At 69.1% G+C, this 57,243-nt stretch carries 55 protein-coding genes and 1 tRNA gene (2 of these 56 running past the window's edge); 44 read left to right on the plus strand and 12 right to left on the minus strand.

Features of this window, described 5'->3' with window-relative positions:
* Positions 1–78 carry the 3' end of a bifunctional DNA-formamidopyrimidine glycosylase/DNA-(apurinic or apyrimidinic site) lyase gene (gene mutM, locus DFO65_RS01825; RefSeq protein WP_113902695.1) on the plus strand. 837 nt of this gene lie to the left of the window's left edge, so only the last 78 of its 915 coding nucleotides appear in the window; its start codon lies beyond the left edge, outside the window; the stop codon is at positions 76–78.
* A 51-nt stretch (positions 79–129) separates the two neighbouring features.
* Positions 130–768, plus strand: a complete 639-nt coding sequence (locus tag DFO65_RS01830; RefSeq protein ID WP_113902696.1) for a maleylpyruvate isomerase family mycothiol-dependent enzyme — start codon at positions 130–132, stop codon at positions 766–768.
* 76 nt (positions 769–844) lie between these two features.
* Here the strand turns inward: DFO65_RS01830 and DFO65_RS01835 are convergent, their stop codons facing one another.
* The 5 genes from DFO65_RS01835 to DFO65_RS01855 all read right to left on the minus strand — a co-directional run bounded on the left by DFO65_RS01835 (position 845) and on the right by DFO65_RS01855 (position 5,351).
* Entirely contained in the window at positions 845–2,701 is a 1,857-nt protein-coding gene (locus tag DFO65_RS01835) for a BCCT family transporter (protein WP_113902697.1), read from the minus strand.
* Positions 2,702–3,005: 304 nt separating this feature from the next.
* Positions 3,006–3,078 (minus strand) — tRNA-Asn (locus DFO65_RS01840).
* Positions 3,079–3,170: 92 nt separating this feature from the next.
* Positions 3,171–3,899, minus strand: a complete 729-nt coding sequence (locus DFO65_RS01845) for an ABC transporter permease (RefSeq protein ID WP_113902698.1) — start codon at positions 3,897–3,899, stop codon at positions 3,171–3,173.
* Complete coding sequence (locus DFO65_RS01850) at positions 3,896–4,615, minus strand: ABC transporter ATP-binding protein (RefSeq protein WP_113902699.1); 720 nt, start codon at positions 4,613–4,615, stop codon at positions 3,896–3,898. Before DFO65_RS01850 ends, DFO65_RS01845 begins: the two co-directional genes overlap by 4 nt.
* Positions 4,605–5,351, minus strand: a complete 747-nt coding sequence (locus DFO65_RS01855) for a TetR/AcrR family transcriptional regulator (RefSeq protein WP_181778568.1) — start codon at positions 5,349–5,351, stop codon at positions 4,605–4,607. Before DFO65_RS01855 ends, DFO65_RS01850 begins: the two co-directional genes overlap by 11 nt.
* A gap of 49 nt (positions 5,352–5,400) precedes the next feature.
* On the opposite strand from DFO65_RS01855, the gene DFO65_RS01860 reads away from it, so the two are divergent.
* The 18 genes from DFO65_RS01860 (at position 5,401) to DFO65_RS01945 (ending at position 24,098) form a co-directional block, all read left to right on the plus strand.
* Positions 5,401–9,027: an AAA family ATPase gene (locus tag DFO65_RS01860; RefSeq protein ID WP_113902701.1), complete on the plus strand. Its 3,627-nt coding sequence runs from the start codon at positions 5,401–5,403 to the stop codon at positions 9,025–9,027.
* Positions 9,028–9,254: 227 nt separating this feature from the next.
* The gene (locus DFO65_RS01865; RefSeq protein ID WP_113902702.1) at positions 9,255–9,656 is read left to right on the plus strand and encodes a hypothetical protein; all 402 of its coding nucleotides are present in this window, start codon (positions 9,255–9,257) and stop codon (positions 9,654–9,656) included.
* A gap of 116 nt (positions 9,657–9,772) precedes the next feature.
* Positions 9,773–10,918, plus strand: a complete 1,146-nt coding sequence (gene ftsY, locus DFO65_RS01870) for a signal recognition particle-docking protein FtsY (RefSeq protein WP_113902703.1) — start codon at positions 9,773–9,775, stop codon at positions 10,916–10,918.
* Between the two features lie 105 nt (positions 10,919–11,023).
* The gene (locus tag DFO65_RS01875) at positions 11,024–12,271 is read left to right on the plus strand and encodes an ammonium transporter (protein WP_113902866.1); all 1,248 of its coding nucleotides are present in this window, start codon (positions 11,024–11,026) and stop codon (positions 12,269–12,271) included.
* A gap of 175 nt (positions 12,272–12,446) precedes the next feature.
* On the plus strand, positions 12,447–14,033 hold the full coding sequence (ffh, locus tag DFO65_RS01880) for a signal recognition particle protein (RefSeq protein ID WP_113902867.1): 1,587 nt from the start codon (positions 12,447–12,449) through the stop codon (positions 14,031–14,033).
* Positions 14,034–14,189: 156 nt separating this feature from the next.
* Entirely contained in the window at positions 14,190–14,597 is a 408-nt protein-coding gene (rpsP, locus tag DFO65_RS01885; protein ID WP_113902704.1) for a 30S ribosomal protein S16, read from the plus strand.
* Position 14,598: 1 nt separating this feature from the next.
* Entirely contained in the window at positions 14,599–14,829 is a 231-nt protein-coding gene (locus tag DFO65_RS01890) for an RNA-binding protein (RefSeq protein WP_113902705.1), read from the plus strand.
* Positions 14,830–15,027: 198 nt separating this feature from the next.
* Positions 15,028–15,525: a ribosome maturation factor RimM gene (gene rimM, locus DFO65_RS01895; protein WP_113902706.1), complete on the plus strand. Its 498-nt coding sequence runs from the start codon at positions 15,028–15,030 to the stop codon at positions 15,523–15,525.
* An 8-nt stretch (positions 15,526–15,533) separates the two neighbouring features.
* Positions 15,534–16,406, plus strand: coding sequence for a tRNA (guanosine(37)-N1)-methyltransferase TrmD (gene trmD / locus DFO65_RS01900; RefSeq protein WP_113902707.1), 873 nt, complete (start codon positions 15,534–15,536; stop codon positions 16,404–16,406).
* 171 nt (positions 16,407–16,577) lie between these two features.
* Positions 16,578–16,919, plus strand: coding sequence for a 50S ribosomal protein L19 (gene rplS, locus DFO65_RS01905; protein ID WP_113902708.1), 342 nt, complete (start codon positions 16,578–16,580; stop codon positions 16,917–16,919).
* Between the two features lie 3 nt (positions 16,920–16,922).
* Positions 16,923–17,558, plus strand: a complete 636-nt coding sequence (lepB, locus tag DFO65_RS01910; protein WP_113902709.1) for a signal peptidase I — start codon at positions 16,923–16,925, stop codon at positions 17,556–17,558.
* Positions 17,559–17,685: 127 nt separating this feature from the next.
* Positions 17,686–18,387: a signal peptidase I gene (gene lepB / locus DFO65_RS01915; RefSeq protein WP_113902710.1), complete on the plus strand. Its 702-nt coding sequence runs from the start codon at positions 17,686–17,688 to the stop codon at positions 18,385–18,387.
* Positions 18,387–19,199: a ribonuclease HII gene (gene rnhB / locus DFO65_RS01920; protein ID WP_113902711.1), complete on the plus strand. Its 813-nt coding sequence runs from the start codon at positions 18,387–18,389 to the stop codon at positions 19,197–19,199. The genes lepB (DFO65_RS01915) and rnhB overlap by 1 nt, the downstream gene beginning before the upstream one ends.
* Positions 19,196–19,513: a DUF2469 domain-containing protein gene (locus DFO65_RS01925; RefSeq protein ID WP_113902712.1), complete on the plus strand. Its 318-nt coding sequence runs from the start codon at positions 19,196–19,198 to the stop codon at positions 19,511–19,513. Before rnhB ends, DFO65_RS01925 begins: the two co-directional genes overlap by 4 nt.
* 137 nt (positions 19,514–19,650) lie before the next feature.
* On the plus strand, positions 19,651–20,040 hold the full coding sequence (locus tag DFO65_RS01930; protein WP_113902868.1) for a YraN family protein: 390 nt from the start codon (positions 19,651–19,653) through the stop codon (positions 20,038–20,040).
* Entirely contained in the window at positions 20,037–21,587 is a 1,551-nt protein-coding gene (locus DFO65_RS01935) for a YifB family Mg chelatase-like AAA ATPase (protein ID WP_113902713.1), read from the plus strand. The genes DFO65_RS01930 and DFO65_RS01935 overlap by 4 nt, the downstream gene beginning before the upstream one ends.
* A gap of 34 nt (positions 21,588–21,621) precedes the next feature.
* Positions 21,622–22,962: a DNA-processing protein DprA gene (gene dprA / locus DFO65_RS01940; RefSeq protein WP_113902714.1), complete on the plus strand. Its 1,341-nt coding sequence runs from the start codon at positions 21,622–21,624 to the stop codon at positions 22,960–22,962.
* A gap of 62 nt (positions 22,963–23,024) precedes the next feature.
* Positions 23,025–24,098, plus strand: a complete 1,074-nt coding sequence (locus tag DFO65_RS01945; protein WP_113902715.1) for a tyrosine recombinase XerC — start codon at positions 23,025–23,027, stop codon at positions 24,096–24,098.
* A 67-nt stretch (positions 24,099–24,165) separates the two neighbouring features.
* Here DFO65_RS01945 and DFO65_RS01950 read toward each other — a convergent pair whose 3' ends face one another.
* Both DFO65_RS01950 and DFO65_RS01955 read right to left on the minus strand, forming a co-directional pair.
* Positions 24,166–24,834 (minus strand): NAD(P)H-binding protein, encoded by a 669-nt coding sequence (locus tag DFO65_RS01950; protein WP_113902716.1) that lies wholly within the window; start codon positions 24,832–24,834, stop codon positions 24,166–24,168.
* A 27-nt stretch (positions 24,835–24,861) separates the two neighbouring features.
* A complete protein-coding gene (locus DFO65_RS01955; protein ID WP_245940417.1) occupies positions 24,862–25,875 on the minus strand; it encodes a D-alanyl-D-alanine carboxypeptidase family protein in 1,014 nt (337 codons plus the stop codon).
* A 738-nt stretch (positions 25,876–26,613) separates the two neighbouring features.
* Between DFO65_RS01955 and rpsB the strand changes: the two genes are divergently transcribed.
* The 8 genes from rpsB to DFO65_RS01995 all read left to right on the plus strand — a co-directional run bounded on the left by rpsB (position 26,614) and on the right by DFO65_RS01995 (position 34,088).
* Positions 26,614–27,510, plus strand: a complete 897-nt coding sequence (gene rpsB, locus DFO65_RS01960; RefSeq protein WP_113902717.1) for a 30S ribosomal protein S2 — start codon at positions 26,614–26,616, stop codon at positions 27,508–27,510.
* 33 nt (positions 27,511–27,543) lie between these two features.
* Positions 27,544–28,371 carry a translation elongation factor Ts gene (gene tsf, locus DFO65_RS01965; protein ID WP_113902718.1) on the plus strand — a complete coding sequence of 276 codons (828 nt, stop codon included), beginning with the start codon at positions 27,544–27,546 and terminating at the stop codon, positions 28,369–28,371.
* A 168-nt stretch (positions 28,372–28,539) separates the two neighbouring features.
* Positions 28,540–29,292, plus strand: coding sequence for a UMP kinase (gene pyrH / locus DFO65_RS01970; RefSeq protein ID WP_113902719.1), 753 nt, complete (start codon positions 28,540–28,542; stop codon positions 29,290–29,292).
* 247 nt (positions 29,293–29,539) lie between these two features.
* Entirely contained in the window at positions 29,540–30,097 is a 558-nt protein-coding gene (gene frr / locus DFO65_RS01975) for a ribosome recycling factor (RefSeq protein WP_113902720.1), read from the plus strand.
* Entirely contained in the window at positions 30,097–31,224 is a 1,128-nt protein-coding gene (locus tag DFO65_RS01980; RefSeq protein WP_245940418.1) for a phosphatidate cytidylyltransferase, read from the plus strand. The genes frr and DFO65_RS01980 overlap by 1 nt, the downstream gene beginning before the upstream one ends.
* Positions 31,225–31,357: 133 nt before the next feature.
* Complete coding sequence (gene rlmN, locus DFO65_RS01985; protein WP_113902721.1) at positions 31,358–32,569, plus strand: 23S rRNA (adenine(2503)-C(2))-methyltransferase RlmN; 1,212 nt, start codon at positions 31,358–31,360, stop codon at positions 32,567–32,569.
* 123 nt (positions 32,570–32,692) lie between these two features.
* Positions 32,693–33,253 (plus strand): DivIVA domain-containing protein, encoded by a 561-nt coding sequence (locus tag DFO65_RS01990; RefSeq protein WP_113902722.1) that lies wholly within the window; start codon positions 32,693–32,695, stop codon positions 33,251–33,253.
* The gene (locus DFO65_RS01995; RefSeq protein ID WP_113902723.1) at positions 33,246–34,088 is read left to right on the plus strand and encodes a hypothetical protein; all 843 of its coding nucleotides are present in this window, start codon (positions 33,246–33,248) and stop codon (positions 34,086–34,088) included. Before DFO65_RS01990 ends, DFO65_RS01995 begins: the two co-directional genes overlap by 8 nt.
* 96 nt (positions 34,089–34,184) lie before the next feature.
* On the opposite strand, the gene DFO65_RS02000 is transcribed toward DFO65_RS01995, so the two are convergent.
* On the minus strand, positions 34,185–35,384 hold the full coding sequence (locus DFO65_RS02000) for an acyl-CoA dehydrogenase family protein (RefSeq protein WP_113902724.1): 1,200 nt from the start codon (positions 35,382–35,384) through the stop codon (positions 34,185–34,187).
* Between the two features lie 97 nt (positions 35,385–35,481).
* Here DFO65_RS02000 and dxr point away from each other — a divergent pair, with 97 nt between their 5' ends.
* From dxr to DFO65_RS02020, 4 genes are all read left to right on the plus strand, one after another.
* Positions 35,482–36,708, plus strand: coding sequence for a 1-deoxy-D-xylulose-5-phosphate reductoisomerase (gene dxr, locus DFO65_RS02005; protein ID WP_113902725.1), 1,227 nt, complete (start codon positions 35,482–35,484; stop codon positions 36,706–36,708).
* Complete coding sequence (locus DFO65_RS02010) at positions 36,708–38,216, plus strand: M50 family metallopeptidase (RefSeq protein ID WP_113902726.1); 1,509 nt, start codon at positions 36,708–36,710, stop codon at positions 38,214–38,216. Before dxr ends, DFO65_RS02010 begins: the two co-directional genes overlap by 1 nt.
* A gap of 206 nt (positions 38,217–38,422) precedes the next feature.
* Entirely contained in the window at positions 38,423–39,571 is a 1,149-nt protein-coding gene (gene ispG, locus DFO65_RS02015; protein WP_113902871.1) for a flavodoxin-dependent (E)-4-hydroxy-3-methylbut-2-enyl-diphosphate synthase, read from the plus strand.
* A 33-nt stretch (positions 39,572–39,604) separates the two neighbouring features.
* Complete coding sequence (locus DFO65_RS02020; protein ID WP_113902727.1) at positions 39,605–40,483, plus strand: GNAT family N-acetyltransferase; 879 nt, start codon at positions 39,605–39,607, stop codon at positions 40,481–40,483.
* An 8-nt stretch (positions 40,484–40,491) separates the two neighbouring features.
* On the opposite strand, the gene DFO65_RS02025 is transcribed toward DFO65_RS02020, so the two are convergent.
* Both DFO65_RS02025 and DFO65_RS02030 read right to left on the minus strand, forming a co-directional pair.
* Positions 40,492–40,896, minus strand: coding sequence for an RNA-binding S4 domain-containing protein (locus DFO65_RS02025; RefSeq protein WP_113902728.1), 405 nt, complete (start codon positions 40,894–40,896; stop codon positions 40,492–40,494).
* Entirely contained in the window at positions 40,886–41,683 is a 798-nt protein-coding gene (locus DFO65_RS02030; protein WP_245940420.1) for an NUDIX hydrolase, read from the minus strand. Before DFO65_RS02030 ends, DFO65_RS02025 begins: the two co-directional genes overlap by 11 nt.
* 133 nt (positions 41,684–41,816) lie before the next feature.
* Between DFO65_RS02030 and DFO65_RS02035 the strand changes: the two genes are divergently transcribed.
* Both DFO65_RS02035 and DFO65_RS02040 read left to right on the plus strand, forming a co-directional pair.
* Positions 41,817–43,685: a proline--tRNA ligase gene (locus tag DFO65_RS02035; protein ID WP_113902729.1), complete on the plus strand. Its 1,869-nt coding sequence runs from the start codon at positions 41,817–41,819 to the stop codon at positions 43,683–43,685.
* Between the two features lie 3 nt (positions 43,686–43,688).
* A complete protein-coding gene (locus DFO65_RS02040) occupies positions 43,689–44,495 on the plus strand; it encodes a TSUP family transporter (RefSeq protein ID WP_428844209.1) in 807 nt (268 codons plus the stop codon).
* 114 nt (positions 44,496–44,609) lie between these two features.
* Here DFO65_RS02040 and DFO65_RS02045 read toward each other — a convergent pair whose 3' ends face one another.
* Both DFO65_RS02045 and DFO65_RS02050 read right to left on the minus strand, forming a co-directional pair.
* Complete coding sequence (locus DFO65_RS02045) at positions 44,610–45,629, minus strand: aminoglycoside phosphotransferase family protein (protein WP_113902730.1); 1,020 nt, start codon at positions 45,627–45,629, stop codon at positions 44,610–44,612.
* Complete coding sequence (locus DFO65_RS02050) at positions 45,626–46,612, minus strand: hypothetical protein (RefSeq protein ID WP_113902731.1); 987 nt, start codon at positions 46,610–46,612, stop codon at positions 45,626–45,628. The genes DFO65_RS02045 and DFO65_RS02050 overlap by 4 nt, the downstream gene beginning before the upstream one ends.
* Before the next feature lie 80 nt (positions 46,613–46,692).
* Between DFO65_RS02050 and DFO65_RS02055 the strand changes: the two genes are divergently transcribed.
* From DFO65_RS02055 to DFO65_RS02100, 10 genes are all read left to right on the plus strand, one after another.
* Positions 46,693–47,157 (plus strand): ribosome maturation factor RimP, encoded by a 465-nt coding sequence (locus DFO65_RS02055; protein WP_113902732.1) that lies wholly within the window; start codon positions 46,693–46,695, stop codon positions 47,155–47,157.
* Positions 47,158–47,324: 167 nt separating this feature from the next.
* Positions 47,325–48,287: a transcription termination factor NusA gene (nusA, locus tag DFO65_RS02060; protein ID WP_113902733.1), complete on the plus strand. Its 963-nt coding sequence runs from the start codon at positions 47,325–47,327 to the stop codon at positions 48,285–48,287.
* A 127-nt stretch (positions 48,288–48,414) separates the two neighbouring features.
* Positions 48,415–48,690 carry a DUF448 domain-containing protein gene (locus DFO65_RS02065; protein WP_113902734.1) on the plus strand — a complete coding sequence of 92 codons (276 nt, stop codon included), beginning with the start codon at positions 48,415–48,417 and terminating at the stop codon, positions 48,688–48,690.
* A gap of 133 nt (positions 48,691–48,823) precedes the next feature.
* The gene (gene infB / locus DFO65_RS02070; protein ID WP_113902735.1) at positions 48,824–51,799 is read left to right on the plus strand and encodes a translation initiation factor IF-2; all 2,976 of its coding nucleotides are present in this window, start codon (positions 48,824–48,826) and stop codon (positions 51,797–51,799) included.
* Positions 51,800–51,983: 184 nt separating this feature from the next.
* Complete coding sequence (rbfA, locus tag DFO65_RS02075) at positions 51,984–52,412, plus strand: 30S ribosome-binding factor RbfA (RefSeq protein WP_113902736.1); 429 nt, start codon at positions 51,984–51,986, stop codon at positions 52,410–52,412.
* Positions 52,413–52,597: 185 nt separating this feature from the next.
* Complete coding sequence (locus DFO65_RS02080) at positions 52,598–53,458, plus strand: VldE C-terminal domain-containing protein (protein WP_113902737.1); 861 nt, start codon at positions 52,598–52,600, stop codon at positions 53,456–53,458.
* 13 nt (positions 53,459–53,471) lie between these two features.
* Positions 53,472–54,374: a tRNA pseudouridine(55) synthase TruB gene (gene truB / locus DFO65_RS02085; RefSeq protein ID WP_113902738.1), complete on the plus strand. Its 903-nt coding sequence runs from the start codon at positions 53,472–53,474 to the stop codon at positions 54,372–54,374.
* A gap of 88 nt (positions 54,375–54,462) precedes the next feature.
* Positions 54,463–55,401, plus strand: a complete 939-nt coding sequence (locus DFO65_RS02090; RefSeq protein WP_113902739.1) for a bifunctional riboflavin kinase/FAD synthetase — start codon at positions 54,463–54,465, stop codon at positions 55,399–55,401.
* Between the two features lie 91 nt (positions 55,402–55,492).
* Complete coding sequence (rpsO, locus tag DFO65_RS02095; RefSeq protein ID WP_113902740.1) at positions 55,493–55,762, plus strand: 30S ribosomal protein S15; 270 nt, start codon at positions 55,493–55,495, stop codon at positions 55,760–55,762.
* 546 nt (positions 55,763–56,308) lie between these two features.
* On the plus strand, positions 56,309–57,243 hold the beginning of the coding sequence (locus DFO65_RS02100) for a polyribonucleotide nucleotidyltransferase (protein ID WP_113902741.1). It continues 1,276 nt past the right edge of the window; 935 of the gene's 2,211 nt are visible here — the first part of the coding sequence; it begins with the start codon at positions 56,309–56,311; its stop codon lies beyond the right edge, outside the window.

A 57,243-nucleotide genomic window follows, 5' to 3' on the forward strand; every position in this document is an offset into this window, starting at 1 on the left:
CGCTCCTCCCACTTCTGCCCGAAGTGCCAGAAGGCCCCGACCGCCCCGAAGCCGCTGAGGCCGGTGCCCGGGCGCTGACCGATCGCGTCTTGCCAGCCGGCGAGCCGCGGTAGTGGGTAGGATCAGGTCATGACCGCCACCTGGAATGCCATCCATGCCGAGCGCGCACGACTGGCGACCCTGCTCGACGATCTCACCGCCGAGCAGTGGAGGGCACGCTCCCTCTGCGCCGAGTGGACGGTCGAAGACGTCGTCGCCCATCTCAGCGCGGCCGCGAGCACGACGACCCTGCGCTGGCTGGTGAGCATCGCGGGAGCCGGTTTCAATGCCGACCGGCACAATGCCCGGGCCCTGAGCCGCCACCTCGGCGACGATCCCGCGGCGACGCTGGCCGAGTACCGCCGCACGATCCCCCTGACGATCGCGCCGACGAAGGACCTGGCCGCATTCCTGGGAGAGGTCATCGTCCACGGTCAGGACATCGCTCAGCCTCTCGGGATCGCATTGGTTCCCAACCGGACCGCGCTGAGCGAGGTCGCCGAGTTCTACGCCGCCAGGGACTTCGCGGTCAACAGCAGAACCCTCGTCAAGGGGCTGCGCCTCGAGGCCGACGACGCCGACTTCGCCACCGGCGAGGGCCCGCTCGTGCGCGGAGGCCTCCTCGCCCTGGTCATGGCCATGGCAGGCCGCGACGTGTCGCTGGACTGCCTCGAGGGCGACGGTGTCGAGGAGCTGAAGCGGCGCCTGGGAGGATCGCTCGCGGCCTGAGCCGAACGCCGAACGGCGGCCTCCCAGCGGCAGGTGAGTGCCGGTGACAGACCGCCGTGGCGAATCGGAGCCGGCGTCAGAGCGGGTCGTCGGCGGTGCTCCGGGACCGTGTCGCAGCGGATTCGGTCGTGGCTCCCGGGCCTGTCGCCGAATCCGACCCCTCGGCCCGCTTGAGATCCTCCTCCGACACCACCGACATCTCCTGGGTGGACAGACCGAACACCTCGCCGTCGTACTCGTCGACCGCCGTGGCGACGGTCTCGTCGAGCAGATGGGTGGCGAGCTCCCGCTTGATGATGAGCGGATCACGACGCAGGTCCTTCCACAGCGCCACGCAGAGCAGGAGCATGACGAGGACGAACGGCAGCGCGGAGACGATCGTGATGTTCTTCAGACCGTTGAGCGCAGCCGCCGGGTCCTCGCCTCCGGCCAGGAGCATCACCGCCGCAACCGCACCGGTGGCCACACCCCAGAAGATCACCGTCTTCTTCCGCGGTTCGATCGCCCCGTTCTCACTCAGCCCGCCCATGACGATCGACGCCGAGTCGGCACCGGTGACGAAGAAGATCCCGATGAGGACGACGGTGACGACCATGAGGATGACCCCGATGATCCCCGGCAGGGGCAGAGCACGCAGCAGGTCGAAGAGGATGAGGTCGAAGTTGATGTCCGGCACCCCGTCGACGACGTTCGCCAGGGCCTCCACGGTGCCCTCACCGCGTTCGGCCCGCTCCTGCAGGCCGATGGCGCCACCGCCGAAGATCGCGAACCAGATGAGCGAGATGACGGACGGGACGATGAGCACACCGGTGACGAACTGGCGGATGGTGCGGCCCCGCGAGATGCGGGCGATGAACAGGCCGACGAAGGGCGACCAGGAGATCCACCACGCCCAGTAGAAGACGGTCCAGCTCGAGAGCCAGTCGGAGACGGTCTGTCCGCCGTCCGCGGCGGTGCGGGAGGCCATCTCCGGAAGATCCGAGATGAAGGCGCCGACGGCGGACGGGACGACGTTGAGGATGAAGAGCGTCGGCCCGCCGATGAAGACGATGATGGCGAGGATGACGGCGAGCACCATGTTGATGTTCGACAGCCACTGGATGCCCTTCTCGACACCGGACACCGCCGAGGCGACGAAGGCCGCGGTGAGGATCGCGATGATGATGACGAGGACCGGGGAGGTGACATCGCTGAGGAATCCGGCCGATTCGATGCCGCCGCCGATCTGGATCGCGCCGAGGCCCAGCGAGCATGCGGAGCCGAAGAGGGTGGCGAGGATCGCGAGGATGTTGATGAGCTTCCCGCCGGCGCCGTGGACGGCGCGTTCGCCGAAGAGCGGGGTGAACATCGAGGAGAAGAGCTGCGAGCGGCCGAGGCGGAAGGTGCCGTAGGCGACCCCGAGTCCGACGATCGCGTACATCGCCCACGGGAAGAGGGTCCAGTGGAACAGCGTCGTTCCCATGGCGACGTCCAGGGCCTCGGGGCTGGAGCCCTCGACGGTGCCCGGCGGCGGGGACATGTAGAAGTAGAGCGGCTCGCCGACACCGTAGAACACGAGCCCGATGCCCATACCGGTGGCGAACATCATCGCGATCCACGAGGAGGTCTTGAATTCGGGGACCTCGTCGTCCTTGCCCAGGGGGATCCGCCCGAACTTGCTCACCGCGACGACGATGACGAAGATCGTGAAGATCGTGGCGGCGATGACGAAGAGCCAGCCGAAGTTGTCCATCACGCCGGTCAGGGCGGCGGTCGCGACGCTGCCGAGTCCGCTGGGGGAGATGAAGCCCCATGCCACGAAGGCGATGGCGAGCACAGCGGCGGTTCCGAAGACGACCGGATCGAGTCCCTTCGGCTTGAAGGGCCGCAGCTTCGTGGTCGGATTCTTGAGGAACTCGATGAGCTCTCGAGTCTTGTCCTGTTCTCTATTCATGGGGTGTGGTCCGAGCCGGCAGCGGCCAAGGATGATGTCCGGGCTCGGCGCTCCTTCCAGCGACTCGACTCCCTTGGCCAGTAATCAAAGGTAACCCAGCTCACGGTGCTTTCGCCCAATTTGGCGATACTTCTCACCTTCCGGACCCGCAGGTTTGCGCACGATCATCGTCACAAAATCAGTGGGATGCGGGCCTGGTTCCCCGTGGACGGAGGGCGGAGCACAGGGCCGTCGGCCCGGATCCGTGGGGTGTTCGCGTCGGATGCGACGAAGGCCCCGTCGCGAACGACGGGGCCTTGAGATGCTCCCCCGGCTGGGCTCGAACCAGCGACCCTTCGATTAACAGTCGAATGCTCTGCCAACTGAGCTACGGAGGACCGGCGCTGCTGCCAGCGCACGAGTCCCCATCGTATCAAACGATCATGGTCGCGTCGTCCTCGCCGCATGCCGTGACGATCCGCCGCCGACCTCATCGGCTCCGCCTCCTCAGGGACAGCGAGCCCAGGGTGAGGAGGAGCACGACGAATCCGCCGAGCACCGCGTCGTCGACCGCCACCGCACGCAGATCGGGAGCGGCGGCGGTCACCTCGGTGAGGGCGTCGAAGGCATACGTCATCGGCATCAGGTGAGCGAGGATCTCGAGCGCCCGCGGCAGCTGATCGGTGGGCAGGAAGAGCCCGGCGAGCAGGATCTGCGGGAAGACGAAGGCGGGCATGAACTGAACCGCCTGGAACTCGGTGGCGGCGAAGGCGCTCGCGAAGAGCCCGAATGCCGTGCCGAGGATGCCGTTGAGCATCGTGGTGGCGACGAAGACGACGAGATGGTCGCCGGGGTCGAATCCGCAGACGAGGACCGCCCAGCTCACGCAGATGATCGACTGGACCAGGGCGAGCAGACCGAAGGCGAGGGCATAGCCGAGGATGAAGTCGGCCTTGGACAGGGGCATCGTCAGCAGGCGCTCGAGAGTGCCCGAGCGTCGTTCGCGCAGGGTCGCGATCGAGGTGACGAGAAACATCGTGACGAACGGGAACATGGCGATCAGCTGTCCCGCGATCCGGTCGAAGACCGGCGTCTCGGTGAATATCCAGGCGACGAGCCCGATGAGCAGGGCGGGAACGATGAGGAGCAGGGCCAGCGTCCGCCGGTCGTGGACGACCTGGGCGAGCACCCGTCGGGAGGTCGCGATCGTGCGGTTCATGACCGACCTCCCCGGGCGCAGCTGATGAATGCCTCCTCGATCGAGTCCGTCCCGGTCTCCTCGATGAGACCGGTGGGTGTGCCGTGGGCGAGGAGCCGGCCGGCCGAGAGCAGCAGCAGGTCGTCGCAGCGGGTGGCCTCATCCATGACATGGCTGGACACGAGGAGCGTGGTACCCGAGGAGGCGAGCCGGTGGAACAGATCCCACAGGGAGGCCCGCAGGATCGGGTCGAGCCCGACCGTCGGTTCGTCGAGCACGAGCACCTCCGGTCCCCCGAGGAGGGCCGCGGCCAGGGACACCCGTGAGCGCTGTCCCCCAGAGAGATCGCCGACCGGTCGGTTCGCGACGTCGGTGAGATCGGTCGCCTCGATGACGGACTCGATGTCCCCGGTCCCGAGGACCGCCGCGAAGTACCTGAGGTTCTGCCGGACGCTGAGGTCGTCGTAGACGCTCGCGGACTGGGTGACATAGGCCAGGCGCGTGCGCAGCCGCTTGTCGCCGGCGGCGAGTCCGAGCACCGTGACGCTGCCGCTGGTGATCCTCTGCGTCCCGACGATCGAGCGCATCAGGGTGGTCTTGCCCGAGCCCGAGGGCCCGAGCAGCCCGGTGATGGCTCCCCGCTCGACGCTCAGGCTGAGTCCGTCGAGGACCGTGGTGCGCCCGCGGACCACGACGAGATCGGCGATGCCGATGGCGGGCGACTGATTATTCATCATGTGATGAATAATCCTCCCGGACGGATGCGATGTCAATGGTCGGCGGCTCCGTCTCCTCGCCGGCCACCGACTGCGGATCCCCATCGGCCCGAGCGGATCCTTGTCCGTCCGGCCGCGGTCCCAAAGCAGACGCGAATGCCGAGTCGAGCATCGGACCGAACGTCGCGGCCACCTCGGCGGCGCTCATGGCGGTGAGGCCGTGAGGCCGCACGAGGTAGCGGTCGACGAGGATGCCGACCATGAATGCGTGGAACCGGACGAACAGCGCGTCCCTGCGAGCCGTGTCGAGGTCGAGCCCTTCGACGATGAGTGCGAAGAGCCGATCGCGGACGAACTCCTCCATCATCGAGGACACACCCGAGTCGTCGAGGATCGATCGCACGATCGCCGTCAGCCGTGCCGAGACCTCCGGTCGATCCCAGATGGGCACGACGACCCTGAGCAGCTCCGTCCCGAAGGACTCGACCTCGGCGGGATCGGGCAGCGAGGCGCGCAGGATCTCGACCGGATTGACCGGCAGAGCCAGCGAAGCGAGGAACAGGTCCTCCTTGTTCCTGAAGTAGTGATGGACGAGCGCCGGATCCACTCCCGCCGAGCGCGCGATCTGACGCAGCGAGGTGCGGGCGAAACCGCCGGAGGCGAACTCCTTCGCCGCGGCCGCCACGATCGCCTCCCGGCGGTCGGTGGGGGAATCCGCGCGGGGCCGACCTGGCCGTCGTCGAGGTGCTTGACTCATTCCCCTATCGTGCCGCATCCCCGCACCGGGCCGATATGCTGGACGGACGATGCATCTGAAAAGCCTGACCCTGAGAGGATTCAAGTCCTTCGCCTCGGCCACGACCCTCAAGTTCGAGCCGGGCATCACGTGCGTCGTCGGACCCAACGGCTCCGGCAAGTCCAATGTCGTCGACGCCCTGTCGTGGGTGATGGGGGAGCAGGGGGCGAAGAACCTGCGCGGCGGGAAGATGGACGACGTCATCTTCGCCGGCACCTCCAAACGCCAGGCGCTCGGGCGCGCCGAGGTGACGCTGACGATCGACAACACCGACGGCGCCATCCCCGTCGACTACACCGAGGTGACGATCTCCCGCACGCTCTTCCGCAGCGGGGGCAGCGAGTACGCGGTCAACGGCGCCCCGGCCCGCCTCCTCGACATCCAGGAGCTCCTCAACGACTCGGGCCTCGGCAAGGAGATGCACGTCATCGTCGGGCAGGGGCGCCTCGACGCGATCCTCCACGCCGACCCCCTCGAACGCCGCAGCTTCATCGAGGAGGCGGCGGGCGTGCTCAAGCACCGGCGCCGGAAGGACAAGGCGGTGCGCAAGCTCACCGGCCTGCAGACGAATCTCGACCGCCTCGGCGATCTGCGCACCGAGCTCAACCGCCAGCTGGGCCCCCTCGGGCGGCAGGCGCAGGCCGCGCAGAAGGCCGCGACCGTCCAGGCGAAGCTCCGCGATGCCACCGCCCGTCTGCTCGCCGACGACGCCGTGCGGCTCCAGGCCTCCCTGTTCGCCGCGACGAACGGTGACGACGACCAGCGCGAGCGCATCGCCGAGCTCGACCGCCGGCGGGCCGAGGCCGAGGCCCGCCGCGGTGAGATCGAGACCCGACTGGGCGCGGTCGAGGCCGAGCTCGAGGCGCTGCGGACCGCGGAGTCGCGCACCCAGACCCATGTCGTGCGGGCGCAGGGGATCGCCCAGCGCGCCGAGGACAAACGCTCCCACCTCCTCTCCGAGGTCGCGGGCCTCTCGACCCGGTCGGCGAAGTCCCCCGACGAGCTCCGCCGACAGGCCGAGGGGCTGCGGACGGAGCTGACGACCGCCGAGCAGGAGGTCGACGCCGCGGCGACGGCGCTCGCCGCCGCGCAGCAGCGCAAGGAGGACCTGGCAGCGGAGCTCGCCCGCGCCGAGGCCGAGGTGAAGGCCGCGCAGCTCGCCGTCACCGAGGCGGTGCGGAACCGTTCGTCGCTCGAGTCGAAGCGCACCCATGCCCGGGAGCGGGCCGCCGACCTCACCGCCCGGATCGAGGCCAACCGCGCCGAGATCGACTCCATGGGCACCCGGATCGCCGAGCGCGAACGGCAGCTGGCCGACGCCGAGGCCGCCGTGGTCGGGGTCGAGGAGGGCGAGAGCCGCCTCGACGAGGAGTACGAACGGGCCAAGGCGGCGCAGACCGACATCGAGGACGGCCTCGGACGACTCCGGGAGGAGCGGGCCGACGCCGTCTCCCGCCTCGCCTCGGCGCGGGCCCGGGCCGAGGCACTGGCTCTCGGCACCGCTCTCGAAGCCGACCTCGAGGAGATCGTCAACGCGAACCTGCCGGGAGTCGGGACCGCGGTGACCGAGCGGCTGAGCGTGGCCCAGGGGTTCGAGATGGCGGTGGCCGCGGCGCTGTCGAACACGGTCAGCGGCGTCCTCGTCGACTCCCGGCACGCCGCCCTCGAGGTGCTCGACCACCTCGGCGAGGACACGAACGTCACCCTGACTATCCCCTCGGGGGTCACGGCGGCCGGCACGAACGGCGCAAGCGCGAACGGCGCCGGTGTCGGCGGGGCGAGCGCGGACGGTGCAATCGCGAACGGCGACGGTGGGCACGGCGGCGATGGAAACGGTGGGGATGGAAACGTGATCGCTGCGCCCGTGCGCCGGCTCGGCGAGCTCGTCGACAGCGACATCCCCGAGCTCGATGCCCTGCTCAAGACGGCGCTCGCCTCGGTCGTGTGCACCGAGGACGCGCAGCAGGCCCTGACGGTCATCGACGAGCGCCCCGACCTCACCGTCGTCACCGTCACCGGGGAGGTCATCACCCCGACCCGGGTCAGCCGCGCCCGCACCGCGACGGGCACGCGACTGGCCTCCCGGACCGCTCTCGAGGAGACCCGGGCCGCCGGCGCCGAGCTCGAGGAGACCATCGCCGGCCTCGACGCCGAACTCGAGCGCCTCGAACCCGCTCTGGCCCGGGCGCAGGAGCGCACGACGGGCGCACTCGAGGCCCTGCACGCCTCCGACGCCGCGATCATGGCCGCCGCCGAGGAGGTCTCCCGAATCACCGGAGACCTCGAGACGGCCCGCACCCGGCTCGACCGTGCCCGCGAGAACGAGGCCGAGCTGCTCAGCCGCCTCGAGGCCGCCACCCGTGAGGCGCAGGCCGCCGAGGACGCGCTCGCCGGAACCGGAGAGGTCGACGAGGTCGTCGACACCACCGTCCGCGATGACCTCAGCCGGCAGGTCTCCCAGACCTCCGAGGACGTCATCGAGACCCGCATCGCGCACAAGGCCGCGACCGATCGGGCCCGGTTCCTGTCCGACCGCGTCGAATCGCTGCTGCGCTCGGCCGCGGCGGAGGAGGCGGCACGGGAGCAGGCGCAGAGGACGATCGCGAGGAAGAAGCACGCCGCCGCCTCGGCGCAGGCGATCTCCGAGGTCGCCGCGGCCGCCGCGCGCACCGCCGAGGCCACGGTCGGCGAACTCGGCGCCGACGTCGCCGTCCTCGTCGACGAACGCTCGGGCCTCAGGGGGGAGAGGGACCGCCTCGGCGAGGAGCTGAGCTCCACTGTCGCGGAGCTCGGGCGGCTGCGGGACGCCGCGCAGGAGGCCGAACTCGCCCGCGAGCGGCACCGCCTCCGCCTCGAGGAGGTCGAGCACCGCGCCGAGGAGGAGACCGGGCTCGGGCTCGACCGCCTCATCGAGCTCTACGGTCCCGACACCTCGGTGCCCGGGTTCGACGAGGGCGAGGAGGAGCGGCCCTTCGTCCGAGCCGAGGTCGAGAAGAGGCAGAAGCAGGCCGCGGCCGCGCTCAAGCGCATCGGCACCGTCAACCCGCTGGCCCTCGAGGAGTACGAGGCGCTCAAGGAGCGGCACCAGTTCCTCGAGAAGCAGATCGCCGACATCGAGGCCTCGAGGAGGGACCTGATGAAGCTCGTCGAGGAGGTCGACCGTCACGTCGAACGCGTCTTCGCCGAGGCGTACGCCGACACCGCCCGCGAGTTCGAGGACATCTTCTCCCGCCTGTTCCCCGGCGGTGAGGGCTCGCTGAGCCTCACCGACCCCGAGGACATGCTCACCACCGGCGTCGACGTCCATGCCCGGCCGGCGGGGAAGAAGGTCAAGCGCCTGTCCCTGCTCTCGGGCGGGGAGCGCTCCCTCGTGGCCGTCGCGATGCTCGTCGCGATCTTCAAGGCCCGGCCCAGCCCCTTCTACGTCATGGACGAGGTCGAGGCGGCGCTCGACGACCTCAACCTCTCCCGGCTGCTCACCGTGTTCACGGAGCTGCAGGACTCCTCCCAGCTCATCGTCATCACCCACCAGAAGCGGACGATGGAGATCGCCGATGCCCTCTACGGGGTGACGATGCACGGCGACGGCGTCTCCAAGGTGATCTCCCAGAGGATCCCGCGCACCGCCGACGAGTGAGTCACGATCGGGTACCGCGACGGTCACGCATATGGACTACGGGCGTCATCGACTGCCCAGGGGAGTCACAGCGAATTCCCCAGAAGCCACGCACCGGCCGCGCGCGAACCGGTTCGGGCAGGCCTATAGACTGATGCCTTGGGAAATGTTGTCTGCAGAAGTGTTGTCGGTATGAGGAGCGAGACGTCCATGTCCTTGACGACGGCGCGGCGAGGTGGTTCGAGGGCATGAATGCTGTACTGGTCGTCATCCTCGGACTCGCCGTCTCCTTCGCCCTCGCACTCATCGTCGTGCTCCTCGTCGCCCTTCCCGGGCTGCGGGCCGAAGGCCGCCTCCGCTACTCCTCCGACGTCCAGCGCTTCCGGCTGCCCCGCGAATGGACCGGCTACGACGACGAGGTCCACGAGTTCTTCGGCCACGACGACGGCACCTCGCACCTGGCCACCCGCGAACAGGCGGCGGTCACCGCGATCCGCGACCACTCCTATGTGCTCCGCCCCCAGCCGCGCCGGCACGCCGCCCCCTCGCTGCTGACGTTCCGCCCCCGCACCCGCCACTGGAAGATCCCGGAGTCGGGAACCGGATGGAGGACCACCGCGGAGCTGCTCTTCGGCTCCCGCGGCGCCTGACCGCGCCCGGACGCCCCGAGAGCGTGTGCTCCGCGGGCCCGCTCCGCCCCTGCCGATCCCCCGTCGGGTAGATTCGAGGGTCGGAGCAACTGAGAGTCGAAGGAGGACGGACGTCCATGGATCAGCCGATCGTGATGCTCATCGTCATAGGCATCGTATTCATCCTCGTGGTCGGGGTCGGCATCGGCCTGCGCGTCAACGCCAGGCAGAAGGACCTGCGGCGGAGGCGGGGAATCGACGCCGATGTCACCGGCGAGACCGCGACGATCGAAGAGACTCCCGAGGCGGTCGTCGAGGAGAGGGCCGCCGTCTCGGGCACCGAGGTTCCCACCGAACCCTCGAGCCGCCTCGTCAGACTGCGCGAGCGCCTGGCGAAGTCGAACTCGGGACTCGGTCGGGGCCTGCTCAACCTGCTCTCCCGCGACAACCTCGACGAATCCGCCTGGGAGGAGATCGAGGACACGCTCATCCTCGCCGACGTCGGGGTCGAGCCGACCACCGAGCTCGTCGACACCCTGCGGGAGCGGGTCAAGGTGCTCGGCACCCGGGATCCCGAGGTCGTCCGGCAGCTGCTGCGGGACGAGCTCGTCGCACTCGTCGACCCGACCATGGACCGCAGTCTCGCGACGTCGCGCACCGCCGATGAGCCGGCCGTCATGCTCGTCGTCGGCGTCAACGGCGCCGGCAAGACGACCACGGTGGGCAAGATCGCGCGCGTGCTCGTGGCCGAGGGCCAGTCCGTCCTCCTCGGCGCCGCCGACACCTTCCGCGCCGCCGCGGCCGAACAGCTCGCGACCTGGGGCAGCCGGGTCGGCGTCGAGACGGTGCGCAGTCACGAGGGGGCCGATCCCGCATCCGTCGCGTACTCCGCCGTCGAACGCGGCAAGGCCGAGGGCACCGACGTCGTCCTCATCGACACCGCGGGCCGGCTGCAGAACAAGGTCGGGCTCATGGACGAGCTCGGCAAGGTCAAGCGGGTGGCCACCCGCCCCCTCGGCGAGGGCCACGACATCGACGAGGTGCTCCTCGTCCTCGACGCCACGACCGGCCAGAACGGAATGCAGCAGGCGAAGGTCTTCGCCGAGGCGGTCGACATCACCGGGATCGTGCTGACCAAGCTCGACGGCACCGCCAAGGGCGGGATCGTCGTCGCCGTCCAGCGCGCGCTCGGCGTGCCCGTCAAGCTCATCGGGCTCGGCGAGGGCGCGGACGACCTCGCGCCATTCACCGCGGAGGGCTTCGTCGACGCGCTCCTCGAGTGAGCTTCACATTCTCGAAACATCTCCGACTCACCGCTGTGACATGCGTCATGGACACTGTCAGTGGTCGGTCCCGACAGGGGACCGCACGAACACGTGGAGTCGGACATGGAACTCGATGCAGCGAATGTGTGGATGATGGTCGCCGCCGGCCTCGTCCTCCTCATGACGCCGGGAGTGGCGTTCTTCTACGGCGGGATGACGCGGATCACCTCGAGCATCAACATGATGATGATGGTGTTCTCGGCGATGGCCGTCGCCGGTCTCGTCTGGGTGCTCTACGGCTACGGACTGAGCTCGGGGGACTCGATCGCGGGGGTGTTCGGCAGCCCCGCCGCCCAGATCGGCCTCGCCGAGGCGGTGGCCGAGTCACCGGAGACGCTCATCGCGATCGGCTACTCGGCGACCTTCGCGATGATCGCGATCTCCCTCATCGCCGGGGCTGTCGCCGACCGCGCCCGGTTCTCCACCTGGCTCGTCTTCTCCGCCCTGTGGGTGACCATCGTCTACTGCCCGCTCGCGTTCATGGTCTGGGGCGGCGGGCTCCTCGGTGAGGGCGGGGCGATCGCCGAGCTGCTCGGACCGGCGATCGACTTCGCCGGCGGCACCGTCGTCCACATCAACGCCGGCGTCTCCGCGCTCGTCCTCGTCGTCGTCATGGGACGTCGAGCCCGCTTCTCGACCCCGCACCGGCCGCACAACATCCCCGTCACCGTGATCGGCACCGCGCTGCTGTGGTTCGGCTGGTTCGGCTTCAACGGGGGAGCCGCGGCAAACGTCGAGCAGGCCGGCCTGATCTGGATCAACACCCTCGTCGCTCCCGCAGCGGGCATGCTCACCTGGATCGTCGTCGAATGGATGCGCGCCCACCGGCCGAGCAGCATCGGGTGCGTGTCCGGGGCGATCGCCGGTCTCGTCGCCATCACCCCCGCCTGCGCCGACGTCGAGCCCGTGGCCGCGATCGCCATCGGGATCGCCGCCGGCGCCGGAGCCGTCCTCGCCGTCGCGGTGAAGAACCGCCTGCGCTACGACGACGCCCTCGACGTCGTCGGCGTCCACCTCGTCGCCGGCGTCATCGGCACCGTGCTCATCGGGGTGTTCGCGGTTCCCTCGGACTCCTCCGCCGGCGGTCTGCTCCACGGCGGCGGGGCCGGACTGCTCGTCTCCCAGATCGTCGCGACTCTCGTCGCCCTCGTCTACGCCGGTGCTCTCACCTGGGTCATCGCCGTCGTCCTGCGGGCGACGATGGGACTGCGGATCGACCACCGGCAGGAGATGCGCGGCATCGACGCCTTCGAGCACGCCGAGCAGGCGTACTCGTTCGAGACGACGGGCACGGCCCGCTCGCCGCGCTGAGGGACGGAGGCGGGGGAGCGGCCGTGTGAGGCGCCCGCTCCCTCGCCGACCACCTCGGCGCACGCTCCCGAGGAGCCGGTGGTTCTGTGCACATTCACGGGTGAGGGGTTTCTGTCGCGGGTGGGGAGCTTGCTAGTCTAGAGAGTCGACCAATCATCGTGAAGAAGGCTTGCAGGTGTTCAATACTCTTTCCGACAGGCTCACCGCGACATTCAAGAATCTGCGGGGCAAGGGACGGCTGTCCGAGGCCGACGTGGATGCGACCATCCGCGAGATCCGCAGGGCCCTGCTCGACGCGGACGTGGCGCTGCCCGTCGTCCGCGCCTTCACCGGCCGGATCCGTGAGAGGGCGCTGTCCGAGGAGGTCTCCGGAGCGCTCAACCCCGGCCAGCAGGTCGTCAAGATCGTCAACGACGAGCTCGTCGGCATCCTCGGGGGGCAGACCCGTCGCCTGACCTTCGCCAAGCGGCCGCCGACGGTCATCATGCTCGCCGGCCTCCAGGGTGCGGGCAAGACGACGCTGGCGGGCAAGCTCGCCCATTGGCTGAAGTCCGAGGGGCACCGGCCGATGCTCGTCGCCGCCGACCTCCAGCGCCCGAACGCGGTCAACCAGCTGCAGATCGTCGGTGAGCGGGCCGGAGCCTTCGTCTACGCGCCCGAGGAGGGCAACGGCGTCGGCGATCCGGTCCAGGTCGCCAAGGACTCGATCGACGTCGCGAAGTCGAAGCTCCACGACGTCGTCATCGTCGACACCGCGGGCCGTCTCGGCATCGACGAGGAGCTCATGCAGCAGGCCTCGGACATCCGCGCCGCCGTCGATCCGGACGAGGTCCTGTTCGTCATCGACGCGATGATCGGCCAGGACGCGGTCAAGACCGCCGAGGCGTTCCTCGCCGGCGTCGACTTCACCGGCGTCGTCCTGTCGAAGCTCGACGGCGATTCGCGCGGCGGTGCCGCGCTGTCCGTCGCCGAGGTGACCGGCAAGCCGATCATGTTCGCCTCGACCGGCGAGTCGATGAAGGACTTCGAGCAGTTCCATCCCGACCGGATGGCCGACCGCATCCTCGACATGGGCGACATCCTCACCCTCATCGAGCAGGCGGAGCGGACCTTCGACGAGAAGGAGACGGAGAAGCTCAAGAAGAAGGTCGAAGCCGGCGAGGACTTCGACCTCAACGACTTCCTCACCCAGATGTCGAGCCTGAAGAAGATGGGCTCGATGAAGAAGATGCTGTCGATGATGCCGGGCATGAGCCAGTACAAGGACGCCATCGAGGCTTTCGACGACCGTGAGGTCGATCGGGTCGAGGCCATTGTGAGATCGATGACACCGGCCGAGCGCAGCAACCCGAAGATCCTCAACGGCTCCCGCCGGGCGCGCATCGCCAAGGGTGCGGGGACCACGGTCACCGCCGTCAACCAGCTCATGGAGCGGTTCACCCAGGCGCAGAAGATGATGCGCGGGCTCGGCAAGGGCGCAGGCATGCCGGGCATGCCCGGGATGCCCGCCATGCCGGGAGGGATGCCCGGTGGCACGGCGAACCGGAAGAAGAAGGCGACCGGGAAGAAGAAGGCCCGCAAGGGCGGCCAGTCGGGCAACCCGGCCAAGCGCGCGCAGCAGGCGCAGGAGAAGAGGACCGGGAAGACCAAGGATCCGGTCGGCTCCGCCTTCGGCGGCGTCGATCTCGGCTCCGACGAGGACTTCGACCTCGGCAACCTGCCGAAGGGATTCGGCGGGATGTTCTCAGGTGGCAGGAAATAGGGCTTTCTGGCACAATTGACTCTTGTACTTTTGCTCTCGGCGCGGGCCCTCTCTTCCGGGCCGGGGTGATAGTCCAGGACACGGATTCCCGCAGAACAACCCCACGCTCTGTGGAACCTCTGTGCAACAAAGAAGACAAAAGGAGACACCACTAAAGTGGCAGTCAAGATTCGCCTGACCCGCATGGGCAAGATCCGTGCACCGTTCTACCGTGTCGTCGTCGCCGATTCGCGCACTCGTCGCGACGGCAAGGCCATCGAACAGATCGGCATCTACCACCCGACCCGTGAGCCCTCGGTCATCGAGATCGATTCCGAGCGCGCACAGCACTGGCTCTCCGTCGGCGCTCAGCCCACCGATCAGGTCCGCAACCTGCTCAAGCTGACCGGCGACTGGCAGAAGTTCACCGGTGAGGGCGAGGCGGTGAACACTGTCAAGCCGCAGGTGGAGAAGACCCCGTACGTCGCTCCCTCCGCCGAATCGGTGATCCGCGAGGCGATCACCCGCAAGGGCAAGGCCGAGGACTCGGCCGAGGAGCCTGCTGAGGAAAGCGCTGAAGCCTGAGATGTTGGCTGAATCGCTCGAACACCTGGTCCGCGGCATCGTCGACAATCCCGACGATGTGGCGGTGCGATCCCGGTCGTCCCACCGGGGGACCACGCTTGAGGTTCGAGTTCATCCGGACGATCTCGGGCGCGTGATCGGTCGCGCGGGCAGAACCGCGAAGGCCCTGCGCACCGTGATCAACTCACTTGCCGGACGCGAGTCGGTGCGAGTGGACCTCATCGAGGCGTGATCGTCTGAGAGCGTGAGGGGGCGTGGCACAGGCCACGCCCCCTCAAGCGCATTCACGCGGCGGTTCGCGCGGCGTCGCCTCGGACCGAGACGCACCGCCGGCCCCGGCTAGACTGTGCTCGGCTCGGCTCGGCTCGGCGCCGGAGCACGACTTTGGACAACGGCCGCCCACCGGCGGCAGAGAACGTGAAGGAGCAGTATGGACACGGTGTTCGCCCGCTTGGGGAAACCGCACGGCATCAGAGGGGAATTCACCGTCGAGGTGCGCACCGACCGTCCCGACGAACGGCTCGTGCCGGGTCGGACCTACTCCACCGATCCCGACATCGGCTCGCTGACCCTGAAGACGGCGCGGTGGCACCGGGACCGGCTGCTGCTCAGCTTCGAGGAGATCACCGACCGCACCCGCGCCGAGGAGGTCCGCAACACCCTGATCCTCGGCGAGGCCGCCGAGGAGGACGAGGACGATGCGTGGTACCTCGACGATCTCGTCGACCTCGACGTCTACGAGGGCGAGACCAAGGTCGGCACGATCACCGACGTCACCAACGGCGTGGCACAGGATCTCCTCCACATGGAGCACGTCGACGGGCACGAGGTGCTCATCCCGTTCGTCACGGCCATCGTCCCCGAGGTCGACCTCGAGGCCGGCCGGATCGTCGTCACCCCTCCGGCCGGACTGTTCGACGCCGAATGAGCCCTGCCATGAGAATCGACGTCGTCTCGATCTTCCCCGAGTACCTCGAGGGCCTGCGGCTCTCGCTCATCGGCAAGGCGATCGACCAGGGCCTGCTCGAACTCGGCGTCCACGATCTGCGCGCATTCACCGTCGACCGCCACCGCACCGTCGACGACACCCCCTACGGGGGCGGTGCCGGAATGGTCATGAAAGCCGAACCCTGGGCGCTGGCACTCGAGCGCATCCTCGACGCGGCCGCGGCCCCGGGATCCCTGGCACCGCGCGACCGCCTCGGCGAGGCCGACGAGGCCGCTCCTGCCGACGAAGCCGCTGCTGCCGACGCGGAGACCGCCGACGCGGTGACCGCCGCGGGGAAGCCCGTGCTCATCGTGCCCAGCCCCGCGGGGCCCGTCTTCGACCAACGCACCGCCGAGGAGCTGGCGCACGCCGATCATCTCGTCTTCGCCTGCGGACGCTACGAGGGCATCGACCAGCGCGTCCTCGACTGGGCGCAGGAGCGCTTCGAGTGCCGGCCGATGAGCATCGGCGACTACGTCCTCAATGGGGGAGAGGTCGCGTCGATGGTGATGATCGAAGCCGTCACCCGACTCATCCCGGGTGTCATCGGCAACCCCGAGTCGCTGGCGGAGGAGAGCCACGAGGACGGGCTCCTCGAATACCCCATCTACACGAAGCCCGCGAGCTGGCGCGGCCACGAGGTGCCCGAGGTGCTGCTCAGCGGCAACCACCAGGCGATCGCCCGCTGGCGGAGGGATCGGCGCCTCGAGCGCACCGCCGAGGTGCGACCCGACCTGCTCGCACGCCTCGACGACCTCGACCGCGGCGACCGTGAGGCGCTCGACCGGTTTGAGTCCCGAGGCGAAACCATGACAGAATAGATCGTCGCGTTTGTTGGCGCCCACCTGCTTCAGGGGGATGGGCGCCCAGCACAGATCGCCGGGATCCTCCCGGCGCATCGGGGAGCAGTCCCGGCAGACGATCCACACACCGGTTCGACCGGTCTGACATGCGTGTCGACGTCCTGAAGCGGAAGACACAGGAGAACAACCATGCAGAAGCTCGATGTTGTCGATGCAGCCTCGCTGAAGTCCGACATTCCCGCGTTCCGCGCCGGTGACACCCTCAACGTCCACGTTCGCGTGGTCGAGGGCAGCCGTTCGCGTATCCAGGTCTTCAAGGGAATCGTCATCCGCCGCCAGGGCGACGGAATCCGCGAGACGTTCACCGTTCGCAAGATCAGCTTCGGCGTCGGAGTCGAGCGCACCCTCCCGGTGCACTCGCCCATCGTCGAGAAGATCGAGGTCCTCAGCCGCGGTGACGTCCGCCGTGCGAAGCTGTACTACCTGCGCAACCTCCGCGGCAAGGCCGCTCGCATCCGCGAAAAGGCCTGATACTTGCCCGGCACTGCGCCGAACGATCACGAGAACGCGACCTTCGGGTCGCGTTTTCGCATCTCGCCGAGGTGGACCAAGGCGATCGCCGTCCTCGCCGTCGTCATCGTGGTCCTCGGCGGATCGGTGCGCGGCTTCGTCTTCCAGCGATTCACCATCCCCAGTGAGTCGATGGCGCCGACCCTCGACGTCGGCGACGAGATCTCCGTGTGGCGACCCGACGCCCTGCGCGGGACGATCGACCGCGGGGACGTCGTCGTCTTCGACGGTCGCGGCTCCTTCGTCGACGCAGCCCTCCCGACGCCCCTGCAGAAGATGGGCTCCTGGGTGGGCCTCGGCGACCGCGACGTCTACTACGTCAAGAGGGTCATCGCCCTCGGCGGGGACACCCTCGAGTGCTGCGACGCCCAGGGCCGTCTCCTCCTCGACGGCGAACCCCTCGACGAGGACTACGCCGCCGCGCCCGCCTCGAGCGTCGAGTTCGCGGTCGAGGTTCCCGCCGGGACGATGTGGGTGATGGGCGACAACCGCGCCGACTCCGCCGACTCGAGGGCACTGCTGGGGAGGCCCGGCGGTGGCTTCATCCCGCTCGACCGGGTCGTCGGCCCCGTCATCGGCCACGGTTCGTCCATCGACTGAGCAGGCGATGGCAGCCGCCGGTGTCAACCCGCCCTGCTGCCCACTCACGCTGGGAGTCCGCGCCGACGTCGGCTGATACGCTCAATCCAGTCCTGCCGCGTGTGGCCTGGTCGAAGAAAGCGAACGAATGTCATCCGAATCAGCAGCCTCCCCATCACCCTCGCGGAGGCTCGTCCGCGGGCTCCTCGAGACCCTCGCCATCATCGTCGTCGCGGTTCTCATCTCGACGGCGCTGCGCGCATGGGTGATGCGTTCGTTCTACATCCCGTCGGGATCCATGGAGCAGACCCTGCAGGTCGACGATCGGGTGCTCGTCAACCAGCTCGCCCCCCGCTTCGACCCGCCCGACCGCGGAGACATCATCGTCTTCGACGACCCCGCCGACTGGCTCTCCGACGACCAGGTCTCCTCATATCGTCCCAACCCGGTGCTCGAGTTCCTCGGGCTGGCGCCCTCGGACGCCGGCCAGCAGCTGATCAAGCGCGTCATCGGCCGCGGCGGGGACACCGTCGAGTGCTGCGACGCGCAGGGCCGGCTGCTCGTCAACGGCGAACCGATCACCGAGACCTACCTGGAGGCGGGGATGGCGCCCTCGCAGATGGAGTTCTCCGTCACCGTCCCCGACGGCCACTACTGGGTGATGGGCGACAACCGGAGCAACTCCGCCGACTCGCGCTTCCACCAGGACACCGAGCCCTTCGTGCCGGCCGAGAACGTCGTCGGCACCGTGTTCCTCATCAACTGGCCCCTGAGCCACTTCACCTGGATGAGCAGCCCCGAGGAAGTCTTCGCACAGGTCCCCGAACCGGAAGGGATCACCGGCAGCTGATGACCGCGGAGAGGACGACCACGACGAGGAGAACGACCCGGCGGGCGGCTGCTGCGGCGACCGCTGCTCCGGGAGCGCCACGGCGGGCGACCTCGAGGCGGCGGACGGCTCTCGGTCTGACCGACCTCGGCGTCGAGGCCGCTCTGCGCTCCGAGGGCTTCGACGTCGTCATCGGCGTCGACGAGGTCGGGCGCGGGGCCCTGGCCGGACCGGTCAGCGTCGGAGCCGCCCTCTTCGACCTCGGCGAACTCCTCGACGGCGAGGTTCCCGCCGGCATCCACGACTCCAAGCAGCTCACCGCCGCGGCACGACGGACCGCCACCGAGAGGGTCACGGGATGGGCACGGGCCACCGCCGTCGCCTCGGCGTCACCGACCGAGATCGACGTGCTCGGCATGACCATGGCACTCAACCTGGCCGGACGGCGCGCCCTCGCCGAGGTGCTCGCCGCGGTGCCCGAGACCGCGCGTCGCATCATCCTCCTCGACGGCAAGCACGACTGGCTCTCGGTTCCACTCACGCTCGACTGTCTGGGGATATTCGGACCCTGCGCCGACCTCCACATCCCCGCCGTGCGCACGATCATCAAGGGCGATGGCCGGGTCCCGGTCATCGCGGCGGCGAGCATCGTGGCCAAGGTCACCCGCGATGAGGAGATGATCGGCCTCGCCGCGGCGCACCCGCAGTATGGTTGGGAGTCGAACGTCGGATACGGAACGCTCCACCATCGACAGGGGATCGCCGAGTTCGGTGCGAGCATCCACCATCGGAAGAGCTTCCGACTGAACACGAACGAGGACATGTTGGCATGAGCACAGATGATCTGGACGACTACGAGGCACAGCTGGAGCTCCAGCTCTACAAGGAGTACAGGGACGTCGTCGGCCTGTTCGCCTACGTCGTCGAGACGGAGCGGCGCTTCTACCTGGCCAACCACGTCGACCTCAAGGCCCACGCCGACTCCGGCGACGTGTACTTCGAGCTCACCCTGCGTGATGCCTGGGTCTGGGACAGCTATCGCTCGGCGCGATTCATCAAGACCGTGCATGTGCTCACCTTCAAGGACGTCAACATCGAGGAGATCGCCAAGAGCGACCTCGAACCGCCCACCTCGATCGGGCGGTAGCCGAGACCGACTCGGGCTCGGGAGGCTGTGGAGGATCTGACGACTCGGGGGTGATCGGGCTGTGGACGGCCGGCGCCGATCCACAGCCCCGTCCTCCGCTCTGGCCCGCCGGTGAGGTTCGTGATGGGCTGGGCCGCATGGGACGCTCAGACGTGAATGCGAGCCGCGGGGACCGGCAGCTGGCACTGGGGCGGCTGGGTGAGGACCTCGCCGTCGCCTACCTCGAGGATCGGGGGATGACGATCGTCGAACGCAACTTCCGGTGCCCGCGCGGGGAGCTCGACATCATCGCCCGCGACGGGGACACCCTCGTCGTCGTCGAGGTCAAGACCCGCCGGACCCTCGCGCTGGGCTCACCGCTCGAAGCGATCACCGTCGCGAAGCTGAGACGGATCAGGCTGCTCACCGCCCTCTGGCTGAGCCGGCAATCCGAGTTCTTCTCAAGCGTCCGCATCGACGGCCTCGGCATCGTCACCCAGCCGCGGCCGCAGTATTTCTACGCGCCGGCCCTGCAGGATGCATCGTGAGCACGGAGGCCGCGATCAACGTCATCGGCCGGGCCTCGGCGGTGGCGCTGTGGGGGCTCGCGGGCAGGATCGTGTCCATCGAGGCATGCGTGAGCGCCGGCCTCCCCGGTATCGACATCGTCGGTCTGCCCGACGCCTCGGTGAGCGAATCGCGCAAGCGGCTGCGAGCGGCGCTCGCCTACCTCGGGGTTCCCGTCGCCACCCAGCATCTGACCATCAACCTCACCCCGGGCACGGTGCCCAAGATCGGGACGGGTTTCGACCTCGGGATCGCCGTGGCCGTCCTCAAGGCCAGGGGCGTCATCGGCCGCGCGGATACCGAATCGGTCATCCACTGCGGCGAACTCGGCCTCGACGGTCGGATCCGGCCCGTCACCGGGGTGCTGCCCAGCCTGCACAGCGGACTGCAGGCCGGGTTCGAGCGTTTCGTCGTGCCCGTCGGCAACTGCCACGAAGCCGCTCTGCTCGCCGGAGCACAGGTCAGGGCCATCGCCTCACTGGCCGAGCTCGTCAACGTCTACGGCGGGGATCTCACCGTTCCACCGCTGCCGCCGGTCGTCGAGTCGGTGTCGGTGCCCTCGCGAGCGCCCGAACGACACGACCTCGCCGAGGTCCAGGGCCAGGACGAAGCCCGGTTCGGCCTCGAGGTCGCCGCCGCAGGCGGGCACAACCTCCTCATGCGCGGGACGCCCGGTGCGGGCAAGACACTCCTGGCCCAATGCCTGCCGGGCATCCTGCCGCCCCTCGACGACGCACAGGCGGTCGAGGTCGCGGCGGTGAAGTCCCTGCGCGGAGAGCTCGAGCCCGGCGAAGGGCTCGACCACCGACCACCGTTCGAGGCCCCGCACCACCGCAGCACCGCCTCGGCGATGGTGGGCGGACGCAAGCCGGGATCGATCGGCATCCTCAGCCGCGCCCATCGCGGTGTCCTGTTCCTCGACGAAGCGCCCGAGTTCTCCCGCGACGTCCTCGAAGCGCTGCGCCAGCCCCTGGAGTCCCGGCAGGTCCAGATCCACCGGGCCTGGGGATCGATGGTGCTCCCCGCCGACTTCCAACTGGTGATGGCGGCCAACCCCTGCCCGTGCGGAGCCGGGATGGAGGGCGCGGAGACCAGCTGCCAGTGCACGCCCATGGACAAGCGCCGGTACCGCAACCGGCTGTCGGGGCCTCTCCTCGACCGGGTGGACCTGCAGCTCGAGCTGTTCCCCGTCTCTCCCGCCGACGTCCGCCTCGGCGGGAACCGGGAGTCGGGCGCGACCGTCGCCGAGAGGGTGATGGCCGCGCGCGGGAGGCAGGCCCACCGGTACGCCGAGTGCGAGTGGTCGCTCAACGCCAGGGCACCCGGGCCGTGGCTGCGCGAGCACTTCGGGCTCCGGCCACACGCCCTGCAGGACCTCGATCGTGCGCTGGACACCGGCAGGATCACGATGCGCGGCTACGACCGTGTGCTGCGCGTGGCCACGACCCTGGCCGACCTCGAGGGCGCGGAGGCACCGACGGCCGACAGGATCAGAACCGCGCTCGCGCTGAGGACGCAGGACTCCTGAGCGGTGGGGAGCGGGACGGATGAGGACTGAAGCGATGGATGAGGCAGAGCAGGGACGGGACAGGCCCGATGGCGCGGGCATCGTGGGCGACGACGGCAGGGACGGCGACAGCAGGGGCGATCATGGCGTCGGCAGGGACAGCGACGTCAGTGATGGCGTCGGCAGGGACGGTCACGACGACGAGCGCCGCGCGGCGGTCGCGGCTCTGCTGCGGATCGGAGAGCCCGGAGACGGGCTGCTCCGGGCGCTCGTCGGTGAACTCGGCCCGCAGGCGGTGCTCGGCATCGTCGCCGCGGTCGCCGCCCGAGAGGCCTCGGCCGGGGAGGCGGCGGCAGGAATCTCAGCGACCGCGGGCGAGGTTCCCGGAGGAGGCCAGCTCGCCGACGCCCTGGCCCGGTGGGCGATGCGTGCCGGGGACGCCGACGGCACCCGTGACCTCGAGGCCATGCACCTGCTGTCCGGCCGCCTCGTCATCCCCGATGACCCCGAGTGGCCGACCGCCGTCTCGGACCTCGGCCCGGCGGCACCGTTGGGCCTGTGGGTGCGGGGCGAGGCCGACCTGCGGACCGCACTGCATCGGGCCGTGGCCATCGTCGGCGCCCGGGCTGCGAGCGGCTATGGCACGAAGTGCGCATCCGACCTCGCGTGGGACCTCGCGGCTCGTGGGATCACCGTCGTCTCCGGAGGCGCCTTCGGCATCGACGCCGCAGCCCATCGGGCGGCGATCGCTCGCGAGCACGTGACCGTCGCGTTCATGGCCGGAGGCGTCGATCGGTTCTACCCGGCGGCCAACACGGAGATGTTCCGCCAGATGCTCCACGGGGGAGCGATCGTCTCCGAGACGGCACCGGGAATGACGCCGATGAGGCATCGCTTCCTGCTGCGGAATCGGCTCATCGCCGCCTCGGCCGCCGCGACCGTCATCGTCGAGGCGGGATGGCGCTCGGGCGCCCTCAACACCGCCCGGCACGCACTCGAACTCTCCCGGGTCGTCGCCGCGTTCCCCGGGTCGGTGTACTCGGCGTCGTCGACCGGCTGCCACCGGCTGCTCCGGCTGCACGAGGCGGAGCTCGTGACCAACTGCGACGACGTCATGGAGCTCATCGACGCGGACGGGCAGCCGGGGCTGTTCGACGGTCCCTCCGTTCCCGACGGCCGCGCTGTTCCCGACGGGCCGGTCGACGCCCTGGCCGAGCGGGAGAGGATCTGCCTGAATGCGCTGTCGACGACACGACCCCTCGACCCCGGCACCGTGGCGAGCAGAGCCGGGCTGACGATCGCGGAGACCCTGGCGGCGCTCGCCGCACTCGAACTCGGCGGGCTGAGCGCCCGCCGCGATTCGGGGTGGGTGAAGCTGCGGCGGCAGAAGCGTTGAGGTCGGAGTCAGGGTCTCCAGGCCGCGTGGGTCCCTGCCGCTCGTCGGCGTACCCTGGAGGGGTGACGGAATCGCAGAGCATCGCCGAGGCGCTGGCCGGATACACGGGACACCTGCGCTCCCGCGCCGTCTCACCGCACACGGCGAAGGCGTACCTCTCCGATGTCAGGGACTTCCTCGGGCACGCCGGAGGACCACGGCCCGCGGACCTGCGGCTTGAGGACATCGACCTCACCCTCCTGCGCTCATGGCTCATCGCCCTCGACGACGCGGGTGCGGCGACGTCGACGGTGGCACGGAAGATCGCCGCTGTGAAGTCGTTCTTCGCCTACTGCGTGAGCAGCCGGGGGCTCTCGGCGAACCCTGCGGCCCGGCTGCGCACCCCGAAGCGGGAATCCCGGCTGCCCACCGTGCTCAAACCCCAGCAGGCCGCCGATCTCATCGCGGCCGTGCCCACGACCGAGAAGCCCGCCCCCGAGCCTCGCGGCGACCAGGGGAGCTCATCCCGGGCATCCGACCGCGGAGCCTCCGAGCTCGCCACGACCGACGACGGCACTCCCGACGCCTCCGCCGTGGACAGATCCGGCTCGCAGGATCCTGACCCGACCCACCCGGCCGACCCGATCGAACTCGCGAGATCGGCCAGGGACGCGGCGATCCTCGAACTGCTCTACGCCACGGCGGTGCGCGTCTCCGAACTGTGCGGACTGGACCGCCGAGACGTCGATCACGCGAGGTCGATGATCACGGTGCTCGGCAAGGGGAACAAGGAGCGAAGGGTGCCGTTCGGGGAACCGGCTCGCCGGGCCCTCGAGAGATGGCTCGGCATGCGCTCGCTGCTGGAGAACGAGCGCAGTGCCGACGCACTGTTCCTCGGCCTGCGAGGAGGGCGGATCGGCGCTCGTCAGGTGCGAGAGCTCGTCCACCGATACGGAGCGGCCCATCCGGACTCACCGGACATCGGTCCGCACGGGCTCAGGCATTCGGCAGCGACCCACATGCTCGATCGAGGAGCCGATCTGCGCCAGATCCAGGAGCTGCTGGGCCACTCCACCATGAGCAGCACGCAGATCTACACCCATGTGTCGATGCAGCGACTCCACGACACGTACCGGCAGGCGCACCCCCGGGCATAGCTGCGCAGCCCGGGACCGACCCAGGGACGACCCTCGGACACAGGACCCGGACCTCAGCACCGGCCGTTCAGTCCTCGGTCTGGAGGAACCCTTCCAGGGCCTGCCGCAGGGGAGTGTCCCCGTCGGAGATGTCGAGCGAGAGCCCAGCGGTCCGGGGCTCCTCGAGAACCATCCGGATGAACTCCGCCACGGTGGCCCGGGCCGTCGTGACACCGCGGGATGAGCCGACTCCGACCTCTCCGGTTCCCGTCGCCGGTTCGTCCGTCAGCCGACCGGGCTTGACGATCGTGTAGGCGAGACCCGAGGAGATGAGCGCCTCATCGGCCTCCCTCTTGGCCTCCCAGTAGGCGGCGAAGACCGGGTCCGTGCCCTCGGGGACAGGGTCGGTGACGCCGATGAAGGAGATCTGGACGAACCTGCGGATCCCGATCTCGAGGCAGGCGTCGATCGACTTGAGCGAGCCGCCCAGATCGATGCCGCGCTTCGCCTCGATCGTCGACCCCGGGCCCGCGCCCGCAGCGAACACGAGCGCATCGGCTCCCGCGATCGCCGCGGCGAGCTCGGCGGCATCGGCGGTCTCGACATCGCAGACACGGGCCTGCGCGCCCAGAGCTTCGATCTCCTCGACCTGTTCGGGTCGACGGATGATCGACGTCACCTCGTGGCCGGCCGTGAGGAGCAGTTCGGTGGCTTTGAGGGCGATCTGTCCGTGCCCTCCGACAATGGCGATATGCATGGTCACAGTTCTATCGCACGAGTGTCCTCATTTCCTGAACTCCCAGTGCCAAGCCTCTGGGAGGGATCCGTTCTGCCGGGCCCAGCCCGGATGGATCCACCCGAATGTCGGGCCGTTCTCGCGCATCCACCGATGCTCGGCGGTGCCGAAGGAGTTGATGCCGCCGCCGAGATCGACGGCCAGGGCCCAGCCATGGTTGGACCGGCCCGGGGTGGCGGCCATCCGTCCCTTGCGCCGTTTGAGGATGACCTGCGTGTCGTAGTCCCGATAGGAGTCCGTGACCGAGATCGGCGTGCCGAAGCGGGTCTCGTAGGCATGGGAGAGACGATCGAACGCCTCCTGCGCGTCGCAGCGGAGCATGTGGCCGGGCGCCGTCTTCAGGGGACACATCGCCGAAGCGGGGATCCGCCCGTTCCGGTGCCCGCCCCAGGCGCCGGCTCCCGAACTCGAGGAGCCCTCGGCGGGCTCGTCCGAGGGCTTGCGCGCCAGCGGCAGCAGCAGAGAGCTCTCCTGACCGAAGAACCGGGCGGGGTCGACGTACCGGCGGTCGCTGTCGGTCGGCCACACCCCGATGTGGAGGCACGAGTCGCTGCAATGGGCACCGGCGGCGACCTCTCCGATCGTCTCGCCGGCGGCGAACCTCTCGCCCTTGTCCAGAGTCGAGGTCGCGGGCTGGAACGAGACGACGAACCCCGATTCCGTCTCGATGCTCACCGTCGCCGCTCCGGCCACCGCCCCGCGGAAGCGCAGTGTCCCCGCCGTCGGAGCCCGCAGGGGCTCGCCGACCACGGCGAGGACATCGATGCCACGGTGGCCGGCGAGCCAGGTCTCCGCGGGCGGGTCGAAGGCCTCGACGATCTCCATCGCGGGGACCAGCGAGACCCACGCCGGCTCGTCCCTCGGCGCGGCGACGGCACGATCCCCCGGGACCGGGAGGACCGCCCCGGCGACGATCGTCGCGAAGAGCAGCAGCAACGCGGCGAAGGCCGCGGCGCGGAAGCGATGACGATGGGCTCGCACGGGGGAGTCGATGGGCTGCATGGACCCATCGAAGTCCACGGGGCGGCTCGACGTCACGGCTCCGGAATAGCCCTGTGGAACGAGGTTCAGCGTCCACAGGCGATCCGAGGACGAGTCGCCCGGCGATCCACAGGGCGAAGCACCCGAGTCGCCGACGCGGCATTGAGCCGAGACTCGACCGCCGGACCTGCCGACACGAGGGAAGGGGAGAGGGGAGGAGATCCCGATTCCTCGGGATTCTCCACGGGGCCAGGGCCGGCCGGCCATCGGTGGAGCGAGGCCGCCCCCGACCCCGGTCGGAGCATCCACAGTGCTGCGCGCACGAGTCATCCCCTGGGACAGCGGAGCACGACCCCACGAACGTCGACCCGACGGGCCGGGGACCCCAATCCGACGGGCGGAGGCCTGGACCCGACGGCCGGGGACCCCGGGATCGGCCGCAGGAAGCGACGGTGTGCGACTCCGCCCGAGGGACTCGACACCTGCGGCACGACCGAGGGGCTGGGGGACCTGCGGCGATTGGAAAACAATTGGTCGGGAGGGATACACTGGGCTCAGCAGAAGCGTGTCTTCTGACTACGCGTATCCGAACTCTTCTCCACCCCGAGGTGCAGGCGGTCCGTTGCTGACGGCCTGTGGGGTGCGCGGACCGGATGCCAGGAATCAACCGAAACCGTCACCGTCGTCGGCCGCGTGCGAACGCTGTCGATTCACTGTGACTCAGTGCGCCGTCCAGGCGCAAGAGAAAGGAGCGTCGGCATGGCCGTCGTCACCATCCGCCAGCTGCTCGACAGCGGCGTCCACTTCGGACACCAGACCCGCCGTTGGAACCCGAAGATGAAGCGCTTCATCTTCACCGAGCGCAACGGCATCTACATCATCGACCTGCAGAAGTCGCTGGGCTACATCGACACCGCGTACGAGTTCGTCAAGGAGACCGTGTCCCACGGGGGCTCGATCCTCTTCGTCGGCACCAAGAAGCAGGCTCAGGAATCGATCGCCGAGCAGGCCAAGCGCGTCGGCCAGCCCTTCGTCAACCAGCGTTGGCTCGGCGGCATGCTCACCAACTTCCAGACCATCTCGCTGCGTCTGGCTCGCCTCAAGGAGCTCGAGGAGATCGACTTCGACGACGTCGCAGGCTCGTCGCACACGAAGAAGGAACTCCTCATCCTCCGTCGCGAGAAGGACAAGCTGGAGAAGACCCTCGGCGGCATCCGCGACATGCAGCGGACCCCGTCGGCCGTGTGGATCGTCGACACCAAGAAGGAGCACCTCGCCGTCGACGAGGCGAAGAAGCTGGGCATCCCGGTCATCGCGATCCTCGACACCAACTGCGATCCCGATGACGTCACCTACCCGATCCCGGGCAACGACGACGCCATCCGTTCGGTGTCCCTGCTCACCCGCGTGATCGCCGACGCCGTGGCCGAGGGCCTCATCGCCCGCCACTCCTCGGACGAGGGCGGCGAGAAGAACGTCTCCGCCGTCGAGCCGATGCCCGAGTGGGAGCGTGAACTGCTCGAGGGCAGCGCACCCGCCGGTGAAGAGGGCCCCGCGGGCGAAGCGGCAGAGGCTGCCGAGGCAGCGCCCGCCGACGAGGCGACGCAGGAGCCCGCAGCGGCCGGTGCCGACTCCACCGAGTCCGCACAGTCCTGATTTCCTTCAACTCCACCACCAATAGGAGAAAGCATGGCAAACTACACTGCCGCTGACATCAAGGCATTGCGCGAGAAGACCGGCGCCGGAATGATGGACGTCAAGAAGGCCCTCGACGAGGCCGACGGCGACCAGGCGAAGGCCGTCGAGATCCTCCGCGTCAAGGGTCTCAAGGGCGCCACCAAGCGTGAGGGACGCTCCACCACCGACGGCCTCGTGGCCACCCACGTCGACGGTGGAGTCGGAACGATGATCGAGCTCAACTCCGAGACCGACTTCGTCGCCAAGTCCGACCGCTTCATCGCCCTCGCCGATGAGGTCCTCAACCTGGCAGTGGCCAACAAGGCCGATTCCGCCGAGGCTCTCCTCGAGTCCGAGGTCGACGGCAAGCCCGTCTCCCAGTTCGTCACCGAGAGCGGCGCCGCCCTGGGCGAGAAGGTCGCCCTGCGCCGGGTCGGACGCATCGAGGGTGGCAAGGTCGAGTCGTACCTGCACCGCACGAACAAGGACCTGCCGCCGCAGGTCGGCGTCCTGCTCGCCTACGAGGGTGACGACTCCGCCGTCGCCCACGACGTGGCCGTGCACATCGCCGCGATGAGCCCGAAGTACTTCTCGCGTGACGATGTCCCCGCCGACCTCGTCGAGAACGAGCGTCGCATCGCCGAGGACACTGCGAAGAACGAAGGCAAGCCCGAGAAGGCTCTGCCGAAGATCATCGAGGGCCGCGTCAACGGCTTCTTCAAGGAGAACTGCCTGCTCGACCAGGGATTCGCCAAGGATCCCAAGCAGTCCGTGGGCAAGGTCCTCGAAGCTGCCGGAGTCAAGGCGACCGGCTTCCTGCGCTTCCGCGTCGGAGCCTGAACCACGACCGATTCCTCCGCCGATGCTCACCATGCGTGGGCATCGGCGGAGGTCCGGAAAGAGCCTGAGAGTGATCTCATAAGCGCCTGACGGGGTCGGACCATGGGGTCCGGCCCCGTTTTCGCTAAACTGTCAACGACCATCGTGCCCGCACGGAAGAAGGACTCAATGACAACAAGCCCGGTTCACGAATCGTCCCACGCCAGCAGACCGGTGCGCAACCACCGTCGCCGTGTGCTCCTCAAGCTGTCCGGCGAGGTGTTCGGAGGCGGGAAGATCGGCGTGGATCCCGATGTCGTCGCGGCCGTGGCCAGAGAAGTCGCTCCCACCGTCGACGAGGTTGAGGTCAGCATCGTCGTCGGAGGCGGCAACTTCTTCCGTGGAGCCGAGCTCTCGCAGCGGGGCATGGATCGCACCCGCGCCGACTACATGGGCATGCTCGGCACGGTGATGAACTGCCTGGCGCTGCAGGACTTCCTCGAGCAGCTGGGCGTCGACACGCGCGTCCAGACCGCGATCCCCATGTCCCAGGTCGCCGAGTCCTACATCCCCCGGCGGGCCATGCGCCACATGGAGAAGAACCGGGTCGTCATCTTCGGCGCCGGTGCCGGGCTGCCCTACTTCTCCACCGACACCGTCGCCGCCCAGCGTGCCCTCGAGATCCATGCCGACGAGGTGCTCATCGCCAAGAACGGCGTCGACGGCGTCTACACCGCGGATCCCAAGATCGATCCGGAGGCGAAGAAGATCAACGAGATCACCTACGAGGAGGCCCTGATCTCCGGCCTCAAGGTCGTCGACGCGACCGCGTTCTCCCTGTGCATGGACAACAAGCTGCCGATGCACGTCTTCGGCATGGAGGGCGAGGGGAACCTGCGCAAGGCCATCGCCGGCGAGAAGATCGGCACCGTCGTCAAGTAGGCCGGCCCCGAGGCGGCCCGATTCCACCGAAGCTCCGGGCCGTGGGCACCTCGTCCCACGTCCTCCGCCATCCGCGCCGCCCCGCTGTCGGCGCCGCCGGACGAGTCCGCCGCGACACGACAGCCCGGACCATGTCCCGAGGCAGTCATGCCTGCCCGGGAGGGTCCCGCGGTGCGTGCAGTGCGGCAAATGTGACCCAAGACCCATAGAATGAATCCAAAGTTCCCATCGACGGAAAGAGTGAGTCGTGATTGAAGAAACGCTGGCCGAGGCCAGGGAGAAGATGGACAAGGCCGTGGAGTTCACCCAGGAGGACTTCGGGTCGATCCGCACCGGCCGGGCCAATCCCGCGCTGTTCGCGAACATCGAGATCGAGTACTACGGCGCCCCGACTCCTCTGCAGCAGCTGGCCTCGTTCCAGACCCCTGAGGCCCGGACGATCCTCGTCACTCCCTATGACCGCGGAGCCCTCGGCGACATCGAGACCGCCCTGCGCAACTCGGACATCGGTGCGAACCCCGCCAACGACGGAAACGTCATCCGCGTCGTGCTCCCGGAACTCACCGAGGAGAGGCGCAAGGAGTACGTGAAGATCGTCAAGAGCAAGGCCGAGGACGGCAAGGTCTCCATCCGCAACATCCGCCGGCACTCGAAGGACACCCTCGAGCGCATCAAGAAGGACGGCGAGGCCGGCGAGGACGAGGTCACTCGCGCCATCGCCGAGCTCGACGAACTGACGAAGAGCAAGGTGGAGAGCATCGACAGACTGCTCGCCAAGAAGGAAGCCGAGCTGCTCGAGGTCTGATGATCGCGTTGACCGGGCCCGACAGTCCCTCTTCCGGTCCGGCTCCCGCTGGGGAGCCGGACGGGTCGTCGTTGCCGGAGGCCGGGCCGCAGCAGCCCGGCCTCCGGCACGTCGGCCGGGATCCCGAGGACGACCACCGGGCCTCCGACACCCCCGGATCCGCCGACGCCCCGACCTCGGGACCGACCGACGTGGTCTACCCCCGACGCCGCGACCTGCGCGCCTCGGGGAAGGAGTACGTCCCCGACGACCCGAACTCGGGCCCCGTGCCCGAGACCGCGGAGGACGCCGAGGCGGAGGCGCCGCAGAAGGACTACGGCAAGGCCGGGCGCAACCTGCCCGCGGCGATCGGCATCGGCCTCCTCCTCGGTGGAGCGGTGCTCGCCTCGCTCATCATCTTCCCGACCTCGTTCCTCTTCATCATCCTCGTCGCGATCGTCGCGGCCATGTGGGAGCTGGGCAACGCGCTGTCCCGGTCCGGTTCGCTCGTCTCCCGCGTGCCCACCGTCGTCGCAGCCGCATGCATGGTCGTGGCGACCTACTTCGGCGGACGCGAGGCCCTGTGGGTGACCTTCGTCGCCGGGGCGGGTGCGGTCATGCTGTTCACGATGGTCGAACGTCGCAAGAACGCGGTCAAGGACGTCTCCCTGTCCCTGTTCGCGCTCACCTATGTCGGCCTCATGGCCTGCTTCGTCGTCTTCCTCCTCACCGAGCCCGACGGCAACCTCTACGTCATCCTGTTCCTCGCCAGCGTCGTCGCCTCCGACACCGGCGGCTACATCTTCGGCGTCGTCTGGGGCAAGCACCCCATCGCGCCGAGCATCTCGCCGAAGAAGTCATGGGAGGGCTACCTCGGCTCGGTCGTCTTCACCACCGCCGTCGCGGTGATCCTCGCGCTCACCGTCTTCGGCGCCCCGTTCTGGACCGGATTCGTCATCGGCGTGATCATCCCCGCCTTCGCCACCCTCGGCGACTTCAGCGAGTCGATGATCAAGCGCGACCTCGACCTCAAGGACATGGGCACTCTGCTTCCCGGCCACGGAGGGGTCATGGACCGCCTCGATTCGATCCTGCCCACCGCCCCCGTGGCACTCGTCCTCTTCTCGGTGCTGCCCGGATACCTCTAGACGCCGAGGTGGCCTCGCGCACAGAGCGTCGACGCCGCCTTCGTGAGACAATGGACGGGTGAGTTCACCAGCAGGCAGCAGGCAAGTCAGACCCGTCGTCGAACATGCGGACGGGACGACCTCGACGACCCCGATGCGTGACGGCCGTCCGCTCCTCAACTTCAAGTCGCCGCGGGTCAGTCAGCCGCAGCAGCACCTGGCGGACATGTCGATGGACGAACGCATCACCGCGGTCAGGGAGATGGGCCTGCCCGCGTTCCGCGCGAAGCAGCTCTCGACCCACTACTTCACGCACTACCAGACCGACGTCGAGTCGATGACGGACCTGCCGAAGGACCTGCGCGAACCCCTGGGCGAGCGCTTCTTCCCGCACCTGCTCACCGAGGTGCGCCGGCTGACGACCGAGAACGGCGACACGATCAAGTTCCTCTGGCGCCTGTTCGACGGAGCGCTCGTCGAATCCGTGCTCATGCGCTACCGCAACCGCGTCACCCTCTGCGTCTCCAGCCAGTGCGGCTGCGGGATGAACTGCCCGTTCTGCGCCACCGGGCAGCAGGGACTGACCCGCAACATGTCGACGGCCGAGATCGTCGAGCAGGTCATCCGCGCCAACCAGGTCATCGCGGCCGGCGAGCTGGCGCCGGCCGGCTCGGCGATCAGCGACGAGGTGGCGCTCGGCGCCGAAGCCGACGAAGAGCAGGGCGAAGCACCCGAGGGCGCCTGGTCGAGCACCTCGGCGAGCGGTCCCGAACGCGTGAGCAACATCGTCTTCATGGGCATGGGCGAACCACTGGCCAACTACAAGCGGGTGATGAACGCGGTCCGCCGCTTCGTCGAGCCGGCGCCCTCGGGACTGGGCATGTCCGCCCGCCGCATCACCGTCTCCACGGTCGGCCTCGTCCCCGGCATCAACAAGCTCGCCGCCGAGGACATCCCGGTCACCTTCGCGCTCAGCCTCCACGCGCCCGACGACGAGCTGCGCGATGAGATGATCCCGGTCAACACCCGATGGAAGGCGGACGAGGCGATCGACGCCGCCTACAACTACTACACGGTGACCGGCCGCCGCGTGAGCATCGAGTACGCGCTCATCAAGGACATGAACGACCATGCCTGGCGCGCCGATCTGCTCGCGAAGAAGCTCAACGCCCGCGGCCGCGGCTGGGTGCACGTCAACCCGATCCCGCTCAACCCCACCCCCGGGTCGGTGTGGACGGCGTCGGAGCCGGAGGTCGCGAACGAGTTCGTGCGCCGTCTCGTCGACGCCGGCATCCCGACGACCATCCGCGACACCCGCGGCTCGGACATCGACGGCGCCTGCGGCCAGCTCGCCGCGGCGGACTGAGACCACCGGCGGCGGCCGGGACGCGCGGGGCGCTCCTGCGCCGCCCGCGGTGCGCACAAATCCCGGGCCCCCTGATTATCATGGTGGAAACGACACTGACGGCGATTCGCTCTTGGAGGAATAATGGCGGACACCACTTTCCCGCGAATGTCCGGGTGGAAGAACGGCTACGACCCGAAGCAGGTCGACAGCTTCTTCAAGCGCGCACGCGAATCCTTCGAGAGGGACACCCCGCAGCCCGGTGACCTCGACTCCCGCGCCGTGAGGACGGTCGGCTTCGACCTCGTCCGCAAGGGCTACCACGTCGCCGTCGTCGACGCCGCCCTCGACCGGCTCGAGGACGCGTTCGCGAAGCAGGCCCGTGACCGGCTCATCGCGCAGTCCGGTCAGGACGCGTGGGTCCAGGAGCTCACCCGCGTCGCCGCCTCCCTGCGCAAGCGCCTCGTGCGCGAGCACGGTCAGCGCTTCGACAATCCCGCACCGGGAGTCATCGGCTACGACATCGCCCAGGTCGACGAGATGTGCGACAAGGTCAACGCCTACTTCACCCAGGGCGTGGCGATGAGCGTCGACCAGGTCCGCCGGGTCCTGTTCAAGACCGCCAAGGGGAACAAGGCCTACGACGAGGACCAGGTCGACGCCTTCATCGACCGTGTCGTGGAAGTGATGGCCTCCGTTGACTGACCTCCACTACTTCTCCAAGCCCACGGAGACCTCGCCCGGAACCTTCAATCCGGTGTTCGAGATCCTCGACCATCCGGTGGCGACGGGAGACGCCGATGCCGTCGTCATCACCGGACCCGCCCCCGAGAAGCCCGTGCTCGACGGCCGCGAGGTCTCCGACCCGCGCCTCGTCAGGGCGCTGTCGACACCGGTGGAGATCACCCGCGCCGAGGCGCTCGACCGCAGCGCGAAGCTCGGCGGGGTCCTGCGCGCCCTCGGCATCGCCGCCGACGCCGCGGACGACACCAGTGACGACGGCCCGAGCTCCGAGGATTCAGTTCGCACGCAGGACCCGGCCGAGGAGCACGCCACCGGCGACGCCCGGCTGCTCATCGACGAGGGCGTGTCGCCCATCGCGCGGGCGCTGAGCGTCCTCGCCGCCGTCCGGGTCGGACTGCTCGTCGACGTGCGCTCGCCGCACACTCGCGGCACCGGCACCGATGCCGTCGTCACCACGCCGGCCGGCCCCGCCGCCGCGGAAGTCGTGTCCGAAGCGGGACTGATCGACGCCGAACCCCTCGAGGCGGGTCCCATCGTGCTCATCCACCCGATCGACGCGGCACCGGTCGACCCGGGACGCGCCTCGGTGAAGGTCGTGCGGTCGCGCTTCGAAGGCGTCGGGATCACCATCGCGGGGGAGACGGCGAACCTCGATCAGGCGATGCGCGACTCCCGGGTCGAATCCGCCCAGGTCAGACCCCTCTCGCCGGAGACGCCGGTCATCCTCGACGACTCCGGAGCCGTCGACGCCCGCTCGAGTCTCGACTGGCTGCGCCGCGAGATCCTCACTGACTGACCGAGGTCCCCACCGATCGACCGGGACCGGCGTCCGTCGGTGGGGCGTGGCGTCGCCGCCTCGCCCCACCGACGGACGACGTGGGGAACCGGACGCTCAGTTCGCGAACGCGTTGATGCCTGTCAGCGCCCGGCCGAGGGTGAGCTGGTGGACCTCATGGGTGCCCTCATAGGTGAGCACCGTCTCGAGGTTGACCGCGTGCCGCAGCGGCGGGTACTCGCTGGTGATCCCCGACCCGCCGAACAGCGCCCGCAGGTCGCGGCAGACGTTCATCGCGGTGTCGACATTGACCATCTTGCCCAGGCTGATCTGCTCGGGACGCACGCCGGCAGGGGAGTCCTTGAGCCTGCCCAGATGCGCCGCGAGCAGCGTGATCTGCGAGTACTGGCCGAACGCCTTGGCCAGCTTCTGCTGAGTGATCTGGAACGACGAGATCGGACGCTGGAACTGGATCCGGGTGCCCGTGTACTCGAGCGCCGAGAGCAGAGCATCGCGTGCGGCACCGGTGACGCCGAAGACGATCCCGAACCGGGCCTCCGACAGGCAGCTGAGCGGACCCTTGAGCCCCTTCGCCTTCGGCAGCATCGCGTCCTCGGGCAGCCGGACGTCGTCGAGGACGATCTCGCCGGTGATCGAGGCGCGCAGGGAGATCTTGCGCCGGACCTCCGGGGTCTGCACGCCCTCGGCGTCGCTGGGGACGACGAACCCGCGGATGACCGGCCGGCCCTTGTCGTCGTGCTCCTCGGTCTTCGCCCACACGACCATGACATCGGAGACCGGTGAGTTCGTGATCCACATCTTCGCACCGTTGAGGATCCAGTCGCTGCCGTCGCGGCGGGCGGTGGTTGTCATCCCCGAGGGATCGGAGCCGACATCGGGTTCGGTGAGTCCGAAGCAGCCGATCGCCTTGCCGGAGGCCATGCGCGGCAGCCATTCCTCCTTCTGCGCCTCGGAACCGAAGTGGTGGATGGCGAACATCGCGAGCGACCCCTGGACGGACACGAGCGAGCGCAGCCCGGAGTCGATGGCCTCGAGCTCGCGGCAGGCCAGGCCGTACTGGGTCGCCGTCGACCCGCCGCAGCCGTAGCCGTCGAGGTGCATGCCGAGCAGGCCGAGCTCACCCAGACCCTCCGCGAGCTCCCTGGCCGGGATCGTCCCGGCGAGGTAGTGGTCCCCGATGTCCTCACGGACGTTCTCATCGAGCCACTTCCGCACGATCGACGCGAACTCGAGGTCCTCCTTGTCGAAGACCGAGTCCAGCCCGAGGATGTCGTCGGGGCTCAGCGTTGCACTCATAGAAACCTCTTTCGGCGTTGAATGGTGTCTGCGCTCACGCTCGGATCCGGCCGCTGACCGAGGCATTTCCCAGAGAACTTTGGCATCATCGGTAGGCGTGAGCAAACGTAGAATCATTGTAGTCGGCTCGACCGGCTCGGTCGGCACTCAGGCCCTCGACGTGCTGGAGCACAACGCCACGGATTTCGAGGTCGTCGGGCTGGCCGCGGGCTCACAGATCGACCTGCTGCTCAGCCAGGCCCTCGACTTCTCCGTTCCCGTCATCGGACTGACCAGCCCTCCCGCCGGGGGAGAGGACCAGATCCGTCGTCGTCTCGATGAGCTGGCCGCCGCACGCGGAACGCGCAGCCCGGTGCGCGAGATCCACCTCGGACCCGATTCCGCCGAGGCGGTCGCCGGCGCCGCCGCGGATCTCGTCCTCAACGCGGTCACCGGGGCGGCCGGTCTCGGCGCCACCCTGGCCGCGCTCGAGGCGGGCACGGATGTGGCGCTGGCGAACAAGGAATCGCTGATCATCGGCGGCTCGATCGTCCTCGACGCGGCAGCCCGGACGGGCGCCCGCCTCATCCCCGTCGACAGCGAGCACTCGGCGATCGCGCAGGCGCTGCGCTCGGGCACCGCCGACGAGGTCCACAAGCTCATCATCACCGCCTCCGGGGGGCCGTTCCGCGGCATGACCCGCGACGCCCTGCGCATGGTCACCCCGGCCCAGGCGTTCAAGCATCCGACGTGGACGATGGGCGATGTCATCACCATCAACTCGGCCACCCTGGTCAACAAGGGCCTCGAGGTCATCGAGGCGCACCTGCTCTTCGGCATCGACTTCGACCGGATCGAGGTCGTCGTCCACCCGCAGAGCCAGATCCACTCGATGGTCGAGTTCATCGACGGGTCGACCATCGCCCAGATCTCCCCGCCGGACATGCGCCTGCCCATCGCCTACGCCCTGGGAACCGGCGAGAACGGGGAGACCCGCCGGCTGCGGTCGGGGGCAGAGGGCAGCAATTGGATGCAGCCGATGCACTGGTCGTTCGAACCCGTCAACCACATCGCCTTCCCGGCGCTCACCCTCGCCGTCGACGCCGGTCGCCGAGGCGCGAGCTACCCGGCCGTGTTCAACGCCGCCAACGAGGTGCTCGTCGACGCGTTCGTCGGCGGCCGCATTCCCTTCACCGCGATCGACGAGGGCATCGACCAGGCGATGCGAGAGCATGAGCCCGCCGACGAGCACACGGTGGAGACCGTGCTGGCCGCCGACGCCTGGGCACGGGAGTTCACCCGCGACCGGCTGACCGCACGGACTGAGCCCGTCGGCAGGACCTGATGGTCACCCTCCTCTACATCGTCGGGATCATCCTGTTCCTCATCGGGATCTCGATCTCGATCGCCCTCCACGAGCTCGGCCACCTGACACCGGCGAAGAGGTTCGGCGTCAAGGTCACCCATTACATGGTCGGCTTCGGCCCGACCCTGTTCTCCTTCCGCCGAGGTGAGACCGAGTACGGGATCAAAGCGCTGCCCTTGGGCGGGTTCATCGCCATGCCCGGCATGTACCCGCCGATCGAGGCGACCTCACGTCGCGTCGGCGACGAGCCGTCGAGCACGCCCGTCGCGGGCGAGGGCCCGCCCCACCTTGGCGAGGGCACACCTGTCCCGGGGGAGGACGCAGTCCGCCTCGGCGCGGGGGACGGGACGCCTCCCACGGCCGAGCCGCGGCGGCGCCGGGCGAAACGGGCCCGCCTGTTCGAGGCGACGATGGCCGACGCCCGCGACTACTCGAACCAGGAGATCGCCCCCGGTGAGGAGCACCGGACCTTCTACGCGCTGAGCGTGCCCAAGCGTCTCGTCGTCATGTTCTCGGGGCCGTTCGTCAATCTCGTCCTCGGGATCCTCATCATGGCGATCTCGCTCCTCGGCATCGGAGTGATGACCCCGACGACGACGGTCGCCACGGTCGTCGAATGCGCCGTCGACGCGAGCGAGGCCCAGACCCGACCCGCCGATGAGCGCAGCACCTGTCAGCCGGGCGACGAACTCACCCCGGCCTGGGAGGCGGGGATCGAGCCCGGCGACCGGATCACCGCCGTAGCCGGAGTGACGACCGAGGACTGGGACGAGCTGTCGACCGTGATCAAGGAGCAGGCCGGCAAGCGGGTCGAGGTGGAGTACATCCGCGACGGTCGCAGCGAGACCGCCAGCGTGCCGATCATCGCCCACGAACGGCAGCGCTCCGACGAGCGCGGCAGGCCGCTGACGAACCCCGACGGCACGCCCCAGACCGTGACCGAGGGCTTCCTCGGCATCGGACCCGTCCAGGAACGGCAGCCACTGCCCCTCGACGAGTTCCCGGGCGCCGTCTGGGAGCAGGTGAGCGGAGTCTTCCACGCGATCATCACCCTGCCGGTCAAGCTCGTCGACATCGCCGAGGTGGCCACCGGGGCGAAGGAGCGCGACGCCGAGGGCCTCGTCGGCATGGTCGGCGTCGGTCGAGTGGCCGGCGAGATCGTGTCGACGGACCAGCTCGAGATCGTCGACAAGACCCAGCTGGGGCTCGGCATGCTCGGTTCGCTCAACATCTTCCTCTTCGCATTCAACATGATCCCGCTGCTGCCGCTCGACGGCGGCCACATCGCCGTCGCCCTCTACGAGGGGGCCAGGAGACGGATCAACCGGCTGCGCGGCCGCGGATCGGTCGGTCCGTTCGACACGGCCAAGCTCCTTCCGCTGACCTACGTCGTCATCGGTCTGATGCTGTGCATGACGGCGCTCCTCGTCTACGTCGACCTCGTCAAGCCGATCACCCTCGACGCGATCTTCCGCTCCGCCGGGTGACCGGCGCGCCCGGGGCGGGGCATCCGGGCAGAGCACGGGCGTCGGAAGAGGGCGCCACGCGCAGTCCCGTCGACCCCCGGCGACCGTCCGCCGAGCGTGAGGCATCGCACCGTCGGCGGTCAGGTCCGCCCAGGGTTGTGGTCCTACAATGAGGGAGGACTCGAACAGCCAGGCTGGCCCCCAGCCGAAACGAAGGGATTGTGTTCGTGACATCGGTCAACCTCGGAATGCCTGCGCCGCCTCCGCCCGTTCTCTCGCCTCGGCGGAAGACCCGGCAGATCAGGGTCGGCAAGGTGGGCGTCGGTTCCGACCATCCCGTCAGCGTCCAATCGATGACGACGACTCCGACGACCGACATCAATGCCACCCTGCAGCAGATCGCCGAGCTCACCGCCTCGGGCTGCGACATCGTGCGCGTGGCCTGCCCGTCGGCCGATGATGCCGCCGCGCTGCCCGCGATCGCGGCGAAGTCCCAGATCCCCGTCATCGCCGACATCCACTTCCAGCCGAAGTACGTCTTCGCCGCGATCGACGCGGGATGCGCGGCCGTCCGCGTCAACCCCGGCAACATCAGGAAGTTCGACGACCAGGTCAAGGAGATCGCGAAGGCCGCGAAGGACGCCGGGACCTCGATCCGCATCGGCGTCAACGCCGGCTCGCTGGACAAGCGGATCATGGAGAGGTTCGGCAAGGCCACTCCCGAGGCCCTCGTCGAGTCCGCGGTATGGGAGGCCTCGCTGTTCGAGGAGCACGACTTCCACGACTTCAAGATCTCGGTCAAGCACCACGATCCCGTGATCATGGTCCGCGCCTACGAGCTCCTCGCCGAACGCGGCGACTGGCCGCTCCACCTCGGCGTCACCGAGGCGGGGCCCGCGTTCCAGGGCACGATCAAGTCCGCCACCGCCTTCGGCGCGCTGCTCTCGCAGGGGATCGGAGACACGATCCGCGTCTCCCTCTCGGCGCCTCCCGTCGAGGAGGTCAAGGTCGGCAACCAGATCCTCGAGAGCCTCAACCTGCGCCCGCGCAAGCTCGAGATCGTCTCCTGCCCGTCCTGCGGCCGGGCCCAGGTCGACGTCTACACGCTCGCGGAGAAGGTGACCTCGGGGCTCGAGGGCATGGAGGTCCCGCTGCGCGTGGCCGTCATGGGCTGCGTCGTCAACGGTCCCGGGGAGGCCCGCGAGGCGGACTTGGGCGTGGCCAGCGGAAACGGCAAGGGACAGATCTTCGTCAAGGGCGAGGTCATCAAGACGGTCCCGGAGTCGCAGATCGTCGAGACCCTCATCGAAGAGGCCATGCGCATCGCCGAGGAGTCGGACGTGCCGTCCGGGCCCCCGGAAGTCGTCGTCGGTTGAGAGCTTTCATCGCTTCGCAGTGAGGGTGGGTCAGTGCTGAGAGTCGCTCGACTGGGCCATCAACACACGCGCTGGCTGCAGGGCCTGCTGGCGCTCAAACCCTGCGAGAACGTCTACCTCCTGGCCCTGCTCGACATCTCCGGCACGGCTCAGCTGAGCTCGCCGGCCGGTTCCCTGCTCGGCGTCTTCGACGGCGACCGGCCGATCGCCGCCTACTGGGTGGGCGGGAACATCATCCCCGTCGCCGCCACCCCCGAGACCAATGAGGCGATCGCGGCCAAGCTCAACGCCGACGGACGGTACTCGTGCTCCCTCATCGGCGATCGCCGGATCATCCTCGATCTCCACAGCCGGCTCGCCTGGGGCCGCCCGCGGGGAGTGCGGGAGCGTCAGCCGCTGCTGGCGATCAGCTCACCGCCCCAGGTCACTCCCGACGACGAGGTGCGACTCGTCACCCTCGACGACCTCCCGATGGTGTTCGCCGCGAGCGTCGACATGTTCACCAACGAAGTCGGGTTCTCACCGATCGAAGGCGGCGAATCGAGCTATCTCGCCCGGGTGCGCAGCCTGATCCGGGGCGACAACTGCTACGCCCGCATCTCCGCCATCCTTCCGCAGGGCGGGCGGGTGCCGAGGTGGCCGGCCCGGGACCAGGACCGGCAGGTCCTGTTCAAGGCCGACATCGGCATCCGGGCTCCGCGCATCGTCCAGGTCCAGGGCGTGTGGGTGCACCCCGAGGTGCGCAACCTCGGTCTCGGGGCCGCCGGCATGGCCGCGGTCGTCGCCGCGACGCAGGCGGCCGGCCACCCCACGGTGAGCCTCTACGCCAACGACTACAACGAGGCCGCCCTGCGGATGTACGACAGGGTCGGCTTCGAGCAGGTCGGCACCTTCGCGACCGTCATGTACTGAAGTGCGGGTCAGGAGCGCCGAGGAGGCTTCGCCATGTCCCCGAGGAACCTCTCCATCTCGCGCCGATCCTTCTTCGTCGGCCGTCCCGTCCCCTTGTCGCGGCGGGGGACGAACCCGCGCAGCGCCGGATCCGGGGCGGGAGTGAGATCCTCGTAGCACTGGACGGCGATCGAGGCCTGCGGCCGGGTGGGCACGAATCCCGTGATCCTGCGGATGTGCTCGGCACCTGCCTTGCGGACCCTGACCTCCTGGCCGATCGAGACCTTCTGCGAGGCCTTGACCCTCTGCCCGTCGAGCTGGACGTGCCCGCCCCGGCACGCCTGGGTCGCCAGGTTCCTCGTCTTGAACATCCGCGTCGTCCACAGCCACACGTCGATGCGCTGGTGAGTCGTCGCGGAGCGGTCAATCTCCATCGCCGACCCCCGAATCCACCTTCTCGCGCATGGCTCCGGGATGCGGATGGTCGTGGACGCCGGCCCACACGGTGCCGGGCACCGCGACGATCGGGGTGTCCTGCTGCAGGGTGAACTCCGCCCGCCTCCGGAACGTCTGCGCCGGCCGGCCCCGGCCCTGGGTGAGGGCGCGACCGGTCGCCTCGAGAAGCGGCAGCATCGTGCGGCGGAACGTGTCGGCCTGCAGCTCGGTGCCGGCGACGATCTCGTGGAGGGTGCGCAGCCGGCGCAGGGAGAACTCGGAGCCGAGCAGCCCGAAGGGATCGGGGCTGCGCTCATGGAGCGACCGCAGCCGGTGCACGGCGACGCGGACGATCTCCTGGTGCTCGGCGCTGAGCTCGGCGACCGCGTCGACCGGGACCATCGTCCGCCACGCCGTCGCGAAGTCCTCCGCGCCGATGCCCGCACCGTCCTCGACCTCGGGGTCGAGGCCGACATCGGCGGCGGCCAGGACGTCGAGATGGGCCACCGAGATGACCCACCCGCGATCGTCGCGGTCGGGCTGGTCGAACACGTGGAGCTGGACGGGGGAGCGGTCGATGAGCCGGGCCTTCTCGCGCAGGCAGCGGGCGACCGCCTCGGCGAGGCGCTCCTGCGGACGGAGGATCGACCCGGGCAGCTGCCACCGGCCGTCCTCGGAGCGGATGAGGAGAACATGCAGCCCGCTCACGGGGACGGGGCACAGGACCGCAGTGTCGACGGCCACGGAAGGGCGCGGGAACTGCGTGAGAGAAGTCGATTCAGGCATGCTCTTCACATCGGATCGGATCATGGTGGACGTCCACCCAGTCTAATTCTCCTCGCGACCGTGGCGAATTGCCGCTGGTGTGCTCGGGCCTATAGTGTTCGATCCGAGTCCTGACAATCAAGGAGAATCACCCATGGCGCTGCGCATGTCGTCCCTGTTCGTGCGAACCCAGAAGGAAGACCCGGTCGGTGCCGAGGTCGCCAGCCATCGGCTGCTCCACCGCGCGGGGTACATCCGCAGGTCGGCGCCGGGAATCTACACGTGGCTGCCGCTCGGCCTCAAGGTGCTGTCGAAGATCGAGGCGATCGTCCGCGACGAGATGGCGCGCGCCGGATCGCAGGAGGTCCACTTCCCGAGCCTGCTGCCCGCCGACCCCTACAAGGCGTCGGGCCGCTGGGAGGCCTACGGCTCGGACATCTTCACTCTCACCGACCGCAAGGACAACGACTACCTGCTGGCGCCCACGCACGAAGAGGTCTTCACCCTCCTCGTCAAGGACCTCTACTCCTCGTACAAGGACCTGCCGCTGTCGATCTACCAGATCCAGACGAAGTACCGTGACGAGGCCCGGCCGCGCGCCGGTCTGCTGCGCGGCCGCGAATTCATCATGAAGGACGCCTACTCCTTCGACATCGACGACGCCGGGCTCGACGCCTCCTACGAGGCGATGCGGGTGGCCTACCTGCGCACCTTCGCCCGGCTCGGCCTGCCCTGCCTGCCCATCAAGGCGACCCCGGGCGCGATGGGCGGGGCCGGCACCGAGGAGTTCATCTACCCCTCCGAGGTCGGCGAGGACACCTTCGTCCGCTCGCCCGGCGGGTACGCCGCGAACGTCGAGGCCGTCACCTCGATCGTGCCCGATCCGATTCCCTTCGACGACGCCCCCGCGGCCCACGTCGAGGACACCCCCGACACCCCGACGATCGAGACGCTCGTCGCCGCGGCCAACGCGAATCACCCGCGTCCGGACCGCGAATGGACGGCGGCCGACACCCTGAAGAACGTCGTCTGCGCCGTCACCCACCCCGACGGCACCCGCGAGATCGTCGTCATCGGCCTGCCGGGCGATCGGGAGGTCGACCTCGACCGTGCCGCCGGCACCGGGGCGCTCGGCATCGGCGAGGTCGAGATCGAGCCCGCCACCGAGGCGGACCTCGCGGCACACCCCGAACTCGTCAAGGGCTACATCGGCCCCGGCCTGAGCCCCGAGACCCAGGTGCTCGGCCTCGAGGGCACCTCCGGGCTCCGCTTCCTCCTCGACCCCCGCGTCGTCGACGGCACCCGGTGGATCACCGGGGCGAACGAGCCCGGCAAGCACGTCTTCGACCTCGTCGCCGGCCGGGACTTCGTCGCCGACGGCACGATCGAGGCCGCTCAGGTGATGGTCGGCGATCCCGCCCCCGACGGCTCCGGCCCGCTCGAGCTCGCCCGCGGGGTCGAGATCGGGCAGATCTTCAAGCTCGGCCGCCGCTACGCCGAGGCGCTCGACCTCAAGGTCCTCGACGCCAACGGCAAGGCGACGACCGTGACCATGGGCTCCTACGGCATCGGCGTCACCCGGATCATGGCCTGCATCGCCGAGGAGTACCACGACGGCGACAGCCTCGTCTGGCCCCAGCACCTGGCACCGGCCGACGTCCACATCATCGCCGCCGGCAAGGGCTCCGACATCGGCGAGGCCGCCGAGGCGCTCACCGCGGATCTCGAGGCCGCGGGCGTCACCGTCCTCCTCGACGACCGGGTCAAGGTCTCGCCCGGGTTCAAGTTCGCCGACGCCGAGCTCATCGGCATCCCCACCGTCATCGTCGTCGGCCGCGGGCTCGCCGACGGGACCGTGGAGCTGCGCAACCGGCTCACCGGTGAGCAGCAGGAGATCGCCGTCGCCGAGGTGGTCGCCACGACCGTCGAGCGGGTGCGCGCCGCGTACGCCAGGGCCGACGCGGCCGGCGACGCCGCCGTCTCCGGGACTGCCCCCGCCCCCGCGGACCTCGCCGCCGTCTGATCGGTGGAGGCGCTCACCGGCGGCATCGATGTCACGCTGACGATGCTCCTGCTGCTCTTCGCGGCAGGCGCACTCGCCGGCTGGGTCGACGCCGTCGTCGGCGGCGGGGGACTCATCCAGCTGCCCGCCCTCCTCCTCGTGCCCGGGATGACCCCGGTGCAGGCGGTCGCGACGAACAAGGTCGGGTCGATCGCGGGGACCACCGCCTCGGCGGTGACCTATCTGCGCAAGGTCGCTCCCGACCGCTCGGCGACGATCCCGGCCGCGGCCACGGCGTTCTTCGGGGCGGTGCTCGGCGCGAAGCTCGCGACCGTGGTGCCGAGCGAGCTCTTCACCCCGATCATCCTCGCGGCGCTGGTCGCGGTCGGCGCCTTCACGATCCTCAATCCGAGCCTCGGCACCGATGTCAGCCTCCGCTTCGGCGAGCAGTCGAAGCGCCACCATGGGCTGTCGTGGCTGATCGGCTTCGCCATCGGGGTCTATGACGGGGTGCTCGGCCCGGGGACCGGGTCCTTCCTCGTCATCGCCTTCGTGACGATCATCGGATTCTCGTTCCTCCAGGCCTCGGCGACGGCGAAGGTGATCAACTGGGCGACGAACTTCGGCGCGCTCGTCTACTTCGTCCCCGACGGCCAGGTGGTGTGGCTGCTCGGCCTCGTCGTCGCGGCCGGGAACGTCCTCGGCGGGATCTTCGGGGCCCGGACCGCGCTGAAGCGGGGATCGGGCTTCGTCCGCATCGTCTTCGTCGTCGTGGTCTCGGCGATGATCATCCGGCTCGGCGCCGACGTCGTCACCGGCCTGATCCGCTGAGCCCCGCGAGCCACCCGCTCCTCAACCTGCCGGAGGCGCGGCACCCCCGCGCGAGGGCGCAGGGCCGCGGTCGGGTGATGAGGGGAGACGGCAGCCGACGGACGGGCGGAGTGCTCAGCCGATGGACTTCAGGGCGTGGGCGTTGACTCCGGCGACGTCCGCGCCGGAGAGCGCCCGGGCCACCCACAGCGACCTGGCGGCGTCCCCGAACGACTGCGCCGAGCCCTTGCGGGCCGCCGCGAGGTACCAGAACATGTTCGTCACCTCTCTGGCCACGGCCGCCCCGATCCCGTACTGCGGGTCGATCCCCGCGCACAGCGCGAGATCCGTCGCGAAACCGCGCAGCCACGCGGCCTGGGCCTGCGGGTGCTCGGACGGGATCTCGGAGAGCCGGTTCCACAGGATCGGGGCGATCGTGTAGGCGGTGGGCCCGGCCAGGGGCTGCGGGTCGATCGCCTTCCACGTCGCGACTCCGGCGGCGTCCGGGTTGCCGGCGAGGATGTTGTAGTAGTGGAGGTCGGCGTGGATGAGCCAGTTCTCGTCGGAGGAGGCGAGCACATTCATCCAGTTCCGCGCGAACGACAGCAGCAGGGAGTCGCCCGGGCCGGACTCCGCCCACCCGGTCAGCAGCGCGGCGTTCGCATCGAAGGTCGACAGCCAGCCGGCGGCGACGTCCTGGACCCGCATGAAGTCGGAGTCCGCCGGTACCTGCAGCGACTTCTGCAGCGCGCCCCACACGGGAGGGACGTCGGACAGGGGCAGCACCGAGAGGTTGTCCTTCGTCCGCAGCCGCTCCTGGAGGGTGACCCGGAAGCTGCGATCGTCCCTGATCACGCGCACGGCTCCGTGCCCGTTCCAGATCTTCAGCGCCCGCAGCGCCTGGGCATGGGCGGCGGTGTGCGCCGAGGTGGGGGCCGCGAACCGGAGCACGCCCTGATAGCTCTCCTGGGTGAGGACCGGGATGACGAGGCTCTCGCATCCGGCCCAGGGGGCGCCGGGCACGTCGTCGAAGCGCAGCTTCCAGCGGTCCATGAGCTCGGTGGCCATGAAGTCGAGAGCCGCGACCCATGCGTCGGTGCGGTACTCGCCGATGATGTCGCGAGTGGAGTTGTAGAGAACCGGCGGGACCTTCACGAGCCCGCCTCGGCGGCGCTGTCGGCATAGGTGAAGCGCAGGGCCTGAGCGGCTCCGAAGACGCTGCGCGCCCGCGCGGACTCCCAGAGCCTGCCGGCGGCGAGCGGATCGACGCGCAGCCACGGCAGCAGCGCGGCGGCGACCCCGTCCTCGAGTCCGAGGGCGAGCTCGCGGGCACTGCCCTCGTCGGTCGGCACCGGGTCGAGGGCCCACGACGGGGAGTCCGGAGCGGGATCCGCGTCGGCCGCGGCCAGCATCTCGAGCATCTGCCCGGCCAGCGACCCCAGCGTCTCCAGGCGGGCGAGGGCGGCACCGCGCTCGGGAGCCGCCTCGGCGAACTTCACCGCGAGCCGCTCGTAGCCGTAGGACGCGGCCCGGGCCGCGTCGAGGATCGCGGCGCAGTCCTCGGGGTCGGCGGGACCCGCTTCCGCGGATCCGGGCCCTGCGGAGTCCGGTCCCGCGGTGTCGGTCTCCGCGGACCCGGGTGAGGCGGCCGCGTCGGACATTGCCTCCTCGATCCTCGACATGAGCAGGTCCTCGGCAGTGCCGATGAGCTCGGGATCGTCCGCTCCCGCGGTCAGCGCGAACCCGGTCGCCGTGTCGACGAGGACGGGGATGAGACCCGAATCGAGGCCGGCCACCGCGTCGAACACGGCCGTCGAGACCACCTCGGCGGCCTCCCGATAGGTGCGCTGCGGCTCTGCGCTCGGGGACGCGGTCGCCAGTTCGGTCGGGGGCGCCCAGGCGGGGCCGACCGCGGTCCGGAGACTCTCGAGGTCGGCGGTCGCTGATTCGGGGTCGTCGGGACCCGGGGCGGTGTGCTCGAGGATCCGGGCGATGCGATTGCGCAGCTCGTCGCTGGAGTCGAGGTCGGGGACGTCGGGTGCGGTGTCCCACCGCAGCCCGCAGGCCGAGAGCGGTCCCAGACTCGCCGCGGCCAAACCGGTGAGGAGAACGGTCCGGCGACTCACGGGAAAACGCATACGGCAATCGTAACGGATGCCTGACGGCGGCCCTCGATCTCCTCTAGGGTGGTGGGGAAGGCAATGAGCAGGGAGGACACATGGACGAAGACGTGGCACGGATCACCGAGCTGCTCCGGGAGCCCCTCGAGGCCTCGGGGTTCCATCTCGAGTCGGTCAAGGCGGTGGCCGCCGGTCAGCGGCGCGCGCTGACCGTCATCGTCGATCTCGACGAATCGAGCACGGAGCCGATGTCGATGGACAAGATCGCGGAGTCCTCGCAGATCGTCGGCGACACCCTCGACGAGGTCGAGATCTTCCGGGACAAGCCGTACCAGCTCGAGGTGACGAGCCCGGGGGCGACCCGGAAGCTCGAATGCCCGCGCCACTTCAAGCGGGTCATCGGGCGCAGGCTCGAGGTGGAGACGAAGAAGGACTCCTTCCGCCTCGACCTCGACGAGGTGGGGGAGTCGGCGATCGCCGGGCGCGACCCGGGCACCGGCGAGCGGCGCTCGGTCGACCTCGCCGACATCGTCAGGGCACAGGTCGAGCTGAAGTTCCGCTGACCCCGCTGCCGGTGCCGCGGGCGGTGCCGACCCCATGGGCGGTGCCGATCGGGTGCCGGGAGGCTCGTCGTGAGTGCGATAGACTGTTGCGCCTGCGTCAATGGAGACGGAACCATAAGTGAAGACCGACAATTCAATGCTCGAGGGAGCCGGAGAGGGTTTAGGCCATGGATATCGACCTCAGTGTGCTGCGCATGATCGAGCGAGAGCGTGAGATTCCGCTCGAGACTCTGATCGAACTCATCGAACAAGCACTGTTCCTCGCCTACCAGAAGACCGAGGGCGCCTGGCCGGATGCTCGCGCCGAACTCGACAAGACGACCGGAGAGGTGAAGATCTGGGCGGTCGAGTTCGACAACGACGACAACCCCATCGGTGAGTTCGACGATACCCCGACGGGATTCGGCCGCATCGCCGCCCAGACCGCCCGGCAGGTCATCCACCAGCGCCTGCGCGACGTCGAGGACGAGACGCTGCTCGGCAGCTTCAAGGGCCGGGAGGGCGAGATCGTCTCCGGCACGGTCCAGCAGGGACGCGACCCGCAGATGGTCCAGGTCGACCTCGGCGACGTCGAGGCCGTGCTCCCGCCGCACGAGCAGGTCCCCGGTGAGGAGTACCGACACGGGAGGCGGCTGCGCGTCTACATCGCCGACGTCCACAAGGGGCCCAGGGGCACCTCGGTGACGGTGTCGCGGACCCACCCGAACCTCGTGCGCCGCCTCTTCGCTCTCGAGGCCCCGGAGATCGCCGACGGCACCGTCGAGATCGTGTCCCTGGCCAGGGAGGCCGGGCACCGGACGAAGCTCGCCGTGCGGGCGACCAAGCCCGGCGTCAACGCGAAGGGCGCATGCATCGGCGAGCTCGGCTCGAGGGTGCGCTCGGTGATGAACGAGCTCGGTCAGGAGAAGATCGACATCGTCGACTACAGCGACGACCCCGCGAAGTTCATCGGCCACGCCCTGTCCCCGGCGAAGACGCTCAAGGTCGACATCCTCGACGCCGCGGCCCAGGAGTCCCGAGCGGTCGTGCCCCGCGACCAGCTCTCCCTGGCCATCGGCAAGGAGGGCCAGAACGCGCGGCTCGCGGCCAAGCTCACCGGCTGGAAGATCGACATCGTCCCCGCCGACTGACAACCGCGGTGCGCGCGGCGGACGCACTTCCGCCTCAACAGCCTCCGCGCGGAGAGTGCGCCACCCCACAGGATCGTCGAGGGGGCACGGCAGACGCGGGAAGGGAAGTGCTGTAGAATTGACTACTGTGATTGCAGGCGGTGCACCCCAGAGGACGTGCATCGCGTGCAGGAACAGGGCCGATCGGACAGAGCTCATGCGCTTCGTGCATCGGCCCGACGAGCATCCCGCGATCGTCCAGGACGTGTCTGCGACACTGCCCGGACGGGGAGCGTGGGTGCATCCCGATGCCGCGTGCCTGGAGAAGGCACTGGCGTCACGGGCCTTCGCCCGAGCCTTTCGGACGAAGGTCACGCCCTCGGATCTGCCGAGGATCGACATCGAACCCACAGAGAACGGGTGACTGAGAATGGATGACAAGTTGTGAGTGTCGTGCGATGACACCCTCACCGACATTCGAAAGAGCAGCGGAATGAGAACTGCTCTTCATTGATGAGGTTCTTTCCTGACCGGGAAAGAACCCGGACAGGAGAACTGTGGCAAAGCCCCGTGTCCATGAGCTCGCCAAAGAGCTCGGCACAACCAGCAAGATCGTCCTCGAGAAGCTCCAGGACATGGGCGAATTCGTTCGCTCCGCCTCCTCGACTCTCGAAGCACCCGTCGTCCGACGGGTGAGGGAGGCCTTCGCCGATTCGGCGAACTCGTCCGGCCAGAAGGCCGGCGCCAAGACCGCCAAACCAGCCGCGCCGGGCAAGCCCGGAGCCCCGAAACCGGGTGCGAAGGCACCGGCGAAGCCGGGAGCCGCGAAGCCCGCTGCCGCGAAGTCGCAGGGCTCGGCGGCGACCAAGCCCGCCCCGGCCAAGCCCGCGGCCGAGAAGCCCGCTGCCGGCAAGCCGGGCGCCCCGCGTCCCGCCGCACCGGGCAGGCCGGCACCTGCCGAGTCCGCGCCCGCGGCCGAGCAGACCCAGCAGACCGCGCGTGCCTCCGAGCAGGCCGAGTCGTCCTCCCAGCAGGCCGAACGCAGGCCCGCGGCGCGACCGGGCGCACCGAAGCCCGGAGCCGCCAAGCCGGCCGCCGGCGCACCCAAGCCGGGTGCCGCGAAGCCTGCCGGCGGAGCGAAGCCGGGAGCCCGTCAGCCCGCCCGTCCCGGGAACAACCCGTTCGCGCCCTCTCAGGGGATGCCGAAGCCGGGCGGTCGTCCCGGTGGTCCCAAGCCCGGTGCCCGTCAGGGCGGCGCAGGCGGACCCGGCGCACGTCCGGGCAACAACCCGTTCGCCCCATCCCAGGGGATGCCGAAGCCGGGCCAGAAGCCTCCACGTCCGGCCGGCGACGACGCGGCGGCAGCTGGACCGCGTCCGGGACCCCGTCCCGGCGCTCCGCGCCCCAACCCGTCGATGATGAAGAACTCCGCCCTCAACAAGCCCGCTCCGGGCCGGGGTCGGGGTGGCGGCCGTGGGAACGCTCCCGCGGGCGGTGCCGGTGCTCCCGGCGCGGCCCCCGGCGCACCTGCCGGTCGTCGTTCTCCGGGCGGCGGCCCGGGTGGTCCGGCTCGCGGTTCCGGCCGCGGTCGCGGCAGCACCCAGGGTGCGTTCGGCCGCGGCGGCGGTCCGCGTCAGAAGGGACGCAAGTCCAAGCGGGCCAAGCGCGCCGAGCTCGAGCAGATGCAGGCGCCGTCGATCGGCGGCGTCCAGGTCCCACGCGGCGACGGCAGCACCCCGCTGCGCCTGCGCCGCGGCTCGTCCCTCGCCGACTTCGCCGAGAAGATCAACACGGACCCGACGAACCTCGTCACCGTGCTCTTCCACCTCGGCGAGATGGCGACCATCACGCAGTCCCTCGACGAGGGCACCTTCGAGGTGCTCGGTGAGGAGCTCGGCTACAAGGTCGAGATCGTCTCGCCCGAGGACGAGGACCGCGAGCTGCTCGAGACCTTCGACATCGACCTCGACGCGGAAGCCGCCGGAGAGGACGACGAGGACCTCGTCGCCCGCCCACCGGTCGTCACCGTCATGGGTCACGTCGACCATGGAAAGACCAAGCTGCTCGACGCGATCCGGTCGGCGAACGTCGTCGCCCGCGAGGCCGGCGGAATCACCCAGCACATCGGCGCCTACCAGGTGGGCGTCGAGCACGAGGGCGAAGAGCGACGCATCACGTTCCTCGACACCCCGGGCCACGAGGCGTTCACCGCCATGCGTGCCCGTGGTGCGAAGTCGACGGACCTCGCGATCCTCGTGGTCGCCGCCGACGACGGTGTGATGCCGCAGACGATCGAGGCGCTCAACCACGCGCAGGCCGCAGATGTGCCGATCGTCGTCGCCGTCAACAAGATCGACAAGGAGGGCGCGAACCCTGCCAAGGTCATGCAGCAGCTGACCGAGTACAACCTCGTGGCGGAGGAATACGGTGGCGACACCATGTTCGTCCCGATCTCCGCGCTCAAGCGCGAGGGCATCGAGGAGCTGCTCGAGTCCGTGCTGCTCACGACCGACGCCGCGCTCGACCTCCGGGCCAACCCGAACAAGGCCGCTCGCGGCATCGCGATCGAGGCGAAGCTCGACAAGGGCCGCGGCGCCGTCGCGACCGTGCTCGTCGAGTCGGGCACGCTGCGCCAGGGCGACGCCATCGTCTGCGGCACCGCCTTCGGCCGAGTCCGGGCGATGTTCGACGAGAACGGCAACAGCGTGTCCGAGGCGGGACCCTCGCGTCCCGTCCAGGTGCTCGGTCTCTCGAGCGTCCCGCGGGCAGGTGACACGTTCATCTCCACCGACGACGACCGCACCGCTCGGCAGATCGCCGAGAAGCGCGACGCCATCGAGCGCAACGCCGCTCAGGCCCGCGGCCGCAAGCGGATCAGCCTCGAGGACTTCACCAAGGCGCTGGCCGAGGGCAAGGTCGACATGCTCAACCTCATCCTCAAGGGCGACGTGTCCGGTGCCGTCGAGGCGCTCGAGGACTCGCTGCTCAAGATCGATGTGGGCGACGAGGTCGACCTGCGCATCATCCACCGCGGCGTCGGTGCGATCACGGAGAACGACATCAACCTGGCGACGGTCGACAACGCGATCGTCATCGGCTTCAACGTCCGGCCGGAGGCGAAGGCTCGCGACCTGGCCGAACGCGAAGGCGTCGATGTCCGTTACTACTCCGTGATCTACCAGGCGATCGAGGACATCGAGAACTCGCTCAAGGGCATGCTCAAGCCCGAGTTCGAGGAGGCCCAGACCGGCACCGCCGAGATCCGCGAGGTCTTCCGGTCCTCGAAGTTCGGCAACATCGCCGGCTCGATCGTCCGCTCCGGCACGATCACGAGGAACTCGGCGGCCCGCGTCACTCGCGACGGCGTGGTCATCGGGGACAACCTCAAGATCGAGTCCCTGCGTCGCTTCAAGGACGACGCCACCGAGGTCCGCGAGGGCTACGAGTGCGGTATCGGACTCGGCAGCTTCAACGACCTGCGGGTCGGCGACATCATCGAGACCTTCGAGATGCGCGAGAAGCCCCGCGACTGATCGCAAGCCCGATCGACGAGACTGCGGCCGGTGCACCTGCACCGGCCGCAGTCGGTTCCACACCGGGGCGGCGGCCGGCGTCACCGGCGCCTCTCCCTCGGGTGCGGAGCCGTTCCACCGGCCCGGCACCACCACCAGCGGCGGCTCATGCCGCCGGCATCACAGCACAAGCAGAGGACACACCATGGCAGACCCCACTCGGGCACGGAAGATCGCTGACCAGATCAAGGTCATCGTCGCCTCGACGATCGAGCGCAAGCTCAAGGACCCGCGCCTCGGATTCGTCACCGTCACCGACGTGCGCGTCACCGGCGACCTCCAGCACGCGACGATCTTCTACACCGTCTACGGAGACGGCCAGGAGCTGGAATCGACCGGGAAGGCACTGGAGTCGGCGAAGGGCTTCATCCGCTCGGAGGTCGGCAAGGGCCTGACCATCAGGCTCACCCCGAGCATCGAGTTCATCGCCGATGCCGTTCCGGAGGCCGCCGCCCACCTCGACGACCTCCTGGCGAAGGCGGCCGCCGAGGACGCGCGGATCGCCGAGCTGAAGAAGGACGCCAGGCCCGCCGGCGACGAGGACCCGTACCGCAAGAGCGACGACGAGGCCTGAGCGACGGCCGCGTCCGACCCCGGTGAGGAGCGTCACCTCGGAGAGGCGATGCTCTCACCAGGGCGGTTCCCGCGCGCTCCATCTCGGGAGAGAAAATTTCTCGTAACAGTTTTGTTATCTTTCTCCGGTGGTCTAGACTTTTCAAGGTAACGATATGATCACGAGTCTGTTAAGGGATTTCTGCATTGGGTAAGCACTCCTCACCGAAGCCCGGCTTCGCAAAGCAACTGATCCGGGATCTCGCACCCGCTTCCAAGCGCTCCGGCGGAAAGCACTCCGCTGAAACCCCCTCGACGGCGACCTCCGTGCTGGCCACGGTCAAGCAGCGTCCCGTCGTCGCCGCGATCGCCGTCCCGGCCGCCGCCACCGCCGCCGTCGTCGGGTCGACCGTCGTCATGGGACCCCCCGACACCGGCAACGTCACGACCGAGGCCGCCTCGGCGACCCAGGAGCAGCAGCAGGCCCCGTCGGCCGTCAGCCAGGAGCAGCTCGACGCCGAGCGCCAGAAGGCCGGCGAGGAGTACCTCGAAGACGTCAAGAACGATCCGAAGTACAAGAACAAGACCGAGAAGACGACGCTCAAGGTCAAGACCCCGAAGCCCGCGACGACCGCCGAGTCGGCGAAGAAGGACTCCGGGTCGAAGGGCTCCTCGTCCGAGGCCGCCGCCGGCGGCGACACCCCGTCCGGCGTGTCGAACGAGCCGTGCAGCGTCTCGTCCTCGATCGAGTCGGGACTGCTGCCCAACGCCGTCAACGGCTACCGCGCCGTGTGCGCGAAGTTCCCCGAGGTCAAGTCCTACGGCGGACGTCGTCAGGGTTCGGGCACCTCGGACCACTACACCGGCGAGGCCGTCGACATCATGATCAGCGGCTCCACCGGCGACCGCATCGCCGACTACCTCATCAAGAACCAGAAGGCGCTCAACGTCAAGTACGTCATCTGGGAGCAGCGCATCTGGCACCCGGGCCAGGGCTGGAAGGGCATGTCCGACCGCGGTTCGGCCACCGCCAACCACTTCGATCACGTCCACGTCTCGTTCAACTGATCGCCGGGACCACTTGAGCGACTCGTCCCCGCAGGGCGTCCTCGTCTGCGACAAGCCCCAGGGCATCACGTCCCACGGCGTCGTCTCCCGGATCCGGCGCTGGTTCGGCACCCGCAAGGTCGGCCACGCCGGCACCCTCGACCCCATGGCCACGGGTGTGCTCGTGCTCGGGCTCGGCCGCGGGACGAAGCTGCTCGGCTACATCACCGGCGCCCCGAAGACCTATCTCGCGACCATCCGGCTCGGCTCCGGCACGCCCACCGACGACGCCGACTCCGCCCCCGATGTCGTCGCCGACCCCGTTGCCCTCGCCGCAGTCACGCGTGAGGACATCGCGTCCGGCATCGCCTCGCTGACCGGGGTCATCGAGCAGGTGCCCAGCGCCGTGTCCGCGATCAAGGTCGACGGCGTCCGCTCGTACGCGCGTGTGCGCAAGGGCGAGGCGGTCGAGCTCAGGGCCCGGGAGGTCGAGGTCTCGCGCTTCGACGCCCACGACGTGCGCGTCGGGGACGGGTTCATCGACATCGACGTCGAGGTCGACTGCTCCTCGGGCACGTACATCCGGGCACTCGCCCGCGACCTCGGCGCCCGCCTCGGCGTCCATGGTCATCTCACCGCGCTGCGCCGCACCCGCGTCGGCGCCTTCGGCATCGACGACGCCGTCGTCATCCCCGCCGACCTCGACGTCCCCGTGCCCCGGCTCATCACCCTCGCCGAGGCGGCCCGCAGCCTGTTCCCGAGCGTCGACGTCGACGCCGGACAGGCCAAGGCCCTCATGCAGGGCAGGACCGTGGGCGTCGAGGCACCCGCCGCGGGGGAGTTCGCCGTGCTCTCCGAGGGCGAGCTCATCTCCATCGCCGAGGCGCGCACGGGCGGGATCAAGTCCCTGACCGCCTTCGCCCCGCACCTCGCCTGAGGCTCTCGCGCGACCGCGGGCACCGGGGTTCGCTCGAGCGTTCGCGCTGAGATACCCTGAGTCGGTGCACGGAAGGAGCAAGCGTCGAGTGGAGATCTATCACGGCCTCAATGAGGTCCCGGGCGATACTGTCGCGACCGTTGTCACCTTGGGCAACTTCGACGGCGTCCACCGCGGGCATCAGACCGTGCTGCGGGCCGTGGCCGCGCTGGCGCAGGAGAACTCCCTGCGCTCGGTGGCGATGACCTTCGACCCCCATCCGCGCACCATCCATGTCGCGGACGAACCCACTCTCCTCATCACGACGACCGAGCAGAAGGCCCGGCTCATCGCCGAGACGGGCATCGACGCCCTCTTCGTCCAGCACTACGACCTCGGCTTCGCCGCCCAGTCGCCGGAGGAGTTCGTCCGCCGCTACTTCGTCGACGGGCTGCGCGCGCAGATCGTCGTCGTCGGCGAGGACGTGAGGTTCGGCCGCGACAACGAGGGATCGCTCGAGACCCTGCGCCGCCTCGGCGAGAAGCACGGTTTCACCACCGTCACGGTCGAGGAGGTCGGGCGCGGAGGTCGCTACTCGTCCTCGCGGATCCGGGAGCAGATCACCACCGGTGCCGTCGCCGAGGCGGCCGACCAGCTCGGGCGCGCCCACTTCGTGTCCGGGACCGTCGTCCACGGCGACGCCCGCGGCCGGGACCTCGGCTTCCCGACCGCCAACCTCAGCCCGCACCCGGCAGGCCTCGTTCCCGGCGACGGCGTCTACGCGGGACTGGCGACCTTCGACGAGGACGAGGGGCCGTACCCCGCGGCGATCTCGGTGGGCACGAACCCGACGTTCGACGGCGACGCCCGCCGCGTCGAGGCCTACGTGCTCGACAAGGAGTTCGGCTCGTTCGACGTCTACGGCCGGCACATGACGCTCGAGTTCGTCGCGCGGATCAGGGGACAGGTGACCTTCACCGGAATGGACGATCTCATCGTGCAGATGCACGAGGACATCGCCGATGTGCGCGAGGTCCTCCACACCTGATAAACTGGCGGCTGCCGTTTTCACCGGCCGCGGTTCGACAGGGCTGGGACAGTCAGGTTCCGGCGCCGCGCAACGACACGAAGGAGAATCCATGGCTCTCGACACTGCCACGAAGCAGGAGATCATCAAGGAATACGGAACTCATGAGGGCGACACCGGTTCTCCCGAGGTCCAGGTTGCCCTGCTCACCCGTCGGATCGTCGATCTCACCGAGCACTTCAAGGAGCACAAGCACGACCACCACTCGCGTCGTGGTCTGCTGCTGCTCGTCGGCCAGCGCCGTCGTCTGCTCAAGTACCTCGCGAAGGTCGACATCGAGCGCTACCGCTCGCTGATCAAGCGCCTCGGCCTGCGTCGCTGATCATCTGCGGGAGCACCGCCTCGGCGGTCCCCGCAGATCGCGACGCGCGACCAGGAGCCGCGATGTGCGGCCCCGGGTCGCGACCCGGTCCGGAACTCGAAGCGCCCCACAGGCTGTGGGGCGCTTCGTGCATTCACGGGGCACGCGGCCACGGGGGACTGGTGACTGCGCGGCTCACGGTAGTTGAAACGGCGCGATGCACCGACTCCGGATCGAGAACCCGCCCGGAAACGATCCGAAGGCAGCCTATTGCGCGGTTTCAACCACTTCTCGGGGATCCGAGAGGGGAATGTGCTGCGCTCATGCGCGGGCGGCGGGTGGGCGGTGTCTCACCTGTCGCGCAGGGCATCTGCGGTAGACTGGGGACCGGACAGCCATGCCATGGACGTTTCGGTCCTCGGTAGTGGCCTCCGGAGGATTCCTTCCGTGGGCCCCGATCGATGACCGGCTTGGATCCATGGGGTTGTCCAGGTCACTGTCCACCGGCGTGACGCGGACCGAACCCTTCACGGGTGCCCGGACGCCGGTCACGAACTAGGAGAATACGTGGGAATCAACCCAGAATCCGCCGTCGCGCATATCGACAATGGTCGCTTCGGCTCTCATACCATCCGCTTCGAGACGGGCCGACTGGCCCAGCAGGCCGCCGGCTCCGCTCTGGCCTACCTCGACGACGAGACTATGCTGCTCTCGGCGACCACCGTCGGCAAGAACCCCCGCGAGGGCTTCGACTTCTTCCCCCTGACCGTCGACGTCGAGGAGCGCATGTACGCCGCGGGCCGCATCCCCGGCTCGTTCTTCCGCCGCGAGGGCCGTCCGACCACCGACGCGATCCTCACCTGCCGCCTCATCGACCGTCCGCTGCGCCCGTCCTTCACCAAGGGCATCCGCAACGAGGTCCAGGTCGTCGTCACCGTCATGTCGATCCACCCCGATCACATCTACGACGCGCTCGCCATCAACGCCGCCTCGATGTCGACCCAGCTCTCGGGTCTGCCGTTCTCCGGCCCCATCGGCGGTGTCCGCATCGCCCTCATCGACGGCCAGTGGGTCGCCTTCCCCAACTTCTCGCAGATGCCCGACGCCGTCTTCGACATGGTCGTCGCCGGCCGGGTCGTCGGTGACGACGTCGCGATCATGATGGTCGAGGCCGAGGCCACCGAGAACGCGATCGACAAGATCAAGACCGGATCGTCCGCTCCCACCGAGGAGATCGTCGCCGAGGGCCTCGAGGCCGCGAAGCCGTTCATCCGCGAACTCTGCCGCGCCCAGTCCGAGCTCGCCGAGTCGGCCGCGAAGCCCGTCACCGAGATCCCCGTCTTCCGCGACTACGAGGACGACGTCTACGAGGCCGTGCGCGAGCTGGCCGAGGAGAAGCAGACGAAGAACTTCCAGATCGCCGACAAGCAGGAGCGCGAAGCCGCGGGCGAGGCCCTGCTGGCGGAGCTCTTCGAGGCCCTCGGCGAGCGCTTCGCCGGGCG

It is taken from the genome of Brevibacterium sanguinis (assembly GCF_003315415.1).
In the GTDB taxonomy this organism is placed as follows: domain Bacteria; phylum Actinomycetota; class Actinomycetes; order Actinomycetales; family Brevibacteriaceae; genus Brevibacterium; species Brevibacterium celere_A.

What these genes read in the sequence shown, in the direction of transcription:
- DFO65_RS02010 (WP_113902726.1), top strand. Translation starts at nt 36,708, where the DNA reads ATGGTCACCCTCCTCTACATCGTCGGGATCATCCTGTTCCTCATCGGG.
- DFO65_RS01830 (WP_113902696.1), top strand. Translation starts at nt 130, where the DNA reads ATGACCGCCACCTGGAATGCCATCCATGCCGAGCGCGCACGACTGGCG.
- rbfA (WP_113902736.1), top strand. Translation starts at nt 51,984, where the DNA reads ATGGCAGACCCCACTCGGGCACGGAAGATCGCTGACCAGATCAAGGTC.
- DFO65_RS02055 (WP_113902732.1), top strand. Translation starts at nt 46,693, where the DNA reads ATGGACGAAGACGTGGCACGGATCACCGAGCTGCTCCGGGAGCCCCTC.
- dprA (WP_113902714.1), top strand. Translation starts at nt 21,622, where the DNA reads ATGGATGAGGCAGAGCAGGGACGGGACAGGCCCGATGGCGCGGGCATC.
- DFO65_RS01850 (WP_113902699.1), bottom strand. Translation starts at nt 4,615, where the DNA reads ATGATGAATAATCAGTCGCCCGCCATCGGCATCGCCGATCTCGTCGTG.
- ftsY (WP_113902703.1), top strand. Translation starts at nt 9,773, where the DNA reads ATGGATCAGCCGATCGTGATGCTCATCGTCATAGGCATCGTATTCATC.
- tsf (WP_113902718.1), top strand. Translation starts at nt 27,544, where the DNA reads ATGGCAAACTACACTGCCGCTGACATCAAGGCATTGCGCGAGAAGACC.
- nusA (WP_113902733.1), top strand. Translation starts at nt 47,325, where the DNA reads ATGGATATCGACCTCAGTGTGCTGCGCATGATCGAGCGAGAGCGTGAG.
- DFO65_RS01865 (WP_113902702.1), top strand. Translation starts at nt 9,255, where the DNA reads ATGAATGCTGTACTGGTCGTCATCCTCGGACTCGCCGTCTCCTTCGCC.
- rnhB (WP_113902711.1), top strand. Translation starts at nt 18,387, where the DNA reads ATGACCGCGGAGAGGACGACCACGACGAGGAGAACGACCCGGCGGGCG.
- DFO65_RS02035 (WP_113902729.1), top strand. Translation starts at nt 41,817, where the DNA reads ATGGCGCTGCGCATGTCGTCCCTGTTCGTGCGAACCCAGAAGGAAGAC.
- DFO65_RS01875 (WP_113902866.1), top strand. Translation starts at nt 11,024, where the DNA reads ATGGAACTCGATGCAGCGAATGTGTGGATGATGGTCGCCGCCGGCCTC.
- DFO65_RS01925 (WP_113902712.1), top strand. Translation starts at nt 19,196, where the DNA reads ATGAGCACAGATGATCTGGACGACTACGAGGCACAGCTGGAGCTCCAG.
- DFO65_RS01990 (WP_113902722.1), top strand. Translation starts at nt 32,693, where the DNA reads ATGGCGGACACCACTTTCCCGCGAATGTCCGGGTGGAAGAACGGCTAC.
- DFO65_RS02050 (WP_113902731.1), bottom strand. Translation starts at nt 46,612, where the DNA reads ATGCGTTTTCCCGTGAGTCGCCGGACCGTTCTCCTCACCGGTTTGGCC.
- rpsO (WP_113902740.1), top strand. Translation starts at nt 55,493, where the DNA reads ATGGCTCTCGACACTGCCACGAAGCAGGAGATCATCAAGGAATACGGA.
- lepB (WP_113902710.1), top strand. Translation starts at nt 17,686, where the DNA reads ATGTCATCCGAATCAGCAGCCTCCCCATCACCCTCGCGGAGGCTCGTC.
- DFO65_RS01980 (WP_245940418.1), top strand. Translation starts at nt 30,097, where the DNA reads ATGATCGCGTTGACCGGGCCCGACAGTCCCTCTTCCGGTCCGGCTCCC.
- pyrH (WP_113902719.1), top strand. Translation starts at nt 28,540, where the DNA reads ATGACAACAAGCCCGGTTCACGAATCGTCCCACGCCAGCAGACCGGTG.
- DFO65_RS01955 (WP_245940417.1), bottom strand. Translation starts at nt 25,875, where the DNA reads ATGCAGCCCATCGACTCCCCCGTGCGAGCCCATCGTCATCGCTTCCGC.
- rpsB (WP_113902717.1), top strand. Translation starts at nt 26,614, where the DNA reads ATGGCCGTCGTCACCATCCGCCAGCTGCTCGACAGCGGCGTCCACTTC.
- DFO65_RS02000 (WP_113902724.1), bottom strand. Translation starts at nt 35,384, where the DNA reads ATGAGTGCAACGCTGAGCCCCGACGACATCCTCGGGCTGGACTCGGTC.
- rlmN (WP_113902721.1), top strand. Translation starts at nt 31,358, where the DNA reads ATGCGTGACGGCCGTCCGCTCCTCAACTTCAAGTCGCCGCGGGTCAGT.
- DFO65_RS02030 (WP_245940420.1), bottom strand. Translation starts at nt 41,683, where the DNA reads ATGCCTGAATCGACTTCTCTCACGCAGTTCCCGCGCCCTTCCGTGGCC.
- DFO65_RS02025 (WP_113902728.1), bottom strand. Translation starts at nt 40,896, where the DNA reads ATGGAGATTGACCGCTCCGCGACGACTCACCAGCGCATCGACGTGTGG.
- DFO65_RS01890 (WP_113902705.1), top strand. Translation starts at nt 14,599, where the DNA reads ATGTTGGCTGAATCGCTCGAACACCTGGTCCGCGGCATCGTCGACAAT.
- DFO65_RS01860 (WP_113902701.1), top strand. Translation starts at nt 5,401, where the DNA reads ATGCATCTGAAAAGCCTGACCCTGAGAGGATTCAAGTCCTTCGCCTCG.
- DFO65_RS01950 (WP_113902716.1), bottom strand. Translation starts at nt 24,834, where the DNA reads ATGCATATCGCCATTGTCGGAGGGCACGGACAGATCGCCCTCAAAGCC.
- trmD (WP_113902707.1), top strand. Translation starts at nt 15,534, where the DNA reads ATGAGAATCGACGTCGTCTCGATCTTCCCCGAGTACCTCGAGGGCCTG.
- DFO65_RS01855 (WP_181778568.1), bottom strand. Translation starts at nt 5,351, where the DNA reads ATGAGTCAAGCACCTCGACGACGGCCAGGTCGGCCCCGCGCGGATTCC.
- rimM (WP_113902706.1), top strand. Translation starts at nt 15,028, where the DNA reads ATGGACACGGTGTTCGCCCGCTTGGGGAAACCGCACGGCATCAGAGGG.
- DFO65_RS01845 (WP_113902698.1), bottom strand. Translation starts at nt 3,899, where the DNA reads ATGAACCGCACGATCGCGACCTCCCGACGGGTGCTCGCCCAGGTCGTC.
- DFO65_RS01930 (WP_113902868.1), top strand. Translation starts at nt 19,651, where the DNA reads ATGGGACGCTCAGACGTGAATGCGAGCCGCGGGGACCGGCAGCTGGCA.
- rplS (WP_113902708.1), top strand. Translation starts at nt 16,578, where the DNA reads ATGCAGAAGCTCGATGTTGTCGATGCAGCCTCGCTGAAGTCCGACATT.
- DFO65_RS01835 (WP_113902697.1), bottom strand. Translation starts at nt 2,701, where the DNA reads ATGAATAGAGAACAGGACAAGACTCGAGAGCTCATCGAGTTCCTCAAG.